The organism is Clostridium sp. (assembly GCF_051654825.1).
Taxonomy (GTDB): Bacteria; Bacillota; Clostridia; order Clostridiales; family Clostridiaceae; genus Clostridium.
Genome location: NZ_JBOFYU010000100.1, coordinates 1 through 56,217, shown reverse-complemented (window position 1 = coordinate 56,217; position 56,217 = coordinate 1). Strand labels below are relative to the sequence as shown.

39 protein-coding genes and 1 riboswitch are annotated in these 56,217 nt (G+C 29.3%); of the genes, 4 read left to right on the top strand and 35 right to left on the bottom strand.

The genetic code is table 11. The features are described from left to right. Positions 1–143 precede the first annotated feature (143 nt). From asrC to ACRDBA_RS06325, 5 genes are all read right to left on the bottom strand, one after another. Complete coding sequence (gene asrC, locus ACRDBA_RS06345; RefSeq protein ID WP_438572089.1) at positions 144–1,106, bottom strand: sulfite reductase subunit C; 963 nt, start codon at positions 1,104–1,106, stop codon at positions 144–146. A 13-nt stretch (positions 1,107–1,119) separates the two neighbouring features. After that, positions 1,120–1,914 carry an anaerobic sulfite reductase subunit AsrB gene (gene asrB / locus ACRDBA_RS06340; protein ID WP_438572088.1) on the bottom strand — a complete coding sequence of 265 codons (795 nt, stop codon included), beginning with the start codon at positions 1,912–1,914 and terminating at the stop codon, positions 1,120–1,122. After that, positions 1,915–2,919, bottom strand: a complete 1,005-nt coding sequence (gene asrA / locus ACRDBA_RS06335) for an anaerobic sulfite reductase subunit AsrA (RefSeq protein WP_438572087.1) — start codon at positions 2,917–2,919, stop codon at positions 1,915–1,917. A 155-nt stretch (positions 2,920–3,074) separates the two neighbouring features. Then, the gene (locus ACRDBA_RS06330) at positions 3,075–3,770 is read right to left on the bottom strand and encodes a Crp/Fnr family transcriptional regulator (RefSeq protein WP_438572086.1); all 696 of its coding nucleotides are present in this window, start codon (positions 3,768–3,770) and stop codon (positions 3,075–3,077) included. A gap of 120 nt (positions 3,771–3,890) precedes the next feature. Then, positions 3,891–4,286 (bottom strand): DUF2871 domain-containing protein, encoded by a 396-nt coding sequence (locus ACRDBA_RS06325; RefSeq protein ID WP_438572085.1) that lies wholly within the window; start codon positions 4,284–4,286, stop codon positions 3,891–3,893. 199 nt (positions 4,287–4,485) lie between these two features. On the opposite strand from ACRDBA_RS06325, the gene ACRDBA_RS06320 reads away from it, so the two are divergent. Both ACRDBA_RS06320 and ACRDBA_RS06315 read left to right on the top strand, forming a co-directional pair. Continuing rightward, positions 4,486–5,127 (top strand): undecaprenyl diphosphate synthase family protein, encoded by a 642-nt coding sequence (locus ACRDBA_RS06320; protein ID WP_438572084.1) that lies wholly within the window; start codon positions 4,486–4,488, stop codon positions 5,125–5,127. A 1-nt stretch (position 5,128) separates the two neighbouring features. After that, a complete protein-coding gene (locus ACRDBA_RS06315) occupies positions 5,129–6,637 on the top strand; it encodes a phytoene desaturase family protein (RefSeq protein ID WP_438572083.1) in 1,509 nt (502 codons plus the stop codon). Positions 6,638–6,643: 6 nt separating this feature from the next. Here the strand turns inward: ACRDBA_RS06315 and ACRDBA_RS06310 are convergent, their stop codons facing one another. Both ACRDBA_RS06310 and metA read right to left on the bottom strand, forming a co-directional pair. Further along, on the bottom strand, positions 6,644–7,177 hold the full coding sequence (locus tag ACRDBA_RS06310) for an NAD-dependent dehydratase (protein ID WP_438572082.1): 534 nt from the start codon (positions 7,175–7,177) through the stop codon (positions 6,644–6,646). A 114-nt stretch (positions 7,178–7,291) separates the two neighbouring features. Continuing rightward, positions 7,292–8,209, bottom strand: coding sequence for a homoserine O-acetyltransferase MetA (metA, locus tag ACRDBA_RS06305; protein WP_438572081.1), 918 nt, complete (start codon positions 8,207–8,209; stop codon positions 7,292–7,294). A gap of 108 nt (positions 8,210–8,317) precedes the next feature. Beyond that, positions 8,318–8,419, top strand: a riboswitch (purine riboswitch). Positions 8,420–8,447: 28 nt separating this feature from the next. Here metA and ade point away from each other — a divergent pair. Further along, complete coding sequence (ade, locus tag ACRDBA_RS06300; RefSeq protein ID WP_438572080.1) at positions 8,448–10,184, top strand: adenine deaminase; 1,737 nt, start codon at positions 8,448–8,450, stop codon at positions 10,182–10,184. Between the two features lie 21 nt (positions 10,185–10,205). On the opposite strand, the gene ACRDBA_RS06295 is transcribed toward ade, so the two are convergent. Further along, the gene (locus ACRDBA_RS06295; protein WP_438572079.1) at positions 10,206–10,961 is read right to left on the bottom strand and encodes a YdcF family protein; all 756 of its coding nucleotides are present in this window, start codon (positions 10,959–10,961) and stop codon (positions 10,206–10,208) included. Between the two features lie 184 nt (positions 10,962–11,145). Here ACRDBA_RS06295 and ACRDBA_RS06290 point away from each other — a divergent pair, with 184 nt between their 5' ends. Continuing rightward, the gene (locus ACRDBA_RS06290; protein ID WP_438572078.1) at positions 11,146–11,790 is read left to right on the top strand and encodes a hypothetical protein; all 645 of its coding nucleotides are present in this window, start codon (positions 11,146–11,148) and stop codon (positions 11,788–11,790) included. A 43-nt stretch (positions 11,791–11,833) separates the two neighbouring features. On the opposite strand, the gene ACRDBA_RS06285 is transcribed toward ACRDBA_RS06290, so the two are convergent. The 27 genes from ACRDBA_RS06285 to ACRDBA_RS06155 form a co-directional block, all read right to left on the bottom strand. Further along, entirely contained in the window at positions 11,834–12,043 is a 210-nt protein-coding gene (locus ACRDBA_RS06285; protein ID WP_438572077.1) for a heavy-metal-associated domain-containing protein, read from the bottom strand. A 15-nt stretch (positions 12,044–12,058) separates the two neighbouring features. After that, positions 12,059–14,500: a heavy metal translocating P-type ATPase gene (locus ACRDBA_RS06280; protein ID WP_438572076.1), complete on the bottom strand. Its 2,442-nt coding sequence runs from the start codon at positions 14,498–14,500 to the stop codon at positions 12,059–12,061. 15 nt (positions 14,501–14,515) lie between these two features. Continuing rightward, the gene (locus ACRDBA_RS06275) at positions 14,516–14,782 is read right to left on the bottom strand and encodes a metal-sensing transcriptional repressor (RefSeq protein ID WP_438572075.1); all 267 of its coding nucleotides are present in this window, start codon (positions 14,780–14,782) and stop codon (positions 14,516–14,518) included. Between the two features lie 170 nt (positions 14,783–14,952). Further along, the gene (gene amrS, locus ACRDBA_RS06270; RefSeq protein ID WP_438572074.1) at positions 14,953–15,855 is read right to left on the bottom strand and encodes an AmmeMemoRadiSam system radical SAM enzyme; all 903 of its coding nucleotides are present in this window, start codon (positions 15,853–15,855) and stop codon (positions 14,953–14,955) included. Further along, positions 15,845–17,245 (bottom strand): AmmeMemoRadiSam system protein A, encoded by a 1,401-nt coding sequence (gene amrA, locus ACRDBA_RS06265; RefSeq protein WP_438572073.1) that lies wholly within the window; start codon positions 17,243–17,245, stop codon positions 15,845–15,847. The genes amrS and amrA overlap by 11 nt, the downstream gene beginning before the upstream one ends. Positions 17,246–17,444: 199 nt before the next feature. After that, positions 17,445–19,619 carry a choice-of-anchor I family protein gene (locus tag ACRDBA_RS06260; RefSeq protein ID WP_438572072.1) on the bottom strand — a complete coding sequence of 725 codons (2,175 nt, stop codon included), beginning with the start codon at positions 19,617–19,619 and terminating at the stop codon, positions 17,445–17,447. 160 nt (positions 19,620–19,779) lie between these two features. Continuing rightward, positions 19,780–20,520: a twin-arginine translocase subunit TatC gene (gene tatC, locus ACRDBA_RS06255; RefSeq protein WP_438572071.1), complete on the bottom strand. Its 741-nt coding sequence runs from the start codon at positions 20,518–20,520 to the stop codon at positions 19,780–19,782. Between the two features lie 38 nt (positions 20,521–20,558). Next, a complete protein-coding gene (locus ACRDBA_RS06250) occupies positions 20,559–20,747 on the bottom strand; it encodes a twin-arginine translocase TatA/TatE family subunit (protein ID WP_438572070.1) in 189 nt (62 codons plus the stop codon). Between the two features lie 64 nt (positions 20,748–20,811). Next, entirely contained in the window at positions 20,812–21,474 is a 663-nt protein-coding gene (locus ACRDBA_RS06245; protein ID WP_438572069.1) for a TorD/DmsD family molecular chaperone, read from the bottom strand. A 25-nt stretch (positions 21,475–21,499) separates the two neighbouring features. Continuing rightward, positions 21,500–22,549, bottom strand: coding sequence for a 4Fe-4S binding protein (locus ACRDBA_RS06240; RefSeq protein WP_438572068.1), 1,050 nt, complete (start codon positions 22,547–22,549; stop codon positions 21,500–21,502). A 70-nt stretch (positions 22,550–22,619) separates the two neighbouring features. Next, on the bottom strand, positions 22,620–23,141 hold the full coding sequence (locus ACRDBA_RS06235; RefSeq protein ID WP_438572067.1) for a 4Fe-4S dicluster domain-containing protein: 522 nt from the start codon (positions 23,139–23,141) through the stop codon (positions 22,620–22,622). Between the two features lie 28 nt (positions 23,142–23,169). Then, positions 23,170–25,416 (bottom strand): molybdopterin-containing oxidoreductase family protein, encoded by a 2,247-nt coding sequence (locus ACRDBA_RS06230; RefSeq protein ID WP_438572066.1) that lies wholly within the window; start codon positions 25,414–25,416, stop codon positions 23,170–23,172. 376 nt (positions 25,417–25,792) lie between these two features. Then, entirely contained in the window at positions 25,793–27,262 is a 1,470-nt protein-coding gene (locus ACRDBA_RS06225) for a glutamate synthase subunit beta (RefSeq protein WP_438572065.1), read from the bottom strand. Positions 27,263–27,275: 13 nt separating this feature from the next. Beyond that, complete coding sequence (gene gltB / locus ACRDBA_RS06220) at positions 27,276–31,862, bottom strand: glutamate synthase large subunit (RefSeq protein WP_438572064.1); 4,587 nt, start codon at positions 31,860–31,862, stop codon at positions 27,276–27,278. A gap of 163 nt (positions 31,863–32,025) precedes the next feature. Then, a complete protein-coding gene (locus ACRDBA_RS06215) occupies positions 32,026–32,580 on the bottom strand; it encodes a maltose acetyltransferase domain-containing protein (protein WP_438572063.1) in 555 nt (184 codons plus the stop codon). A 112-nt stretch (positions 32,581–32,692) separates the two neighbouring features. Next, a complete protein-coding gene (locus ACRDBA_RS06210; RefSeq protein ID WP_438572062.1) occupies positions 32,693–38,455 on the bottom strand; it encodes a 5'-nucleotidase C-terminal domain-containing protein in 5,763 nt (1,920 codons plus the stop codon). A gap of 360 nt (positions 38,456–38,815) precedes the next feature. Further along, on the bottom strand, positions 38,816–39,952 hold the full coding sequence (locus tag ACRDBA_RS06205; protein WP_438572061.1) for a YibE/F family protein: 1,137 nt from the start codon (positions 39,950–39,952) through the stop codon (positions 38,816–38,818). Positions 39,953–40,110: 158 nt separating this feature from the next. Beyond that, a complete protein-coding gene (locus tag ACRDBA_RS06200; RefSeq protein WP_438572060.1) occupies positions 40,111–41,274 on the bottom strand; it encodes an AI-2E family transporter in 1,164 nt (387 codons plus the stop codon). 126 nt (positions 41,275–41,400) lie between these two features. After that, complete coding sequence (msrB, locus tag ACRDBA_RS06195; RefSeq protein WP_438572059.1) at positions 41,401–41,847, bottom strand: peptide-methionine (R)-S-oxide reductase MsrB; 447 nt, start codon at positions 41,845–41,847, stop codon at positions 41,401–41,403. 359 nt (positions 41,848–42,206) lie between these two features. Next, complete coding sequence (locus ACRDBA_RS06190) at positions 42,207–46,718, bottom strand: beta-N-acetylglucosaminidase domain-containing protein (protein ID WP_438572058.1); 4,512 nt, start codon at positions 46,716–46,718, stop codon at positions 42,207–42,209. 217 nt (positions 46,719–46,935) lie between these two features. Then, complete coding sequence (gene hydF, locus ACRDBA_RS06185) at positions 46,936–48,120, bottom strand: [FeFe] hydrogenase H-cluster maturation GTPase HydF (protein WP_438572057.1); 1,185 nt, start codon at positions 48,118–48,120, stop codon at positions 46,936–46,938. 65 nt (positions 48,121–48,185) lie between these two features. Then, positions 48,186–49,562 carry a [FeFe] hydrogenase H-cluster radical SAM maturase HydG gene (hydG, locus tag ACRDBA_RS06180; RefSeq protein ID WP_438572056.1) on the bottom strand — a complete coding sequence of 459 codons (1,377 nt, stop codon included), beginning with the start codon at positions 49,560–49,562 and terminating at the stop codon, positions 48,186–48,188. Positions 49,563–49,574: 12 nt separating this feature from the next. Continuing rightward, the gene (gene hydE / locus ACRDBA_RS06175; protein ID WP_438572055.1) at positions 49,575–50,684 is read right to left on the bottom strand and encodes a [FeFe] hydrogenase H-cluster radical SAM maturase HydE; all 1,110 of its coding nucleotides are present in this window, start codon (positions 50,682–50,684) and stop codon (positions 49,575–49,577) included. Between the two features lie 24 nt (positions 50,685–50,708). Then, a complete protein-coding gene (locus tag ACRDBA_RS06170; RefSeq protein WP_438572054.1) occupies positions 50,709–50,957 on the bottom strand; it encodes a TM1266 family iron-only hydrogenase system putative regulator in 249 nt (82 codons plus the stop codon). 517 nt (positions 50,958–51,474) lie between these two features. After that, complete coding sequence (locus tag ACRDBA_RS06165) at positions 51,475–52,005, bottom strand: hypothetical protein (RefSeq protein ID WP_438572053.1); 531 nt, start codon at positions 52,003–52,005, stop codon at positions 51,475–51,477. Positions 52,006–52,183: 178 nt separating this feature from the next. Then, positions 52,184–54,985: a glycoside hydrolase domain-containing protein gene (locus tag ACRDBA_RS06160; protein ID WP_438572052.1), complete on the bottom strand. Its 2,802-nt coding sequence runs from the start codon at positions 54,983–54,985 to the stop codon at positions 52,184–52,186. Between the two features lie 167 nt (positions 54,986–55,152). After that, positions 55,153–56,217, bottom strand: a 1,065-nt coding sequence (locus tag ACRDBA_RS06155; protein ID WP_438572051.1) for a carbohydrate ABC transporter substrate-binding protein, incomplete at its 5' end; no start/stop codon positions are given.

Here is a 56,217-nt window from a genome sequence, read left to right as displayed (position 1 = left end):
TAGGGTTTTAGGGTTTAGAGTTCTTCATTGATTGTACTTTATAAATATATACTATACCAATGAAAATATTTAGTCCAATATGGTTTATTCATAATTACTATAAGTAAAAACTTATATGCAATTGCATATAAGTTTTATTACTCTTAGTATCTTATTCCACTCCAATAAACATTTTCTTTAAGAATAGCCTTATCTGATAATTCAACACCTTCAAGAGCCCATTTCTTAAATTCCATAAAGCCTGTTCTATCTACTATATATCCAACATGCTCTTTTCCACCTGGAGCTCCTCTATCTATATATTGCTCAACATATTTATAAGTATTTAATATTATTTTTATAATACTTTCTTCATCTACCCATATTATAAAATCTTCAGCTAATCTTGGATTTTTCTTTCCCGTTCTTCCCATAATAGCTAATCTATAATATTTTTCCTTACTTCTAGTCCAAGCTCCTGTAGGGCAGTTAATTACACATTCACCACACCCTATACATTTGCTATGAGTTCTTACTGGTCTATAGTTTTCTGCATGAAGCGCCTCTGTTGATTTTTTCTTACATGCTCTTACACAAGCACCACATGAAATACATTTATCTTTATCAAATTGTGGTTCTGTCATACCAATAATTCCAAAATCATGCATTCTCGCTTTAATACAATCATTAGGACATCCTGTTAAAGCTATTTTAAAATGTAAATCATTTGGGAATATAGCTTTTTCAATCTTTTTAGCAAAATTAGTTGTATTATAATTTGCATAAGGACAAACATTATTTCCTATACAAGCTGATACATTTCTAGTTCCTGCTGAAGTATATCCCTTACCAGGTATTTCTTGATTAATTTCTAAACCTTCTATTATAGGTTGAATTAATGTATTTACCTTTTCTAAATCCTTCATATCTATTCCAGGTATTTCAAATCCTTGTCTAGTAGTTAAATGAACTGAACCATTTCCGTACTTTTCAGCTATTTCTTGAATAAGACCTAGGTATTCAGCATTTAAAAATCCACCTGGAACTCTTATTCTTGAAGCTGTTAAACCTCTTTTCTTTGTAACTCTAAAAGCATTCTTTTTAAGCTTTTTAGTATTGATATCCATAGTAAATTCCCTCCTAGTCTATTAACATCTTACCTTTTGTATAGTTAAATACAGGTCCATCTAAACATATATACGTATCATCTATTCTACAGTGACCACACTTTCCTAAGCCACAACACATTTTTCTTTCTTGTGAAATCCAAATATTTTCTTCTTTTATTCCAAGCTTTAAAAATTCTAATACAGTAAATTTCATCATCATTGGAGGCCCAACAACAACAACTTGTACAGTATCTAAATCTTTTATTTCTAATTCAGGAACATATTTAGTTACAAGACCAACATTCCCTGTATATCCTTCTTCAGCTGAATCAACTGTTAAGATAAAGTTTAAGTTTTTCTTCCATTCTTCCATATCAGCTTTAAATAATATATCTTCTGGTGATTTAAATCCTGATACTAATGTAAATCCTTTAGATTCACTTGGGTTTTGTGAAAAATAATCAACTATTCCCTTAACTGGTGATAATCCTGTTCCACCTGCTACAACTACTAATTCTTTGTCTTTATAATTTTCTATATCAAATCCATTTCCGTAAGGACCTCTTAAGAATAGCTTATCGCCAACATAGTTATTAAATATTTCTCCAGTTACCTTACCTACTTTTCTTATAGTTAAATCAACATAGTTTTCACCAATTCCACTTACTGATATAGGAGCTTCTCCGTACTTAGGAATTGATACTTCAAAGAATTGTCCTGGCTTAACATCACCTTCAAAAGCCATTCTAAATGTATATTCTATTTCTGTATGCTTAATAACTTCTAATATTTCTGATATAAATGGAATGTATTCATTAGTTATCATTTACTTCACCTCATTCATAGCACTTTCTAATTTATTTACACAACTTGAGAATGATATGTATTCTGGGCAAATATCATCACATCTTCCACATCCAACACACATGTGATATCCCCATCTTTTTTTATAATCATAAACTTTATGAAGGACTTTAAATCTCATTCTTTCGCCCTTTGCTTTTCTAAAGCTATGTCCACCAGCCATATCTGTATATCCATCAACTTGACATGATGCCCATATTCTTCTTCTTTCTCCAGCTTTCTGATTTTCATAGAAAATATCTTGCATAGTAAAGCATGTACACGTCGGACAAACAAAGTTACATCTTCCACAAGCTATACATCTAGCATCATATTCTCTCCAAACCTTAGATTCCATAACTTTTAACTCTAGGTTTTCTGGAATATTAACCTTAACTTCATTTTCTTCTACAAACTCTGGAGTTACTGTAGCTTCTTCACTAGCCTTATCCTTTAATAATTCTAATAACGAAATATCTTTTATATCTAAATAAGCCTCTGACTTGTCAACTTTAATATAAGCATCATATTCACTAGTTTTGTTTGTTCCCATATTTACGCAGAAACAATTATCAAAACTTTTATTACATCCTATTAATATAAATTTAGCCTTATCTCTAAGTTTTTTATAATAAGGATCTACAAATCCATTTCTTAAATATATATCATCAATTCTTTTTAAAGAATGCATATCGCAGCTTCTTAAAAATATTAATAATGATTTTTCTTCTACTTCTGCTTCTTTAACTTTATCTTCAGTAAAGAAAAATAAAGTTTGAGTAATTGGTAATAAAACTTCCTTGTATGAAAATTGTGATTTATTTTCAAAATCAATTTCTTCTATTCTTGAAATTTCACCATATCTAACTATATCTGTATCTGAAAATGTCCCTTTGCCTTCAAAAACTTTAGGAGCATATATTTTATACTCTTTTGAAAGTTCTTTTAGCGCATTATTTAAATTTTCCAAGCTAAACTTATATCCCATTTAAAACACCTCTTAGTTTACTTTCTTTATCTCTAATGATTGTTATTTTAATAACAACCTTTTATAAGATTATTATAAATATAAGCTAAAAAAAAAACTGTGACTATAATCACAGTTTTAAACACTTACATATCTTTATGTTAAATTTATATCTATCAATCCGATATTCCCTTAAAGAAATAAGCTAATTTTTTTGCATTAACAATTATAATTTGCTTATTTTTCATTATGATTAAACCTTCTTCTTTAAGAGCCTTAATTGCTCTACTTATTGTTTCTCTTGGTAATCCAAACATGTCTGCTAAATATGTAATACTTATATTTAAATCAATTAATATTCCTTCCTTAACTTCTACCCCATAGTCTTTAGAAAGTTTCCATAGCTTTGCAGCTACTCTTTTTTCTACCTTTATTGGTGTTGAATTTTTTAATTGCCTATAAAGTCTTCTAACCTTTATTGATAATGACTGAATAACAATTTTAGTTAATTCAAAATCAGCTTTCATTAATTCAATAAATTTTTCTTTATTAAAAGAAAGTATTTCGGCATTTTCAAACACTTCACAATTAACAGATGCTGGTAAATCATCTAAAACTACAGCATTAATAATTTTATTTTTTCCTAAGATAAATATTATTTTTTTCTGTGCAGATTCATTTAATTTATATAAGGCCACTTTTCCTGAATAAACTATATAAATTTTATTTACCTTTTCTTTATCTCTAAATATATGATTTCCCTTTAAATAGCAATTAACATCAACTATTGAAGCTAAATTTTCTAAAGTTTTCTTTGAAACATCTTTAAATAACTCCATTTTTTCTAATTGCTCTACTTGTAGAGTTTTCATTTTTATCTCCTACTTTACCTCTTTTTAATATTAATATATATCAATTTATTTAATTTGTATATATTCTATATAAATAAAAAAAATAGTAGCTTTCATGCTACTATTTTTTACAAACTTATATTATTTTACTGCTTTATTTATTATTACTACAAACCAAATTAAAGCTGCTCCAAGTAATGCATGTCCAAGTCCAGCTATGTGGCTTAATCCAGCAAATTCTCCACCCGTTACTTGTAAAACTCCTCTAGCTACTAAAGCTCCTATAACATATATTAATGAAACATTATAAAATACTATCCATTTTCCAAAATGCTTAACCTTTGATAAAACAAAGTTCTTTTCTAATAATAAAACAATTAGGAAGAATAAAAATCCTAAAACTAATGTATGTGTATGAACTGCTGATAAAACAGTTACACCTTCAAATCCACTAAATTTAGTAAACTCTCTATAAAATACTCCTGCCACTAATCCTAATATTAAATAAAATGTAGCAAAATTAACGTACTTTTTCATTTCTCCACCTCTATAAACAATAATTTTTATTTCATAATACTTATTATATTTTACATTCATTCAAAATATAAATCAACAACTTTTTAATATATTATTTAACAATCATTAACACATATTTTAAAACTATCTATGTATTATTTATTTTCTAAAGGGAATACTTTATTGTATTAAAGAAATATATGAGTAAGGAGAATTATTTATGAGAGTACCTAAACATATCGGCATTATACCAGATGGAAATAGACGTTGGGCTGAGTCTAAAGGAATGTCTAGAGATAAGGGGTATTCCCTTGGAATCGACCCCGGACTCCTTCTATTTAAGCTTTGTCAAAAAGAAAATGTAGAAGAAATTACATATTACGGATTTACTACCGATAATACAAAACGTCCAGCTGAACAAAAAAAGGCATTTATAGATGCGTGTATTCAAGCAGTAAAGCTTTTATCTAACGAGGATTCAGAGTTATTAGTAATAGGTAATCATGAATCACCTGTATTTCCTAAAGAGCTACTACCTTACACCACAAGACAAAAGTTTGGTAAAGGTGGAATTAAGGTAAACTTCCTTGTAAACTATGGCTGGGAATGGGATTTAAATTTATTAAAATTAGCTGATTCTACAAGAAAAAATATAACTAGTAATATAAAATCTATGGATATATCTCGTATAGATTTGATAATTAGATGGGGTGGCCGTAGAAGATTAAGTGGCTTTTTACCTGTTCAATCTGTTTATTCAGATTTTTATGTAGTTGATGATTTTTGGCCTGATTTTAAACAAGAACATTTTTATGATGCTTTAAATTGGTACAACAATCAAGATATAACATTAGGTGGTTAAAATGAAAAATACTATTGCTATTATAGGAGCTGGAATTGGTGGTCTTTGTACTGCTATTCGGCTTCTTTCTAAAGGCTATTCTGTAACTATATTTGAAAAAAATAATAATATAGGTGGTAAAACTAACTTAATAAATGAAAAAGGATATAAGTTTGATTTAACTGCTTCTATTTTGATGTTACCTAAAGACTATAAAGAAGTTTTTAATTATGCAAATAAAAATTATAAGAATTATTTTGATTTAATTCAATTAGATACCTTATATAGAGTAAATTATTCAGATAAAAGCTTTTATGATTTTTCCTCTAATCTATCAAGCCTCTATAAAACAATAGATAAAATCACTTTATCTGACTTAAAAAATAGATATGGTTATTTAAACTTTTTATCCTCTTCACATAAAAAGTATTTACTAGCAGAGGAATACTTTTTAAATAAGCCCTTTTTAAATTTTACTGACTTCTTTAATTTCAAAACATTAATAGAAGGCTTTAAAATCCATACTTTAAGTAACTGTTATTCTAATTTAACCTCATACATAAACAATGAAAAATTATTAAATTACTTACTCTTTCAATCAATGTATGTAGGAATATCTCCCTTTGAAGGTCCAAATATATATAATCTTATACCTACAGTAAGTGAAATATATGGACTTTACTATATTAAAGGTGGATTGTATTCATATATTAAAGCACTTGAAAAGCTAATTGTTGAACTAGGAGGAAAAATAAATCTAAATTCAGAAGTTAGTAAAGTATTAATAAAAGATAATTCAGCTTATGGTGTAGTTATTAATAATAAAGAGATGTTATTCGATACCGTTGTTTGCAATAGTGACTTTTCTTATACAGTTTCTAATTTAATAGAACGTAAATATATAGACGGTAAATTTTCTAACATAGAAAAGCTTAAGCATTCTTGCTCAACCTTTATTCTTCACTTAGGCATAAAAAAGAAATATCCTCACTTAAAGGTTCATAACATTTTTATTCCAGAAAACTTTAGAGAAAATATTAATGCTCCTTTTCAAGGTAATATTCCAACTGCTCCACCACTATATATCTATTGTCCTAGTTCAATAGATAGTAGTATGGCTCCAAGTGGATGTGAATCAATTAATATAATGATGAGAGTTCCAAATCTTCAGTTTAATAATATAACATGGGATAAAAAAATTATAGAAGCATCAACTAAAATTATATTAGATACTATAAAATTAATTAATGGTTTAGATGATTTAGAAAATAATATAGACTATATTTCATATACTACTCCAAAAGACTTTTTAAAGAATTATAATACTTATGCTGGAACAGCTTTTGGTTTAAGTCATACTTTAACACAAACTAATTATTTTAGACCTCAATGTAAGTTTAATAATATAAATAATCTATACTTTACAGGTGCCTCTATACACCCAGGCAATGGAGTATCCATGGTTATTAAATCAAGTAAAATTTGTGCTGAAGAAATAATAAAAGATAGTAATTCAAATAGGGAGGATTAAACCTCCCTATTTAGCTTTTTCAATTAAATTTTCCATATCTATATGTGTATCACCACTTCTCTCAAGTTCAACTGCCTTTATTTCTTTCTTAATTACATAGTGATTTATTATAGTCTCCATGGATTTTCCTATGGCAGAATAAATATCATTAGCTACTCCATTTTCATCTAAATCCTTTTTATCTACTAAATTAACAAATTTAGTTTTACTGGATTCTGTAAGGGCTTCTAAAATATCTAATATAAATAAATAATTATTATAAATCATTTCATTAAGGTGTACATCTTCTTTATTATCCTTGCTAATATAAGATAAGTTATATACTATATCAGCATCTATCGATTTAAAAAATAATGCTAAATGATCTATATTTCCATCATATCTATTTATTATAACTCCATTACCTATATTATCTAAAACTTTAACATCATCATCCTTTTTCACAATTATATATACTTCAGAACCATTTAAAATTAGATATTTACTAAAATAAACAAGAAACCAGTCATCACTACCTAGTAAAACTACCTTTTTAAGCATAAAAATATCTCCTTAAAAATATTTTTAATATATTATATTGCTAAGTTGTAAAAATTGCCATTAATAATACTATTTAATTTAATAAACAATATATATTAATGGCAATTTGTTAACTTATCTTATACTTTTAATATTAAAAGGTGTATTTTGATATACATAATAATTTAGCCAATTTCCAAAAACAATATTTGCACTTCCTCTCCACTTTACAATTGGAGTTAAATCAGCATTATCCTTTGGAAAATAATTTTTAGGAAGTTTAATTTCCAATCCTTTAGATAAATCTCTTACATATTCATCCTTTAACGTATTTCTATCATATTCTAAATGACCAGTAATAAATACCTGCCTTTTATCCTTAGAAGCTACAATAAATACTCCTGCTTGGTCTGATTCTGATAATATATTTAGCTCATCTATTTTATCTATATCTTTTCTTTTTATTTCTGTATGCCTTGAATGTGGGGCATAAAAAACATCATCTAACCCCCTAGTAAGATCATCATTTCTTATATTTACTAAATGCTTAAATACACCAAACATCTTATCATCTAATTTATACTTTGGTATCTTATAATGATGATATAAGGCTGCTTGTGCTCCCCAACAAATATGTAGTGTTGAAAAAACATTCTTTTTACTCCACTCCATAATTTCTTTTAGTTCTTCCCAATATATCACTTCTTCAAAATCTAATTGTTCAACAGGTGCCCCTGTAATTATCAACCCATCAAACTTTTCATCCTTTATTTCATCAAAGTGAATATAAAACTTTTCTAAATGCTCTAAAGGTGTATTTTGAGATGTATAACTTTTAGTTTTAATTAGCTTTACCTCTACCTGAAGCGGCGTATTAGATAAATATCTTAACAATTGATTTTCTGCCTGTATCTTTATAGGCATTAAATTTAATATTGCTATCTTTAAAGGTCTTATATCTTGAGTTTGAGCTCTTTCTATATTCATAACAAATATATTTTCCTCTGATAATACCTTAAAAGCTGGCAATTCAAGTGGAATTCTTATCGGCAAGTTTAACCCCCTCCTTACTATAATTATTAAATCATATTTTCTTTATATTGGAAATATCATTTTTCTACTATCTAAATTTTCCCTTTGACAGCATATAGTTTCTCTCATATAATAAGTAACAATAACCTTCGTATATGCTTAATAATATGGTTTAAGCGTTTCTACAATACTACCGTAAAAAGTATTACTATGAAGATAAATATCCACGAAGGTTTAATTAAAAAAAGGTGGATTTAAAATGAACAAAAGATTATTTATTGAACAAATTAAGGCTGCTACTAAAGCAGAAAAATGTGATTTAGTTATTAAAAATATAACTATTATAGATGTATTTCAAAACGACTCTTTTATAGGTGATGTTGGTATTAAAAATGGATATATAGTTGGAATTGGCGAATATGATGGTAAAGATGTTATCGATGGAACTGGAAAGTTTATTTGTCCAGGCCTTATAGATGCTCACGCTCACATTGAATCATCACTAACTACCCCAAACCAATACTACAAAGCTGCTCTTTTACATGGAATAACTTCAATTATCACAGATCCTCATGAAATAGCAAATGTTCTTGGAGCTGATGGTATTAATTTAATGATTGATTTAAGTAAAGACATTCCATTTGACTTTTACTTTATGCTTTCCTCTTGTGTACCTGCTACATCTTTTGAAACTTCTGGTGCAGTATTAGAAAGTAAGGATTTAAGTCCTTTATATTCTAATCCAAAAGTTCTTGGACTAGCTGAGGTTATGAATTTCCCTGCTGTTTTAAATTGTGAAGAAAATATGATAGATAAAATATGGGATGCTAAAACTAAGGGCTTAGTTATTGATGGTCATGGAGCTGGCTTTGATATTACAAAGTTAAATGCTTATGCAACTGCAAATATAGTTACTGATCACGAATGTCATACTGCTGAAGAAGTTGTAGATAGATTAAGAAGAGGTATGTATGTACTTATTAGAGAAGGAACTGTAGCTAAAAACTTAAAAGAACTTATAAAGGCTACATCAATTGCAAATAGCAGAAGAGTTTGCTTATGTACTGATGATAAACACATAGATGATTTATATGCTAATGGTAGTATAGATCATTCTATAAGATTGGCAACAGAATATGGTCTTAAACCAGAAACAGCAATTCAAATGTCTACTTTAAATACAGCTGAATGTTATAATATAAAGCATAAAGGAGCTATTGCCCCTGGATATATTGCTGACTTTATTATTTTAGATCAATTAGATACATTTAATATAAATTCAGTTTATAAAAACGGTAAGCTAGTAGTTAAAGAAAATAAATTATTAACTGAACTTGAAGCTAATAATATAAAAATTGAAAGCAAAAACAGCATTAATCTTCCTAAGTTATCTTTAGATAGCTTCAAAATAGATATTAAGAATAAAAACATTCTTAATGTAATTGAATTAATTCCAAATAAACTTGAAAGTAATCACTTAGAAATTGATATAAAGACTTTATCTAATAAAGATTTATTTACTGCTGATGTAAATGAGGATTTACTAAAAATATCTGTTATTGAACGACATAAAGCAAGTGGTAATATCGGACTTGGAGTTATTAAGGGATTAAACTTAAAAGAAGGTGCTATAGCTACTACTATTGCCCATGATTCACATAATATGATAGTTTGTGGATGTAATGATGAAGATATGCTTTTTGCTATTGAAGAATTAAAGAAAATTAGTGGTGGAATTATAGTAGTTAAAAATAAAAAGGTTCTAGCTTCTATTCAACTTGAAATTGGTGGTTTAATAACTTCTCGTAAATCAAGTGAAGTAATTGAAGATTTACATAAGCTTCATGATGCTATAAATAAAACAGCACCAAATATAAATTTCAATCCATTTTTAACATTATCATTCTTATCACTTCCAGTTATTCCAACATTAAAAATAACTGATAAGGGATTATTTGATGTTACAAAATTTGAGTTTATAGATATTGCAAAATAAAATATACATAATATAAAAGTCTTATCTGTCAAACAGATAAGACTTTATTAATGCAAAAAATTCTCTTGTATACATTATAGGCATTAATGTTGGTATAGTTATATTAGTATAAAAGCTTACATTTTCATATCCATTTCTCTTTGCGAGAATACTGCTTCTAAAGGCATGGAAATCTGAAGTTACAACTTTAAAGCTCAAATCCTTAACATCTTCTCCGGTATATTTTTCTATAACATCTTTTGAAAATTTAAAGTTTTCACTTGTACTAGTAGATTTATCTTCAACTATAATTTTACTTTCATTTACACCCTTGCTAACTAAATAACTTTTCATAGCTTCAGCTTCAGTTATGTCTTCACCAGGTCCCATACCTCCTGATACAATTATATTTACATCATTTATGCTTAAATATTTTATAGCCCTATCTAATCTTTGCTTTAATGTTGTGCTTATTTTTGTTCCATTTATTCCAGCACCTAAGACTAAAACATAATCTGCTCTTGAAGTATCCCATTTAGGATATCCAATAATAAAGCATTGCCCTATAATAAAAATAGCTAAACATACAGATATAATTACTCTACTTGCTTTTAATAATTTATTTGTAATTTTATTAGCTTTTAACTTATCCTTAGTAAAATGATAAATTATTAATAGACTTCCTAATATAATAAAAGGAAAACTAAAGCTTATTTTTCCTCTTAGTATATTTAAAATTACAATATATGCACATATAAAAATCCCCGTATATAAATCCCACTTTTTATTTATTTTCATAACAACCTCTCTCCTTAATTAAATATAGTTATAAATTAACGCTATATTATACAAATCAAGCTTTTCAATAATACTTATAGTATAATAATAACAACATAAGAATTTATTTTCCATAATATAACACATTCTTAATAAACTCTTATAGAAATTATCATATTTAATCTAAATAAAGGACGGATATTAAATGAGCAAAAAAGTTCTTATTATACTAGGTAGTATATTTTTAATTATATTGCTTTTAGTGGTTTCAATTATTGGAGTATATTATTTTTACTTTTCTCCTAAGATTACAACAACACCTATTACTAAGGAAGTTATCTTAGATGATAAAACATTAATTAAAAAATTTTTACCTAGTAACTTTAATATTTCATTTTCAGAAGTTTCTGTAGAATCAGATACAATTTTCTCTGAAGAGGAACTAACTGATTTATTTATTTTATCTATAAACGAAGTTCAAGAGCTAAAAGATATTGTAACTGGCTTAAAAGTAGATATAAATGATAATACTATCGACTTTTATATCCATTATAAAATTAAGGATATTCCTCTTGAGTCTAAGCTTACTTTTACATGCAGAGCTGAAAATGGAACTGCAATTTTCCACTATGAAAAAGGAAATGTAGGATTTTTGGATATTCCAAGGGAAGTATTATTTTCTAAGCCAATTGATAGTTCTATAATTGACTTAAACTCGGCTAATGGAGATATAATATTGGCTTTTAAAGAAATAAAACAACTAGATATTAAAGAAGCTACTACTATTCCCAATGGAATAAAGCTAGTATTTAGAGGAACTATTAGATTTTGGGATTGGCTTACTAACTAATAAAAAACAAGGCAGCTTACATTAATACTGCCTTGTTTTTCTATTATAAATCTTCTATTTTTATAACATCATATCCTGCTTCATCTATAGCTTCTGTTAATTTTTCATTATTTTCAGTAGTTTCTACTAAAGCATATTTTCCTTCTAAGCTAACATCTATTGATGATACTCCACTTAATTCTTCTAAAGCTTCCTTTACGTGAGATACACAATGACCACAGCTCATTCCTTCTATTAATATTTTCTTTTTCATATTAAACTCCTCCTATTAATTTTTATTTGGATTAAATCTTTTTAACCTTAATGCATTTAATAAAACTGATACAGAACTTAAGCTCATAGCTGTTGCAGCTATCATAGGATTTAATAATGGCCCCCCAAATATATGAAGTACTCCCATTGCAACTGGTATTCCTAATACGTTATATCCAAATGCCCAGAATAAGTTTTGCTTAATGTTTTTTATAGTTTCCTTACTTAGCTTTATTGCTGTTGAAACATCCATTAAATCACTTCTCATAAGAACTATATCTGCTGATTCTATTGCTACATCTGTTCCTGATCCAATTGCTATTCCTATATCAGCTTGTGCTAATGCAGGTGCATCATTAATACCATCACCAACCATTGCAACCTTCTTATTTTCACCTTGAAGCTTTTTAACTTCATTAGCCTTATCTTCAGGTAATACTTCTGCTAAAACAATATCTATTCCTACTTCTTTTGCAATTGCATTAGCTGTCTTTTTATTATCACCTGTAATCATTGCTACCTTTATTCCCATATCATGAAGTGTTTGGATAGCTTTTTTACTACTTGCTTTTACTGTATCTGCTACTGCTATTATTCCCTTTAACTCTCCATTTATTGAAACATACATTGGTGTTTTTCCTTCTTCGGCTAATTTATCACTTTTTTCACCTAGTATACTTGTATTAATATCTCTTTCTACCATTAATTTTTTATTTCCAAGCAAAATTATATTTTCTTCTATTTTTACCTCTATTCCATGACCTGGTATTGCATTGAAGTTTTCTATTTCTTTAAAGTTTAACTTCTTTTCTTCTGCTGCTCTTACTATTGCTTCTCCTAATGGATGCTCTGAACCTTTTTCAGCACTTGCCGCTAAAACTAATATGTCATCTTCTAAAGCTCCATTTGTAACTACATCTGTTACCTTTGGTTTTCCTTCTGTAATTGTTCCTGTTTTATCAAATACAATAGTTTCTATTTTATGAGCAGTTTCTAAGGCTTCTCCACCTTTGATTAAAACTCCATATTCTGCTCCTTTTCCTGTTCCAACCATTATAGCAGTTGGTGTAGCTAATCCTAATGCACACGGACAAGCTATTACTAATACAGCAATAAATATGCTTAAGGCAAATATCGCATCTTCTCCTGCAATTAACCAAGCTAAAGATGATATGATAGCTAATACAATTACTATAGGAACAAAATATGCTGAAATAATATCTGCCATTTTTGCAATTGGTGCCTTTGTTCCTTGTGCATCTTCTACTAGCTTTATAATTTGTGCTAAGGCTGTATCTTTCCCAACTTTAGTAGCCTTATATTTTATAAATCCTGTTTTATTAATACTTGCTCCAATTACCTTACTTCCAATAGTCTTTTCAACTGGAATACTTTCTCCTGTAAGCATTGATTCATCAATAGATGTATTTCCATCTACTACTTCTCCATCAACGGGTAACTTTTCACCTGGCTTAACTATAATAATATCTCCTACTATCACTTCATCTAACTGAACTACTTGTTCCTTGTTATCTCTTATGATAGTAGCTGTTTTTGGTGCTAATCCCATTAATTTTTTTATAGCTTCTGATGTTTTTCCCTTTGAAACTGCTTCTAAGTATTTACCTAATGTAATTAATACTAGTATTACTGCTGCTGATTCAAAGTATAAATGCATTGCATATTCATGCTCACCTATATTTATTTTATATATAGCAAATACTCCATAAATAAATGCTGCTAAAGTTCCAATAGAAATAAGTGAATCCATATTAGGACTTAATTTAAATAAATTCTTTAATCCAACCTTATAGAACTTATATCCTGCTATCATTACAGGAATAGTTAAAATTAATTGAATTAATGCAAAGTTTAAAGGGTTCATCATTGGATCAATAATCTTAGGAAGATGTAATCCTACCATATGTCCCATACTAATTATTAATAAAGGAACTGTAAATATTGAAGAAATAATAAATCTATTTAATAACTTTTTACTTTCACTAACAGTTTTTTCTTCTTTTTTTACTTCTTCTTCCTTTATTAACTTATAGCCTGCTTTATCTACTACAGCTTTAATTTGCCCATAAGTAACTACATCTTCATCCATTGTTACAGTTAATTTTTCAGTAGCAAAGTTAACTGTTGAAACCTCTATCCCCTGAAGCTTTTTAGTTACTTTTTCAACTCTATTAGCACAAGCTGAGCAAGTCATTCCTTCTACTTTAAATGTTTGTGTTTTTAAATTTTTTCGTACTTTATAACCTGACTTTTCAACCTTTTCTTCTATTAAGGCAGTATTTACTTTTTCTTCATCAAACTTTATACTTAATGTTTCAGTTGCAAAATTCACATTTGCTTCTTCAACACCATCAAGCTTTTTCATTACCCGTTCAACTCTATTTGCACATGCTGAACAAGTCATACCATCAATTTTAAATGATTTACTAATTGTCATCCTATGACCTCCAAATTATTTACTCATTACTTTTTCAAGAATTTTTACTATTTCATCTATTTTTTCTTCCCCGTTATCATTCATACAAGCATCCTTAACACAATGGTGTAAATGTCTTTTTAATATTAATAAATTTGCTTTTCTTAATAATGATTGAGCTGCAACTATTTGATTAGATATATCAACACAATATCTTTCTTCTTCAATCATTTTTATTATTCCATCTATTTGACCTCTTGCAGTCTTTAAAGATTGTAATGCTTTTTTTCTTTCTTCATTCATATTTATACCTCCCCACCCCTAGGGGGTGTCTATGTGTTTATTATATACCTATATTTTTTTCTGTCAATATATTTTTTTAAATTTAAAAGGTAGCCAAGATATACGCTCCCTGTATATTAGATAAAGAGCACTTCAACATAGCCTACCTTTTATATAAATATTATTATCTTTTATTCAATACAAAATTCATATTCTTCTTTATGTAAGTTTCCTAAATATATATTTTCTAAATACTCTCCTAATATATTATAGCTTTTTTTTATTTCTTCTAATGGAGTTAAAGGATTATCCATTTTATATCTTGGGAAGTATCTAGATAAATGAAGAGGAATCTTATTATCTATTGATGCTAAAAAATCACCAATATTTCTTAAGGTCTTTTCATCAGTATTTTCTCCTGGAACTAAAAGAGTAGTTACTTCTATATGACATCCCATCTCATAAGCTATTTTTATGCTTCTTTCTACTTCCTTTAAAGTTCCAAAACATAACTTTTTGTAATAGTCATCTCCACCCTTTAAATCAATATTTAGAGCATCTACAAATACTAATAAATTTCTTAATGGCTCTTCATTAATATAACCATTTGTTACAAGAACTACTTTATGATTAGGATTTAATTCTTTTATTTTTTTAGCAACATCTAAAACATATTCATACCAAATTGTAGGCTCATTATATGTAAAGGCTAATCCCATATTATCCTTATTAGTCATTGATATTTCTATTATTTGTTCTGGTGAAATAAACTTACTTTCTGACTTACATTGTGAAATGCTATAGTTTTGACAAAAAGAACATTTAAAATTACAACCAAATGAGCCTATAGAAAGTATTTCTGAATTAGGATAGAAATTATAAAGAGGCTTCTTTTCTATTGGATCTATAGAAACTGACGTTACTTCACCATAATTTAATGTATATAGTCTTAAAATCCCCTCTTCATCTTTCATTGCCTTTCTTACATTACAAAGTCCTATGTGCCCTTCTTTTATAAGACAATTATGAGGACAAAGATTACATTTTACTTTCCCATCTTCTACATTATAAAATAATGCTTCCTTAATCATCATCCTCTACCTCTCTATATCTTTCTACTTTAAATCTCTCCAAGGTATACCTTTCATTTGGTGAAATCCCACCTTTTTCTAAAGCTATTGAAACTTGCTGTTCTCTTGTATTTACTCCTTCTAAATTAGGTAATAATAATCCTCGTTTGCCCCCTGAGGTTACAATTACACCGTAAGTCTTAGGATCTAAATCTTCAAATGTAGTTTTTTCAGCTGGATACAATAAATCTACAGAAATATCTATTTCTAAAAGCTCCTCCTTTTTTACTTGCGAAAATCTCGGATCATTTAAAGCTGCACTTATAGAATTTTTAATTATTTCTTCTGCAATTGAATTAGTAGTTGGTGATATAGTTCCTATACAGCCCCTTAGCTCCCCATTAATTTTTAAAGAAACAAAAACTCCTTTTTTTTCTTCTACTAACTCTTTATCCTTAACATCTTCTAAGTTTAACAAAATACCTTTATTATAATAACTATCTAAATTTTTTCTTGCTAATCTTGTATAAGGATTTCCTTCATTTATTCTTCTTATATGTTCTAACTCTTTTTCAGATAACATTTCTTCTAATAAACATCCCTGGTCTTCTTTAAACTCCATAACGCCATATCCAACCCCTAAAGGTCCTTCATAACTTAACAATTTACTTTTAACTGTTGTAGAACCTATTGCTCCTGAAAGTATATAAATGGATCTTAACCCACATTGTCCTGCTTCATTTACTAAAGTTTTGTCTAAAGAAAATAATTTTTTTAAATTTCCACTTTCCAATGTATTTATAAGACTATTATCGAATTCTTTGCCTAATGGAGTATAAGGATATGGTCCATTTTCAATTAACCTATGAGATAAATCTCCTGATGCAATAAATACAGCTTTTTTACCTAAGTTATTAACAGACTTGTTTATACATTCTCCAAATTTAACTAACTCCAATGGAGATAAAAGTCCATATGTTATAGAAACAAGCTTATATCCCTTACTATTATTTAAGTAATACAGTGGAATTATTGATCCATGATCTAATTCTAATGGAATTCCATAATTTTTTACTGAATCTTCATTTAAATCTGCAACTACTATACCCTTTTCATTTGAATTTTTTATTATTTCTGATGTTAAGGTTATATCTATTTCATATCCTAACTTTACTTGTGGAGCTCCGAATTTACTTAAATCTCCACTAATACTTTTAGATGTAAACATAGATATACCATCTCTAAACACCGGTCCATGAGGTGTCACTAAAATAATTGTTTCAACATCTAATTTATCTATTTTATCACCAATATATTTACAGCTATCTATAGTCATTCTTATATCTTCTTCTCTTCCTTTTCCAACTTCGGGAATCATAATTGGAGGATGTGGCATTAAAAAATAATCTAACATAACTTCACCGCCTTATTATTCTCTAACTATTAGTATATATATTTTATAGTGATTATTATTCATCTAATTTAGTAATCTCTGTGTTAAGATTGTTAATTTAATACTATAAAAAATAGTAAATTAAAAAAGAGCTTAGTAAAAATATTTATCCTTACTAAACTCTCTTTTAATTCAATAATTTATATGTTACAAATTATATCTATTTTCTTTTTCTGTAAATACTAACTCCACCTATTGATGCTAATAAACCTAATAATACTGTACTAGTACTTGATGTTCCACCTGTATTAGGTAATTTATTGCTTTCACCTTTTCCTGTAGAAGTATTGTTTTGTTCATTATTAGTTTGTCCATTTTCAAGCTTTAATATTTCTTCTTCTGCTTTAAGAAGCTTATCTATATTATTTACTAATTTTTTTTGTACTTCAGTTAAAGAATTATAAGCATTTCTTGCTTCTTCAACTTTTACCTTATCCTCTATTTTAATTTTCTCTGGTAGAGTATTTATTAAATCTTCTACTTTTTGCGCCGCCTTTATGTCTTCATTTTTTTCTTCTTCTGCTTTTTCAAGTTCTTTTATTTTATTTTCTGCATTTATAAGTTTGTCTACATTAGAAACTAAATCCTTTTGCTCTGTTGTAAGCTTCTCATAGCTATTTCTTACTTCTAATATATAATTTTTATCTTCTAAAGTAACTTCATTAGGTATTTCATTTATCTTATTTATTACTACTTGTGCAGCTTCCTTATTTATAACATCACTTGGTGCTACATAACCATCTTTAACTTCTAAAACTGAAACTGTACCACTAACTTCATTTGCTATTACTACTAATGGATATCCTGTTTCACTATTTTCAGCTGAAATAAAATCTATTCCTTCAGAAGATACATCACCTAATATATCTTCTGAAAAATCTCTTGTATTAGTATAATTTACAAAGGTTGCTTCATTAGGATTAGTAATATCATATGCCATTACTCCTCCAACCCTTTCTATACCAATAAATGCATAAACTTTATCTCCAGCCTTACCTATTCTTACTTCTTCTGCTTCAGGACCTTTTTTACCACTTCTATTATCTAAAGTACGATTTTTATTTGAACAGTTAAAGTATTCTGGTAATCTATCTGCTATTATATTTTCAAATTCACTTCCACTATCAAATACTTGTTCCATAGTTTCTGCATCCCATATAGAAAATGAACGTCCACCTAAAATATAATTTTTATCTTCTTCTAATCCATCATGCTTTGAGTTATCAAGAGCATCTACTTTTTCACCACTAATTTTTATAGATTTAATTCCCTTAAACTGATTTTCTTCTTGTATATGAGGGAAATCTTCTACAACATATTCTCTTCCATCACCTTCATTAGCAGTTAAAATGTACTTTTTACCATTTAACTCATATAAGCTTATTCCATCTGGCATATAAACACCATACAAGTTTTCTTCAGTTTTAATATTTATTTTACCATCCTTTACTACGTCTATAGCATTTCTTTCTTGTGAATGGTCTTTAAATCCTAATCCTTTAACTGATATAAATTCACCTTTTTCTATATCTAATGTTGCAATTGCATTATTTTCTTGAAGACTTATATATGCTAACTTACTTTCTGAATCTACAGCTATATATTCTGGCTCTAAATCCTCTGATGGCTTAGCATCCTTTTTTAATATTACTTTGTTAGCTAGTAACTGTTCTCTATTTTCATCAAACTTTTCAAAAGTAACTAATTTACTAGTTTTGTTATTAATATCTATAATGGTTGTAGTTCCCTGTGGATCTTCTATACCTTCACCGTATCCATGTCTTGGTTCTCCCTCGTTAGCTACTAATATGTATTGTGAATTTGGAGTATATGTAACCATGTCAGGTTGTATACCACAATCATAAATTTCTTTTAAGTTTCCTTCATAGTCTACTACTACTACTTTCCCATCTTTATTATATGATTTTTCTTGCACTGAAACTGCTATTTCTTTTCTTTCATTACTTATAGAAATACTAGTTATATCTCCATAAACAAATCCATTTTCTTCAACAAATTCCTTTACATCTATTGTTTTTTCTTCCTTTAGCTCTGACTTACCATCTTTAATTCCATCAATGCTTACGATATGTATCTTAGAAGCTATACCATTTATAACATAAAATTTATTATTGTCCTTATTATATTTCACTATTTCAGCTGCTCCACCATCTTCACTACTATTTCCTGTGAAAAATCCTGCAATTTTTTCTATTTCTAATGTATTATTACTTTCATTTAATGCATTTACAAATGTTCCTGTAAAACTTCCGCTTAATAATACTCCTAATGTCATAGCACAAATCAGTCTTTTGTATATCTTATTTTTAATCATAAAAAATCTCCTTAACATATAATTATCTTTATTCTAACGATTAAAAGTAATGACTATATTAAGAAGATGTTATGTCATTTTAACATTTGTTAAAAATAAAAAATTAAACTCTGACACTAATCAGAGTTTATTTTATGTAATTATTTAATTTTCATATTTATTAAATGCTTTCTAGCTTTTTTCTTTTATTAGTTTTTATTTTATCTACAAGCCATGATATTCCTATACTTAACTCAAATAATAATACCATAGGTATTCCAAGGAACATTTGTGACACTACATCTGGTGGTGTTATAAATGCTGCCACTACGAAAAGTATAATAATAAATACCGGCTGCTTTTTTAATAAAAAGTCTGGTTTTACTAAACCTACCATAGATAATAAAAGTACTACTATAGGCATTTCAAATACAGCACCAAAACATAAAAGCATAGTGCTAATAAATGAAACAAAGGCATCTACTGATACCATTGACTTTATTCCAGGTACCTGAATATTTATAAAGAAATTAATTGTTATAGGTAAAACTACCTCATAACAAAAAACTACGCCTCCTGCAAAAAATATTATTCCTAATATTAATGAAAGTATTATATATATTTTTTCTTTTTTATAGAGTCCCTTACATATAAATAACCATATTTGTAATAATGTTATTGGTGAACTTATAATAACACCACAAGTAAGAGCTAATTTAACATATACTATAAAAAGCTCTGATGGAGCAATATATACAAGATTCATTCCCTTGCTTAACTCTAAGATATACTTAACTATTATATCTACATATTGATAACATAAAAGGGCTGCTACAAGATTTACTATAGCAATTATTGTTAATCTTCTTCTAAATTCAGTTAAATGATCTATAATAGATAATTGTTTATCCTTGCTACTCATTGTATTACCCCCTTAAAAACAATTCTATAAGTAAACTATTATTTTGCATCTGCTTCGTCTTCTACTAAACTTGTAACTTCTTTTTGTATTTGTGTTGTTCCTTTACGGAATTCTCTTATAGCTTGTCCCATTGACTTTCCTATTTGTGGTAACTTTGATGGTCCAAATACCACAAGAGCTATACATAATATTAATATTAATTCCCCAGCACCTAATTTTCCAAACATATTTTTTACCTCCGTTATTTTCTTTCTATTTTTAAACTTAATTATTTTTTATATTAAATTCCCTCTATCCTAATAGATTAGAAAGGAAATTATAGTCGTCTTCAATAAATCCATTTATACAATTTGCAGTAACTTTAAAATAATCAATTGTAGTATTATCTACAATATTTTTTGTAAATTTACCTATCCAAACCGTTAAATGTTCTTTTAAGAAATGATTTTGATACTTTAATAGTTTTTCTAACATTTCTTCATTTTCATCCTTAATAGCTTTTACAGTCTCATAGCTTAAGTAATACATAAACTCTAATTCAAAACCTATAAAATCATCTGGAACATTATTTTTCTTTTCTATTTCAAGGCCTGCATTTTCATAAAGCCTTCTGACTTGTATTGTTGTTTCTCCAAACATATGCTTTTTAACAGTTCTATAAACTGATTCATATGGTGGAGCTGGAATTCTTTTAGGTCCAAAAAATAATCTTGCATATTCAACTTTTATTTCCTTATGTAATTCCTCTAAACCTTCTTTACTTAAACTTGAAAAATATGATATAAAATCACTCTCATAACCAGGAATCTCATCTGTTATAACTTGCTCCTTACAAACATCAGCTACATCCATTAAAGTGCTTGTACTTGGTTCACTAACATATAAGTTTTTTAACCAAAAATACATTCCGCATCTATATTCCATAAATTCTTTTAATAAAGTAGTATCATTCATTTATTACTCCTCCTCATTTGTTATCTTAGTACGAAGCCTTTTCTTTTCTCTTGCATACTATACATTTATCTCCATCTTCAACCTTTATAGGGTCATTACACACTAAACAAGATAATGACGTTACCTCAAATTCCTTAAATACTTCAATGCCATCGCCTTTTCTTATAACTTGACTTGGAGCTTTATCTAAGCACACTAAACTACATAAACCACAATGAGTACATCTAGTATAGTTATGAATAAACTTTCTTTTTCCATTTTCATCACTTTTTACTTCTATAGCTACCTGTGGACATATCCTAGCGCAAATTCCACATCCCCAACATTTATCATTTACATCTATTCCACACCAGCCATACTTATCTTTATCTTTCGTAAATATTTCTTTACCCTTTAATTTATTTAATAACAAACTACGATAAATCTTTGCATTTTTATTTTGCTCAATTTTTATAGGTGCAACATTAGTCATTAATCTCTTTGATTCTTCTCCCCACATTTTAAATAATTCTCTTCTAGTATATTCGCGCGTAGGTAGTTTTTCATAATCATTTATTATGGTAACTCTTCCATTAAATTCATCTTCACCTAAAAATATCTTTAGTCTTTCTAAGTTAAGTCCAATTTGTTTTTTAAGTCTTTCTTCCTTGCAATGTTCACATTTTTTAACTAATAATTTAATATTATTATCTATAGCTACATATGCAAGAAACTCCCATGGTAATGATGCTAAACAATTAACCTTTAAATCAGTAGTTTCAGCTTCTAATGAACAGCTAATAATAATATCATCTGATTTATTTATTGCATTATATTGTTTTTCAACTACTTCAATCATTGGTACAAATGTTCCTGTTGGGCATACTGAAATGCAAGTCCCACAATTCGAACACTTTTCATCATCTATTTCTAATCCATTTTCCATAGAAATAGCTTTATCCTTACAACACTCTTTACATAGCTCACACTTCTCTCTTTTTTGAAGACTATTTATACATCTATTTTTTCTAAGAGATGGTGTTTCTTTTGTGGTTATCTTATCTATCATATATCGAGATATTAAACTACTTATCATATTGCTCCTAAATATTAATCTTTATTAGTCAGACTAAAGTATCTGACTAATAAAGATATTCTTACTTAAATTATTTTCTTACTATAAATCTCATTGAAGGATTTGTAGCTTCAACTGTAAAGTCATGACCTTCCTTTACTCCAACCTTATCTAGTTCAGCAAGATCTCCAAAAGTTAAAACCTTAACCGGGCATGCTTCTACACAAGCTGGTTCTTCACCTGCTGCAAGACGATCCTTACAGAAATCACATTTATGTGAAACCTTCTTAGTTTCATTAAACTTTGGTGAATCATAAGGACATACCTTTATACAAGTCTTACATCCAACACATGTTTTGTAATCTGTTGAAACTATACCAGTTTCAGCATCTTTTGTAATTGCTCCTACTGGGCAATTTTCAGCACATGCTGGCTTTTCACAGTGGCAACATCCAACTGTTAAGTATGGTCCATTATCCTTTACTTCAAAGTTATCTGCTACACGTAAAAATTCTCCTGGTTCAGAATAATTAGCCGCTTGACATGCTGTTTGACAACCTTGACATCCTATACAATATCTTTGGTCAAGTAAAAATCCTAATTGCTTTGCCATATATATTAACCGTCCTTCCTAAGCTATATTATGCTTTAACTACTTCTACTAGATTTGAATGGAATGTTGATCCATCTCCTATATCAGAAACCTCTTCTGATGTAGTTGAGTTAATATTTCTTCCACCATTTAGTTTCCCCCATGGACAAGCATAAGATAATACTACTCCTGGAAGTACTCTTTCTGAAGTTATTTTAACCTTTAAGTTACAATCTCCACGATCATTTTTTACAGTAGCCATATCACCATCATTTATTCCACGAGCTTCTGCATCTACTGGATTCATAAATAATAATGGTTCCCCTGCAACAGCTTGGATATGAGGTAATTGTGACATTTGTCCATTTATTAAGTTCTTAGTATGTAATGTCATAAATGATAATGGATATTTAGCATAAAGCTCTGGACTACCTTCTTTTGATTCTCTTTCAGGTACATATTCAGCTACTGGATGTAACCCTGCATCTTCTTTTATCTTTTCTGAATAGAATTCTATTTTTCCAGATGGTGTTGGGAACTTCTTGTCTGCATATGGAACTCCTGGAGTTACCTTATACCAATGCTTTTCCTTTAAATCTTCATAAGTTAATCCATTAAATATATCCCCTGCATTTTCTAATGTTTCTCTTATTATTTCTTCAGTTGTTAAATCAAATTCTGGATCATCAAATCCCATTGCTTTTGCTAATCCCTTAAACATATCTACATTTGATTTACATTCACCTAACGGCTCAATTGCTTTTTCATTTAAGCTTATATACCATGATAAGTATGCTTGATTTAAATCATCTTGCTCAAATAATGTACTTGCAGGTAAAACTATATCAGCATAATCAACAGTATCTGTATGGAATATATCAGAAACTACTGTAAATAAGTCTTCTCTTTCTAATCCCTTACGAGTTTTTTCAACGTTTGGTGTTGAAGCCATTGGATTTGCAACAAAAACAAACATTTGCTTGATTGGAGTTTCTTTAGTTGATTCTAATTCTCCAGTTAGTGCCTTACTAACTTCTATCATATTTATAGCTCTTGGGTTTTCATTTGTATTTAAATGTGTTGCTCCAAGAACATCCCAATCTACTGCCCAAGTATGCATATTGAAGAATGCATATCCTGCATTTGCACCTGTACCTATATTTCCAGTTAATGCTGGTAAGAAAGTAATAGGTCTTATAATTGATCCACCATTAGTACGACGTTGAATACCATATCCAATACGGATAATTGAAGGCTTAGTTTGTCCATACATTCTAGCAAATTCTATTATTTGCTCAGGAGCTACTCCTGTTATTTGTGAAGCCTTATCTACTGTGTACTTAGCTGCTTCTACCTTTAGCTCTTCAAAACCATGTGTATATTGTTCAACAAACTCTTTATCATGAAGATTTTCTGTAATTATTATATTAATTACAGCTAATGCTAAAGCTGCATCTGTTCCTGGCTTTGGTCTTATAAATATATCAGCATATTGTGATACTGGTGTTGGAGTTGAGTTTACAACTACTATTTTCCCACCATTTTCTTTACACTGCTTAATAAATTTAACTTGATGAACTCCAGTTGCTGCTTCATTTGTTCCCCATGAAACATATAGCTTTGTATTTGCGTATTCTTCTGGGTCCACCCCTATTTCTGCTCCATAAGTATATGGAATAGCTGCTTGCCCTGTTGCTAAACAAATCTTACCTAAAGTTCCTGCTGCTCCAAGCTTATTAAAGTAACGAGCTGGTATAGAGTAGTTTGAAACATAACCTAATGTTCCTGAATAGAAATATGGTAATATAGCATTTGGACCATATTCTTTTATAACTTTCTTAGTATTTTTAGCAATAGCTTTGTATGCTTCATCCCAAGAAATTCTTTCAAACTTACCTTCACCTTTTTTACCTACACGCTTCATTGGATACATAAGTCTATCTGGATTGTATAAATAGTTCACGTAGTGATTCATTTTTACACAAACATTTCCACCTGTATATGGATTATCTCCACCCTTAATTCTTATAACCTTACCATCAACTACTTGAGTCTTTATTGAACAAGTATCATGACAGTTTCTTGGACAAGTACTTTTTATCCATTGTCCTTCTGTTGTAAACTTTTCTGGCTTTGTATTTTGTGGTATTTCATAAGTTGCTTCTTCTTCCTTACCACATCCAGTTAATGTTGTTAAAGCTGCTGCTCCCGTTGTAGCTGCTGAAACCTTTAAAAAACTACGTCTTGATAATTTAATGTTGTTTAGGAATTTTTCCCATCTTCTTTCCTTAGACATTAATATCCCCCTTGTAAAATATACTTAACGTATTTAATCTTATAGAATAAACATTCTATAAACTTTAAGATTTATTTGTTGTAATTATTAAAATATAAATAAAATCATTGCAGTAAACAAATAATTTAAACGATAACAAAATTTATTAAGTTTTGTTATTTTTTTAACTCAAAGTGTTATTATTTTAACATATTCGATGATTTATGACAATGTTAGATATGGTTTTTTTATTATTATTTAAAAATTACTGAAAATAATTATATTATTTTATATTTATTTCAAAAATATTCTATTTTTTTATTTTTATAAAATTACTTATCAATATAAAAAGAGAATTCAAATAAATTGAATTCTCTTCTCCTAAAAATCTTACTATTTAAATTAAACTTAAATATTCATCTACCTTATTTGCAGCTTCTCTTCCTTCGTTTATTGCCCATACTACTAAAGATTGCCCTCTTCTTGCATCTCCTGCTACAAATATCTTTTCTTTGTTAGTTTTAAAATCTCCATATTCACCCTTAATATTGTTTCTTCCATCTCTTTCTAACCCAAAACTATTAATATTATATTCTTCTGTCCCCACAAATCCCATTGCTAATAAGATTAAGTCTGCCTTCCAACTTTTTTCTGTTCCTTTTATTTCCTTAGGTATAACATACCCTTTTTCATTTTTAACCCATTCAACATCTACTGTTATAGCTTCTTTTAAAATACCATTATCACCAACTAAAGTTTTTACTGTAGTACAATACATTCTTGGATCTTCTCCATACTTCTCAATAAACTCTTCTTGACCATAATCAGTATTTAATATTTTAGGCCATTGCGGCCATGGATTTTCATCCCCTCTAGTAGTAGCTGGCTTTTGCATTATCTCAAATTGAACTAAAGATTTACATCCATGTCTTAATGAAGTTGCTACGCAATCTGTTCCCGTATCCCCTCCACCAATTACAATAACATTTTTATCCTTTGCAGAAATATAATTGTTATCTTCTAAATTACTATCTAATAAGCTCTTAGTGTTTTTACTTAAAAAGTCTACTGCAAAATAAACTCCTTTAAGGTCTCTTCCTGTAACATTTAAATCTCTTGGCATAGTAGCTCCGGTTGCTAAAACTATAGAATCAAATTCTTTTAATATTTTTTCTTCAGAGTAATTTTTCCCTATATTTGCATTAGTTATAAATTCTATACCTTCAGCCTTCATTAAATTTACTCTTCTTTCAATTACACCTTTATCAAGCTTCATATTAGGAATACCATACATTAATAATCCACCAATTCTATCATTTCTTTCAAAAACAGTTACATTATGACCTCTTTTATTTAATGTATCTGCTGCTGCTAATCCTGCTGGTCCTGAACCAATAACAGCTACTTTTTTATCACTTCTAACCTTTGGTGGATTAGCCTTTATTATTCCTTCTTCAAAGGCTCTGTCTATTATACTTCTTTCATTATCCTTTATAGTTACACAATTTCCATTTAATGATACAGTGCATGCTTTTTCACAAGGTGCAGGACATACTCTCCCTGTAAACTCTGGGAAGTTGTTAGTCTTTAATAATCTTTTAAGAGCTAACTCCCATTTACCTCTGTAAATTAAATCATTCCATTCTGGAATAAGATTATTTATAGGACATCCTGAAACCATTCCATTAATTAATATACCTGATTGGCAAAAAGGAACACCACAATCCATACATCTAGCACCTTGAACTTCTTGTTCATCCTTAGGAAGTAAATTATGAAATTCACTCCAATCATTTAATCTATCTAAAGGGGCATTATTATTTCCCCTTTTTTGTGAAAACTCTAAAAAACCTGTTGATTTTCCCATTTTTCATGCCCCCTTAATTATTTACCTTTACATTTTCATAAAAAGCGGCTATTAAAGCTTCTTCACCTTCTAGCCCTTTACTTTCCATTTCTTCTACTATATTTAACATTCTCTTATAATCTCTTGGAATAACCTTTTTAAATTTATCTTTTAACTCATCAAACTTCTCTAAAACCAATTTTCCCTTAGTTGAATTAGTTTCTACCACATGTTCTTTAACTAATGCTTTAACTATTTCTAAATCATTGTTATCTAATTTCTCTACATCTACCATTTGTTTATTAACCTTAGGCTCAAAATTGTCTCCATTATCTAATACGTAAGCTAATCCTCCACTCATGCCTGCTGCAAAATTTATTCCTGTATCCCCTAAAATAACAACAGTTCCTCCTGTCATATATTCACAACCATGAGATCCTATTCCTTCTACAACAGTTGTTGCTCCCGAATTTCTTACTGCAAATCTTTCTCCTGCTACACCATTAATAAACATTTTTCCTGATGTTGCTCCATACATTCCTATATTACCAACTATAATATTTTCATCAGCTTTAAACTTTATATTTTTAGGTGGATATACTATTATCTTTCCACCGGATAGCCCCTTACCTAAATAGTCATTAGCATCACCAATAACTTCTAAAGTAAGTCCATTTGGAATAAATGCCCCAAAGCTTTGTCCAGCCGCACCATGACATCTTATTCTTAAAGTATCTTCTGGTAATCCCTTTTCTTTATATCTTCTTGTAACTTCTGAACCTAATATTGTTCCTAAAGTTCTATCTGTGTTTTTTACATCAATTTCTATATCAAGATTTTCTCCATTACTTAAAGCTTTTAATGCTTCTTTTAATAATAAAGTTGTATCTAACACAGATTCTAATTTATGATGATTAAAAGTTTTAGTTCTATCAAACTTACTTTCCTTATTTAAACAATCTGAACATCTATAAATAATATTACTTAAATCAACAGTCTTAGCCTTCCAGTTTTTAATATCTTTTTTTTGTTTAAGCTTATCTACTCTACCAACCATTTCTTCAATAGTTCTAAAGCCTATCTTAGCCATATATTCTCTTAGCTCTTGAGCTATAAAGTACATAAAGTTTACTACATAATCAGCTTTCCCCTTAAAGTTTTTTCTTAATTCCTTATTTTGAGTAGCTATACCTACAGGGCAAGTATCTTGATTACAAACTCTCATCATAACGCAACCCAATGCTACTAATGGAGCTGTTGCAAATCCAAATTCTTCTGCCCCTAATAAGCAAGCAATTGCTACATCTCTACCTGTCATAAGCTTACCATCTGTTTCAATAATTACTCTATCTCTTAAATTATTAAGCATTAATGTTTGTTGAGCCTCAGCAAGTCCTAATTCCCATGGAAGACCTGCATGATGTAATGATGTTCTTGGCGATGCCCCTGTTCCTCCATCATATCCTGATACTAATATAACTTCTGCACCAGCCTTAGCTACACCAGCTGCAACAGTCCCAACTCCACATTCTGAAGCAAGCTTAACTGATATTCTTGAATAAATATTGGAATTTTTAAGGTCAAATATTAATTGAGCTAAGTCTTCAATAGAATATATATCATGGTGTGGTGGAGGTGATATTAATCCTACACCTGTAATTGAGTGTCTTGCTTTTGCTACCCATGGATACACCTTTTTAGCCGGTAACTGTCCACCTTCACCAGGTTTTGCTCCTTGAGCCATTTTTATTTGAAGCTCATCTGCATTAACTAAGTATTCGGATGTTACCCCAAATCTACCTGCTGCAATTTGCTTTATAGCTGATCTTCTTAAATCACCATTTTCATCAGCTATCCATCTTGAAGAATCTTCTCCACCTTCACCAGTATTAGATTTCCCTCCAATTCTGTTCATTGCAATTGCTAAAGTTTCATGTGCTTCTTGTGAAATAGACCCATAAGACATTGCTCCAGTTTTAAATCTTTTTACTATTGATTCAATAGGTTCTACTTCCTCAATTGGAATTTCATATTCTCCAAAGTCAAAGTCCATTAATCCCCTTAAATTAAGTATTGATTTATCATTATCTAATAAGCTTGTATATTCCTTAAAGGTTTTATAATCACCTCTTTTAGTAGCATCCTGTAGTTTATGAATTACTAATGGATTATATAAATGCTTTTCTTTATTACTTCTTGCTTTATCAGTTCCAACTGAATCTAAAGATAGCTCAACATTTAATCCTCTCTTATCATGAACACTTTCATGTCTCAGTTGAGTTTCTTTTTGAATTTCCTTTAATCCAATACCACCTATTCTAGTAGTCGTGTTTGTAAAGTATTTATTTACAACCTCTTCATTAATTCCTAGTGCCTCAAAAATTTGAGCTCCTTCATAGGATTGAATAGTTGATATCCCCATTTTAGAGATTATCTTAACTAAACCTTTTAATGCAGCCTTATTAAAGTTATAAACTCCTTTTTCATAAGAATCATCTAATAAACCATCTTCTATTAATCCATTTATTGATTCATAAACCATATATGGATTTACTGCTGAAGCTCCAAATCCTAATATAGTTGCAAAATGATGTATTTCTCTTGGTTCCCCACTTTCTACTATTATTGATACAGAAGTTCTTCTTCCTATTCTTACTAAATGATGATGTAATCCTGAAGCTGCTAATAATGATGGTATTGCTATCTTATCCTTTGACATCCCTCTGTCACTTAAAATAAATAAGTTATATCCTTCATCATAAGCATTATCTACTTTGTTAAATAAATTCTCTAATGCATCTTCTAAAGCATTTTCTCCACTATTTTTATCAAATAATATTGAAATTGTTTTTACATTAAATCCTTCTTTATTTAAATTTTTTATTTTTAATAAATCCTCATTTGAAAGAATTGGACTTTCTATTCTTATTTGTCTGCAGTTTTCCTTTGTATCTTCTAATATATTTCCCTCTGTTCCTATATATACATTAGTTGCAGTTACTATTTCTTCTCTTATAGCATCTATTGGCGGATTAGTAACTTGTGCAAATAGCTGTTTAAAATAATTAAATAATGGCTGTGGCTTTTCTGATAAAACAGCTATTGGTGTATCAACTCCCATTGCAGAAAGAGGCTCTTCTCCCCTTTCTGCCATTGGTAAAATATTATTTTTCACATCATCATAGGTAAATCCAAATACCTTTTGATTTATTATTCTTTGCTCTTCTTCTAAATGCTTTTCTAATGATCCATTAATTTCTACATCTTCAAGCTTAACTAATTCTTCCTTTAACCAATCTCCATATGGTTTTTCATTAGAATATTTACTTTTTAACTCATCATCAGGAACTACTCTTCCTTCTAATGTATCTACAAGAAGCATCTTTCCTGGAGCTAATCTATTTTTTAATATTACTTTTGAACTATCTATATCTAAAGCACCAACTTCAGATGAAAGTATTAAATGGTCATCATCTGTAATATAATATCTAGCTGACCTTAATCCATTTCTATCTAAAACAGCTCCTAACTTTTCTCCATCTGTAAATACTATTGCTGATGGACCATCCCATGGCTCCATCATAGTTGCATTATATTCATAAAATTCCTTTTTCTCGTTACTCATAGTATTTGACTTTGCCCAAGGCTCTGGAATCATCATCATAACTGATCTCATTAAATCTCTACCATTCATAGTTAAGAATTCTAAGGTATTATCTAATATTGCTGAATCTGACCCTTCTTTATTTATTATTGGCAATACCTTTGTAAGTTCATCTCCTAATACCTTTGAATTTAAGCTACTTTCTCTTGAATATATCTTATTTACATTTCCTCTTAATGTATTAATTTCACCATTATGAATTATATATCTATTAGGATGTGCCCTATCCCAGCTTGGGAAGGTGTTTGTACTATATCTTGAGTGAACTAAAACTATGGCACTTTCTACTTTTTCGTTTCCTAAATCTAAATAAAAGTTTCTAAGTTGCCTAGATAAAAGCATTCCCTTATAAACTATAGTTCTACAAGAAAGGGATGATATATAAAATAAATCTCTCTTTATTAATTGATTTTTATCTACCTTTTTTTCAACTACTCTTCTTAAAACATATAATCTTCTTTCAAAATCTAAAATACTCTTTGATTCTATAGGTCTTTTAATAAAAGCTTGTTCAATTTCCGGCATTACTTCTAATGCTGTTTTTCCAAGACCATTAGGATTTAAAGGAACCTTTCTCCATGTAATAAATTCTAAGCCTTCTCTTTTTACTGATTCTTCAAATATTTTTTTTGCTTCTTTTTTAGCATCTATATTTCTAGGTAAGAAAAACATACCTACAGCATAATCACCTTCATTTGGTAATATAAACCCTAACTTTTGAGTAGCCTCTTTAAAAAATCTATGTGGAATTTGCATTAAAATTCCTGCACCATCTCCAGTGTTTTCTTCAGCACCTGTTCCCCCCCTATGTTCTAAATTTTCTAAGATAGTAAGTGCATCCTCAACTATTTTATGTGATTTTAAACCTTTTATATTTGCAATAGCCCCAATACCACAAGCATCATGTTCAAATGATGGTTGGTATAAGCCTTTATTTTCTAAATAACTTCTATTCATATATACTACCTCCTATATAATTTGAGCTTAGGTATAAAAAAAAGGTCAAAGTAGCCCCATGCTACTTTGACCTCATTGTCAATAATATTTGTATTTTAAGTATATTAATAATATTATTTTTTGTCAATATTTTCTGATTATTTTATTTCACTAAATTTGAAGGTTATACCTTCTTTATAATCTTAGCTGGATTCCCTCCAACCACTACATTATCAGGAACATCCTTTACTACAACTGAGCCTGATGCTATTACTACATTATTACCAACAGTAACTCCAGGATTTATTATAGATCTTCCACCAATCCAAACATTATCTCCTATAGTAACAGGCTTTGCAAATTCATATTTTAATCTTTCTTGTGGATCTATTGGATGAGTTGCTGTATATATATGAACTCCTGGAGCTACAAAGCAGTTTTTCCCTATTCTTATTTCACTAACATCTAAAAATAAACAGTCATAGTTAGCATAAAATCCTTCACCTAAATATATGTTATATCCATAATCACATTTGAAACTTGGCTCTATATAAAAGTTATCCCCTGTTTTCCCAAGAAGTTCTCTCAATATAACTTTTCTTTCTTCCTCTTCTGTTTCTAATGTATTGTTATATAATCTCATTAATCTTCTTGCATTAGTTCTATCCTTTACTAATTGCTCATCAGCAGGATTATATGGTAATCCCTTTATCATTTTTTCTTTTTCAGTCATATACATAACCTCCTATATTATTCCTATTTTAAATTATACCAAAAACAATAATAAAGACAATCGTTTGCATTATTTTATAAAAAGAAGATGACTCCAATATGAAATCACCTTCTTAATATTAAGCTACGCTTTTTCTTTTTCTAATAAGAACTATTCCTACTATTACAATAGCCACTGCTATAACAAATATAACTCTTGAATCTTCTCCACCTGTTTGAGGTAAATTATTTTCTGGTTTGTTATTATTTGCTCCACCTTCTTCAGGCTTGTTTCCTTCACCTGGATTTGGAACTTCTATTGAAGCCTCTTTAACAGTAACTCTAACTGTTAATGTAGTTTTTAATCCTTTGCTATCAATTACTGAGTAAGTTACTAAGTATTCACCTGCTTTATTTACATCTACAGTGTTTTCTAATACTTCTATCTTACTAGTTAATATTCCATCTTCTTTATCCCATGCAGTTACTCCTGACATTGGGTCGAATTTATCACCTTTATTAATTACTACATTCTTCGCATTAATTACTGGAGCTGTATTAGTTTCTTCTGGTTTAATTTCTTCTTTTCCTACAGTTATTCTTCCTTCTACTTTGTAGTCAACTGTTCCTAATACATTAATATATTCTTCTAATGCTTCATTTAAAGCTGAGAATTCATTTTCTGTTTTAGCTTCTCCAAAGTGAGGGTATCCATCTCCACCTGCTGACATAAAGTCATTAGTAGCTACAAGATATTTTTTATCCATTTCAATTTCTTTTCCATTTATAGTTATCTTAACTACTCTATTTCCTGCTTCTTTTTCTACATCATAAACATATTTCATTCCTGCTACATGTGGGAATTGACCTGCTACATTTGGAGCATCTTTAACACCATGTTCAATTATATCTTTAATTTGTGAACCAGTTAAGTACTTAGTAACAATAAAGTTTCCAAATGGAAGTACTGCAACTATATCACCTTTTGTAATATCACCAGCTTTTATACTAGCTCTTATTCCACCACCATTAGTAATAGCAATTTCTGCTCCTGTAGTATTTAACATAGCATCTGTAATTAAGTTACCTAGATTAGTTTCCCCAGCTCTTACAAATTCTCTTTCCCCTACTAAGTCTGAAACTGTATTTCCAACTACTTGTGATAATATCTTATCTTGCTCTTTCTTTATTTCGCTTACTTTATCTGAAACTTCTTTATCTGCTTCAACTTTAGAAGCTTCTTCTTTATTAATAAGTGTTGCACTTGTTCCTAAAATATCCTTAGTTTCTGAATCCAAAGTAATTGTTACTTTTCCTAAGTTTCCTTCGTATTCTCCAGTACTTACTATTAAAGTATTTCCTACTTTTAATCCATTTTCATATTTACTATGACTATGACCATCAACTATTATATCTATTCCTTCAACTTCTGTTGCTATATCCGTTGATTTAATTTCAGTTGATTCATCATCTCCAATATGAGCTAATGCAACTACTACATCTACTCCTGCATCTTTTAATGCTTTTACTTGTGCTTTTGCAGTTTCTACTGGATTTTTAATTTCTAATCCCTTAATGTTGTTTGGATTTGTTTTATAAGCTGTTTCTGGACTTGATAATCCAAAGAATCCAACTTTAACTCCATTAATTTCTTTTATGCTATTAGCATTTAAAATTGTATTATTATCTTTTAAAACATTAGCTGATATTATTTCAAATGATTTTTCACCTGTTGATGCTAAATTAGCAAGCTCAAGTAATCTTTCATATCCATAATTAAAATCATGATTTCCTGGAACCATTAAATCATATCCAGCCATTTTCATTAAATCAACAATATCTGCTCCTCTATTCATTGTTGCAAATGGAAGACCATGTAATGTATCCCCTGCATCAACAAGTAATGAATTTTCTATTGATTTCTTAATTGCTGAAATAGCATCTATTCCTATTACTTTACTATCTGCTTCTACTCTTCCATGAGTATCATTAGTATGAAGTATTGTAATTTCAGTATTTTTTACCCCTTCTGAAACAAGCTTAATTTCACTTCTATCTCTTACTCTTAATCTGCTTCCTTCTGGATCTACTGAACCTAATCCTACACCACTAATCACATTTCCTATTTTTGCAATATCTTCTATTTTAGCGCTGCTTGCATCAGAATATCCAATATATCCATTTATGAATAATCTTGCTTCTACACCACTATTATCTTTTACTATAATTGATTCTACATTTCCATTTTTAGCATTAACCTTAGTTACTACTCCTTCAACCTTCATTAATGTTCCAACATTTTCAGCCTTAGTAGCTTCTTCTGTAGTAACAACCTTAGGTTCAATTGGATTAACTGATGAATCAATAACTTCAAAGCTTGATACATTTAATTGTCTTTCACCTTCATATGAAGATACAGAACCTACAACTCTTAGTTTTTGACCTGGCTTAATAATTACCCCTGAAACTGGGAATAAGTTAATACCAGCTGTTTGGTCTTGAATGTATATTGAATCAAAGAATGCGTTTCCTTCTAAAGTTCCCGCTGTTGCAATACCTTCTACTACAAATACTTCACCTTCTGAAGCATTAACAACATCTCTTATTGGAGTTACTTCTAACTCTTTCTTAACTGATTCTAATATATTTATAGCAATATTTGAATTTGCATATTGTAAATCATTTGCATTATCTAATGAAGCCTTTACTTCAAAGTCAGAAATATATACTGTTCCACCTATGAACATATTTCCTCCACCTGAAAGCTCCTCAACAGCTAAAGCAACAACTTCACCTTTTGGAACTACAACTGGTGTACCTGGAGTTTTTGGTTCATTTGAATAAGTTGAAGAATGTCCGCTTACTAATGGTTTAGCTTTACCACTATTAACAGCTTCTTCGTTAAGGTTAACTGAACATCCACTATAGAAACTATAAACTTGCTCTGGTACAACACCATTTAAGAATGGTGATTCCATGTTAAAGTTATTAAATGCAAGTCTAAAGTTTTGGTTATTAACTTTAATTTCATCATCTACTACTTGGTCTTTATTTATTCTTGATGTTGCTCCAATACCTTCTAATAGCTTATTAAGCTGTGTTGAAGTAGCAAAATCTCCTGCACCATCTTGGTAGCTTGCAATACCAGCAACTATTATACTACCACCATTATCAACATATTTTTTAACAGTAGCTATAAATTCATCACTAAAGCTTTGTGGTTCATAAGTAACTCCATTAGCATTTCCTGCTTTTTTAGCTGGAGCAGTAATAACTAATAATTGTGTATCTGCTAACATTTCATCAGTAATTTTATTTTTTTCTATGTGTACTGATACATTTTCTCTATTTGCTATTTCTGTAAAGTTACCCATGTTATTTGCATAGTAACCACCAACGTAATCATTAAAGTGTGTTGAATCAATAACAACTCTACTTATTACTGCTGGATCTGCAACTTCTATTTTTAAAACATCTGTAAATATTTTTTCAACACCATTCATTGAAGCTGAAACCTTAACATCTACGTTATATTTCCCTGCTTTTTTTGGTGTATAATTAAATGAATATGAAGCTGTATCTAATGACTTTACAGTTAATTTTTCTGAAGTCTTATTTATTTCTTCACCACTTATTAAATATTCAATACTATTAACTATTAAATCTGAATTTTCATTGTTGTATAAATCAGTTTTTATTGAGAATTCTTCACCTTTTATCGGCATAGTTGTATTTGCTTCTGTCTTAGAAATACCAACCTTCTCAACTTCACCTGTCCAAACTGGAGCTGTAACAGCTATATCCTTATCAGCTTGGTCAATTCTTATATAGTAATATGAATAATCTGCTGGAAGGTTAAATTCAACTGTTTCCTTTGATGATGTAACAACTTTACTAGCTACTACTTTACCACCATTTGAAATAACTGATACCTTTCCAATTCCTTCGTTATCTGGGTCTTCTATATCAACCTTTATATTAACTTCTGAAGGCTTTTCTTCAAGAATTGTACCCATAACTTCACCGTTAAGAGTATATTTAATTTTTAAATTTTCATCTTCTGTAGCATAAGTTCTTCTATTCGTTAATGCATCATATACATTTTCTCTTGTTAAACTATCTGCTAATATTGCAGTTCTAGTTGTATTAGCATTTCCCCATTTACCTTTATGGTTATCTTGGTTATTAGTTGGAGATACATGCCATCCTTTATCTAAAGCTCTAGTGTAGTATTCAAATGAAGGGAAATATCCGCTTCCTCTTACAGGACCTTCCCCATTACCAACTTCTATTAAAGAAATTAATTGGTCTATTTCAGCATCATAATGAGCAAAGTCATTAAAATCACCAAAAGTTTGTCCTGGATGATTTAATTGTGAAAATGAACTTGGGAAGTTCTTTAATTGATTGTAATATGTTTTTAAAGCATCTGGTTGCTTATATTCGCTTTTATTACGGCTTTCAAACCCAGGTGTATTAAATGTATTAATATGCCCTGTTCCATTTGACCATGTCATTTCATAAGCATAAATACCTACGAATCCATTATCAGTATATTTATCTGCTGCATCTTGACCATTATTCCATTTTGTACTTGTTTCACCATTACCCATTGATTCTGAAGTATCATTATCAAATGAGTTAGAGTGGTCAGTTACTGCAAGATAATCAACATCTGCTTCATTTTTAGCATAATTATATGCATCATCTAATGAACCTAATCCATCTGAATTATTTGTATGTGAATGAAGTTGACCAAAGTATAAGCTATATTCACTATTCTCTCTTTGTGTAAAGTTAAATGTTGATATAGCACTATCTATCATTCCTTCTGAAACTGCATAAGCATTAACTGTTGCTGGAAGAGTATCAAGCAATATTGCACCTTGATAATCACCCCAGGTTTGTCCATTATCTACTGAATATTTTATAGTTGCTCCTTCTGTTTTTGTAGAAAGCGAAACTTTAGTTCCTAATAATACTGCTCCTCCATTAGGACTTGCTGTTACATTTTGAACCTTTGTTTGTGTATAGTTAAATGTTGTTTTAACACTATCTGTTAAACCTGCTTTAGTTCCGTAAGCAACTAAAGTCATTGGTAATTCTGTAACTGTAACCATTTCTTCTGAATTATATTCTGTAAAATCGCTGCCATTTATTGAATGCATTATAGTTGCACCTTCAGTTTCACTTGAAAGCTGAATTTTTGATCCAATTGATATTTCTGATCCGTTTCCCGGAGTGGCAACTACTCCTCCTACTGTTGAATCATCTTTAATTGGTGTTCCCTTGAATACAAGGTTATTTATATTGCTTGCACCACCTGATGATATAGTGTTTCCATTTACTGAAGTATTACTAGTGATGATAAATCTTACTAAAAGACTATCACAGTTAGAAGCATCTTCTGGTAGTGAAATATTTTCTTTCATATAGTAGTTAAGTGTTGTTGATGCTATTTGATATGAAGATTCAGGAACGTCTTTCCATTCACTTCCTCCATCAACGCTATATATTACTTTAAAGTCTCTTGGCCCTGTGTTAGAAGAACGAGTCTTTGCTGACACAGTAACATTTTCATACCCCTTAGTTGAAATTCTCATATGCCAGAATTTTGAGTTTTCCCCATTATCCCAACCATTAGTAGCTATACTACCAGTGCTAAATGTAGGAATATTTCCTTGTGAATTTGTTAATACAGCTTCCGCCTTTAATTCCCCTGCTGTTGCTGGAAGAGTTGCACTTGAAACGGCGTCTGTGTAATTCCATGCTGCAATTTGTGAAGCTGTTTTAGCTAAAATATCTGCAAACACTTGGATTTCTGGTAATACTATGTTTAACATCATAAACATAGCTACAAAAGTTGCAATAAACTTTTTTGTTCTTTTTTGTACTTTTTGCATATTTATCCCCCTCTACATACACTTTCCTATATATACATTTTATTACATACAAATAAAATATAACATATAAAATACGAACATTCAATATTTTTCATCTTTTATCTTATGTATTTTTTATTTTTCCTCCTATTTCAACATATTTTTAGAAGACTTTTTTAATTTTTCTTAATAAACTCTTTTACTTTTATGGAAATAACTAACTTATATATCACTAATTTTACCACATCTTTTTTAATCAACACGAAAATACAAGTAAATTTAACTTATATCCAATATTTTTTAACCTCTACTTTACATATAACTTTTTAATAAAAAAAAGACTTTCAAGATTTAATTCTTAAAAGTCTTTATAAGTAAATATTATTTTCTTTGAATTTTACAATAATAACTTGCTATTATTGCTGTGATAGGTACTGCTAATACTATACCTATACTTCCTGCAAGGCCTTGAATAATTTCAATACCTAACATATCTAAATTAATTAATTTATTATAAGGCATTTGAGCTGAAAAAATTAATATTAAAGTACTTAAGGATCCCCCAGCAAATGCTAATATTAAAGTATTAGTCATTGTTCCTATTATATCTCTACCGATATTCATACCACTTTGGAATAAATTTTTTATAGTTAACTTTTTATTATGTTTATCTAATTCAAATATTGATGCTGAAATAGACATAGCTACATCCATAACTGCCCCTAATGAAGCTATTAAAATTCCTGCAAACATTATTCCCTTTAGCTTCAAGCCTGTACTCTCTGAAATATACATTAAACTTTCTGAATCACTCATAGTGAACCCAGATAAATTAGTTAAATTCCCAAATATGTAAGCTACTAATCCTGATATTACAACACCTATAATTGTACCTAATATAGCTGTTAAAGTTTTTTTATTTATTCCGGATACTAATGTTAATGTAACAACTATACTTAACACAGCAATTAAAACACCAGATACTATTGGACTAACCCCTTGAAGCATTAATGGAATCATTAAATATACACAACAAACGAGTGTAAATAATAATGCTACTAAAGATTTTACTCCTTTTACTCCTCCAATTACTATTACTGCAATCATAAATAAAGCTATTAAAGTATATATCATAGAGCTTCTATCATAATTGTACACACTCATAACAACTTCATTATTATTCATATATGATCCTAAAATAACCTTTGTTCCTTCTTTAACCTTATAATTATAAGTTCTACTAACTGGGTTTTTTATTTCATATTCAATTCCCTTATATGGTCCTTCATTTGCTTTAACAACTATTTGTTGAAATCCAACTTCTATACCTTCTACAAATTGATCTTCACTTAAATCATCACTTATAACCTTTACTACTTCACCCTTATAATATTCTGTTCCTCTTCCAAATTTATCTTCTATAAATCCACCTTTAAAAATAAACCTAGATAAAAGTATTATTGCTAAGCTGCATAATAATACTCCTATAATTGGATAAATTTTTTTTCTCTTACTCATCTCATCCTCCTTTGTAATCCCATATTATTTAAAAATAATTTTAATATACATTCTCAAGAATATCTTACTATATAAACAATTTAATGGAAAGAATATTTGTTAACTTCTAATATAATAAAAATACAGTATTGCTAATAGCAATACTGTATAAATTACAATTACATATAATCTTTTGTATCAGTTTTTAGCCCCTTATCCTTTAGCCTTCTCTCTACATTTTCTTTAATTATAGAGTAAATAACCGCAAATAAAGGAACTCCTAATATCATACCTACTAAACCTAATAGCTTTCCTGCCACAAGTATAGAGAATAATATCCAAAATGCAGATATCCCTATAGAGTCGCCTAAAATTTTAGGTCCAATTATATTTCCATCTATTTGTTGAATTACTAATACTATCAATAAAAACCATAATGCTTTTACAGGTGAAATAAATAATATAATTACAAAAGATGGTATTGCTCCTATAAATGGTCCAAAGAATGGAATTATATTCGTAATACCTATAATTACTGAAATTAATATTACATATGGCATCTTAAATATAGTAAGTATAAAGAATGTTAATACTCCTATTATACCTGAGTCTAAAATCTTTCCACTTAGGAATTTACCAAATGTATCATTACTTCTATGTGATAATTCAATTATTCTTCCTGAATACTCTTTTGTAAAAATTGAATAAGTTATTTTCTTTAATAAAGCACATAATCTCTCTTTATCTATTAATAAATAAATTGATATTATTATACCTAAAACTATGTTCCAAACACTTGATAATACTGTGCTAACTAATCCTCCTAATACAGGGATTAAATTAGTTGTGAACTTTACAATATAATTTAATAGCTCTTGAATATTGCTATTTATTACATTTAAATATTCTGGTTCTATATTTAAATCATATATTATGTTTTCTACTAACCTGGTTGAATTAGTAATATAAGTTGGTATATCATTTACTAATCCTAATATACTATCTATAACTTGTGGTAAAACAAATTGAGAAAATAAAGATAACACAAATATAGCTGTTATATATGTAAATAATATTCCTATACCTCTTGTAGATTTAGGCATTATTCTTTTAAGTGCCTTAATTTTAAAAGCCTTATTCTCAAAGAATTTTAATACAAAATTAAGTAAATATGCTATAGAAAATCCTATAATAAACGGATTTAATATGGTTATTATCCCACTTAACTTATCAGTAAAAAGATCTATTTGAGACATAGCTAAATAAAACAATATAACTGATGCAGCCACTAAAAAAGCGTATGCAGATATGGTATTGTATTTTTCATTCCAATTAAATTTCATATTTTCCTCTTCTCACTTATTTATATATTTTTATTCATTATAATTACTTTATCTTTTATATACAATATAATATTATAATCATTAACAAAATATTATCTTTTAATAACAATTTTACTTTTTATTTATCTAATCAAATATGTCCAAGTATTCTCCATAGCCTTTGACTTCCATTTCTTCATATGGAATAAACTTTAATGAAGCTGAATTTATACAATATCTAAGTCCCCCATTTTCTAAAGGTCCATCACAAAATAAATGACCTAAGTGTGAATCAGAATTCTTACTTCTAACTTCGATTCTTTCCATCCCATAAGTTGTATCTCTTTTTTCTTTAATAGATTTCTTTTCAATAGGCTTAGAAAAAGCAGGCCATCCACACCCTGAGTTAAATTTATCACTTGATGAAAAAAGTGGCTCACCACTTGCAATATCTATGTATATTCCCTTTTTAAAATTATCATTATATTTATTTCTAAAAGGTGGTTCAGTAGCATTTTCCTGAGTTACTCTATACTCTAAATCTGTAAGATTATTTTTTAAATCCTCTTCTGACATTTTACTATATTTACTCATTTTTAATCCTCCTTATTATTTAAAAACTTTTTAAAAATAACTTTTAATTTTATCTTATATGTTTTCTAACTTTAATTATACATTAATTTTGCTTGGTCTTTTCTTAATTTATACTTAAATTATTTAATTAAATTCTTAAATTACTTCTTAATAAAAACATAACCTACAATTAATACAGTATAAAATTACACAGTAATTTAATCTTACCTTATTTCTATTAAATAAAAAAGAGGTACAACCCTCTCTACAAAAGTTGTACCTCTTTCTTTTTACTAAAGCTGTGAATAAAGATGTTCTCAAATTAATATTACTCCACTCTCTTAACTTTTCACCTTTACTTTTTCACTTAAACAACATAATTACTTTCTTGTTCTAATATTTATTGATGTTGGCTTTGATTCTTCACCATTTGAATAAACAGAAGTTACCTTAAATCCATATATAGTATTTGATTTTAATCCTTCCACTATATACTCAGCATTTCCTGCTGATACTCTGCTTAATTCTTTACCATCTTTATAAATAACATATTCTACCAATCCTGTATTTGTATTTGGTGCTTCCCAAGTTAAAACCACTGAATTATTAGTTGAATCTGCTTTTAAATTGTTAACTTTTCCTACTACTATTTCTTCAGGAGTATTTAATTCTAATCCTTCTTCAGCTGAAACAAGTAATGCTAATGCATTATCTATTTCTTCTTGTGAAGCATTATTATTATCTAAAACTTCCTTTGCAGAAGCTAAAGCATCTTGTAATACCTTAAAGCTTTCAGCAGTATAGTCTTCACCTGTTAATTTAATTAATTCCTCATATTTATCTCTTAATTCAATTGCATTTGGAGCATCATAATTATTTATTGTTATTATTTCATAAATATTTGGAGATACTCCATTCCAATCAATTCTAATTTCAAATATATTTTCATATTTAGTATTCACTATTTCATTTAAACTCTTATCTAATACGGCAATTTCATTCCAAATTTCTTCTCCTGCTTCAGTATATCCTGTTCTAACCATAACCTTAGCATTTGAAATTTCACTTCCACTTTGAATTATATTTATCTTTTTAACATCTGTTTTTTCTGATAAACGATAAGTAAAGCTTCCACTTGTTATTTCTCCATTATTAGTGTTTGGCTTATATGAAGTTGTTAAATCTCCATCTCTAACATTGCTTGGTTCAAATCCTTTCATTTCTATAGGATTTGATACATAAGTTGGATCATTAGTAGTTTGTACATATGCACCGTTATTAATTAATATTTCATTAATTACACTCCAACGGTATGGGTAACCAGCCGTAAATAATACTCTTACATATCTAGCATCTATATCTAAGTTTTCACCTTCAACATAGCTATGTGATATTGGAATTATACCATTTGAAATACTTCCATGCTTATATCCATTATCACCTGGTTTTGAATCTAAATCATTTTGTGGATTTTCAATACCATCACCAATTGTAATAACATCTATCCACTCTTCTCCATCTAAAGATACTTGGAATTTACCATCTCTAATATGATCTTTTTCAGTATCTAAAACTGTGTACTTAAGATTATTAATATTAATAACTTGTCCTAAATCGTAAACTATTGTATCTCCTGTTCTTGGTGCACCACCAAATTTAACAGATGAATTTAAGTTTCCATCTAATGCAGCCTTTGCATTACCATCTCCATATACTCCAGTATAAGAGCTTACTAATGATGGCTCATATACTTCATTTGACTCTACTTCAAATTTTTCTAAGTTAAATGTTACAGTCTTATCTGCTATTACTCTGACATAACGAGCATCTGCTAAATTAGAATCATCAACATTATTCCATTCAATGGCATTCATTGAAGATTGTAATGTTAATCCATCCATATTTGAAGTTGCTAGGTTTATGTTGCTTAAATCTTTTATACGATTTAACTTAACCCCTATATACTCTCCTGAATTTAAAGTAATATTTTCTTGTGGTACTAAATTAGTCATTGAATCTGTATACATAGATTTAATTCCTGTATCAGCATTAGTATAAACATTTGCTGTTGAAGGAACTGTAGTACATCTTTCTACTTTAAGTTCTGAGAACTTAACCCATTTATTTAATTCTTTTAAGTTAACAAGTCTTACATATCTTGCTTCTACACCTTCAAGATCTTCATCAATGATGTCTTTTCCACTTGCTTTACCTTCATACTCTTTATAAGTCGTCCAATTAACATTATCTGTTGAATATTCTAACTTATATTCAGTCCATTTATCAGCATTATCACTACCTACTACAAAATGAACCTTTCCTACATTAATAACTTTTCCTAAATCTAAACCAATATAATCTCCTACACGAGTCATATCACCTGTATGTGTTTTATACCAAACACTTGAATTGTCATTATCATCTAATAAATTACTTTCACTTCCGCTATAAACAGCCCATCCTGGTGTTCTTACAACTGTTGGTTCTATTGGTGAATTATCATCTGTTGCACCTTTGTTAACGATAATATCTCTAACACCTAACCAAGTATTATTCTTAGTAGTAGTTGCAACCATTCTAATTCCCTTAGCTTTAATATTGATATCTTCTATCTTTATATCTTGAGGTAAGTGATAAACCTCATCATTTAAGTCAACCCAGTTAGTTCCATCTTCAGTGTACTGTATTTTTGCATCTAACATAGTATCATTTAAGTTTGCTGCTGCACCCATTAAGAATTGAACATTATTTATTTCAATTTGAGTACTATATTTTAATCCAACATAAGTTCCTTCATTAATTGTATTAGGTGTTTTATAAACAATTTCTGTTTCTGCTTTTCCATCAAATGCATTTTCTATTTTTCCTGATGGTGTATCAGTACGATTTGTAATAAATGAAGTAATTACTCTGTTTGGATCTACTATTGAAGATACAATATTAGATAAGTTTTGTCCCATAAATTTAATAAATGGAACTATATGTTGAACTCCAACTTCAGCTTTTTCATAATGGTCAACATACCAGAATTTATAAGTTTTTGATTTTTCAAAAGCTGCTTGAGCATTTGAATACTCAGTCCAAACTTCGTCATTAGTTCCTTGTTCAACTGCCTTTGCTGCATTTAAATATCCTATTGCAGCATCCATTGTATCATCCCAACAATTTAACCAATAAACTATTTGATCACGAGTTCTAGGATTACCTGGATTTTCTTTATAATAAGCTGCTGAATCTTTTAACTTAGTAAATTCTTCAATTAAACTATCAGCATCTTCTATAATACTAGCACCACTTTCATATTTAGCTTTAAAAGCATTTAACTTTGGAGCTAATTCTACTGATTCTTGTAACGCAGTAACACGTCCATCCATATTTTGATTAATCATGTGTTTACTGATTTCTCTTAATGCCATTGAAGAATTAGTATCTTCTGCTGTTCCATGATCCATATATTTAAATGAATCTTCCCAGTTTTTATCTGCATCTGCTTTAGTATCCCAAATGTTCCATGCATAATCTGATATTGCAAATAGAGCTGATTTATTTGCTTCTGCTTGTTGCATTGGATTTAATACTATACCTTTAACTGTGCTTGGGTCTACACCTGGGTGTAAGAATGTATTATTTCCACCCATAATTAAATGCTCTTTTGAGTTATCTGAACAAGGCCAGTTAATCCATAAATATGGAGCTCTACCTGGATTACCTTCTGTTGCAATATTATTAATAAAGTTTGTAGTAAAGTTTTGACTTACTTCACCCCAAATTCTACCACCTGTCATTACTATGCTAACATTATCTCCAGCCTTATTAACTTCTTTTAATTGAGTTGAGCTACCATTACCCATATAATCATTTGGACAGAATATTAAATCTGTCTTTAAATCTGGATAAGTTTCTTTTTGCTCTTCTAACCAAACTGTTAAGTCATTTAATAATTTAACATAGGAGCTTGGCCCTTGTGCTGGCACACCTGCATCATCAGCTAAAATACCAAATTGTCTAACTTCAGCTTCTAATAATTGAGAGAACTTAGCTTTTATAACATTTAAATCAGCTTGATAGTTTTCCTCAGTATTAAAACGAACAGCATTATACATAAATGGATGTAATGCATAAACATATCTATTCTTAGTTTCATTACCAACTCTAGCTAACTTTTTAATTTCTTGAAGCTCAGCTTCTGGATATAACTCTCTCCATTTTGAGTTATGATAAGGATCATCCTTTGGAGCAAAGATATATTGATTTAACTTATAATCTCCACCATATTTCATTAATTCAGCTCTATCTTCATTAGACCATGGATTTCCATAGTACCCTTCTATGAAACCTCTATATGCAACATCTGCATAATCATCTACTCTAAAGTTTTCTATTACATTATCTTCTAATTGATTAAATACATGTTTTAAAGTTGTTACACCATAAAATGAGCTATCTGTATTATTTCCTAAAACTCCGATAACTCCTTCATTAACATATACTAAGTTTGAATCCCTTTTTTCAAAGAATGATTCTTCGTGAGCTACATTTTCATTAAAGTATGTATCTACACTTTCTCCTGAATCATTAATCCCAACTAGTATATTTGTTTTTTCTTCAACAATCCCTTCTGAAACTGTTGCATTAATGTTGTGAGATTCTAATACCTCCTCAACACGATTTCTAGTGTAAATATCAATCCCTGTTTCATAGATAACATTTACATCTGTTCCAACATTGAAATCTCCACCTGCATATTCAACTGAATGTGGTACAGGATAGATTTCATATTGCTTTGGTGAAGCTATTTCTTCTGCTGAAACTACCATACTTCCAGCTAAATTAGAAACTGCTACTGCCGAAGCAACCATAACTGTGCAAAACTTTTTAAACCTCTTTTGCATATATTCTCCCCCTTACTTTTTTTATGAATAAATTAAAAAAGAACCACAATAAGACTGTACAATCTTATTGTGGCTCTTGCTCAACTTAATTGATTACACGCCTTAATTTATCCATATTTACCTTTCTATTCCATTTTATCACATTTTAATAAATATTTACAATATTTTATTTTTTTATTTTATATATTATTAAAAGTTCTCTATATTTACATTCTATTTAAATAACTTCTATAACTCTATTTAATATACCTGTTAGATATGCCATTATAATTCCATAATTAGTAATTGATACAGATTTTTCCTTGCACAATCTTACTCTATTTAAGACTGTCTTTCTATTAATCATACATGCTCCACAATGTATAATTAAGTCATATTGTTCTATATTTTCTGGGAAATCATGCCCTACTCTATATTCATAGTTTAGATTATGCCCAACATATTTATTTAACATATTTGGAATTTTCACTCTTCCTATATCTTCATGAGAAACGTTATGAGAGCAACTTTCTGATATAAGTATTTTTGAGTCTTTAGTTAACTCTCTAACTTTATTAGCTCCTTCAACAAAAGCTGAGATATCGCCTTTATGCCTTGCAAATAATATTGAAAAGCTAGTAAGTTTTATATTCTTTGGAACTATCTTATCTACTTTTTTAAATGCTTGTGAATCTGTAACTACTAGGTCAACATCCTTTATATCATTTAATGCTTCTTCAAGCTCTGTATCCCTTACTACATAACTTTTAATTCCATGATCTAAACAATCTCTTATACATTGAACCTGCGGAAGTATTATTCTCCCTTTTGGAGCCTCTGAATCTATAGGAACTACTAATATAACTTTACTATTATACGGTAGTAAATCTCCAATTATAGGTATTTCATCTTCCCCCTCTTGTAAAATACTTATTACTTTTCCCTTTAAATCATCTACTCCATAATTTGTCTTTGATGAAATAAATAATGAATCTTTTAAATCTTCTTTTATCTTTTTCTTACTTTCTTCATCTAACTTATCAATTTTATTTATTACAAGAAGATGTGGTATATTATATTTCTTAAACTTCAACTTCATTTCATGATATAATTCTTTGTCTAAATCTGTCCCATCCATTAAATAAATTGCTAAATCAGTTCTTTTAAGAAATTCTAATGTCTTTTCTACTCTTTTTGCACCTAACTTAGTTTCATCGTTTAATCCTGCTGTATCAATAAATAATACTGGTCCAAATGGTATTAATTCCATTGCTTTTTGTACAGGATCTGTTGTAGTTCCTTCTACATCTGATACTAATGATACTTCTTGATTTAAAAATCTGTTCATTAATGATGATTTTCCTGAATTAGTCTTCCCGTATATAGCAATATGCTTTCTATTAGAATTTGGTGTTGTATTCATATTTCTCTCCCCTAGAATATAGGAGAACGTCTTATTATACATAGTACGTTCCCCTAAAATATTAATTATAAATATAAATCTCTTTGTCCATTTTTCAACTTTTCTAAGTTATTCTTTAAAAGCTTCTTTATATCATCTCTTTTTATTCTTTCAGCTTCCCTTTTTATTACTTCTTCAGCTTTTTCTAGTATTTCTTTGTCCCCATAATCTAATGCAAATTCCATTAATGTCATTATCGCATTAGGTTCACATACATATTGTATATTTCCTGATTTTGCAAGTTTCATAAATCTTTCACCAGTTCTGCCTTTTCTATAGCATGCAGTACAATAGCTTGGAATATATCCATCATCTAATAACGCTTTTAAAACCTCAAGTGGTGATCTTTCATCTGAAGTTTTAAATTGAAGTACTTCTGTTCCATTTTCTCTTTCCTTATATCCACCTACACCTGTGCTTGAGCCAGCACTTACTTGAGAAACACCATATTTTAATAATTCTCTTCTCATTTCAGCTGTTTCTCTAGTTGACATTATTATTCCAGTGAAAGGTATTGCTATTCTAGTTATAGCAACTATTTTTTTAAATGTTTCATCATCAATTAAATTAGGGAAACTTTCTAAATCCATTCCGGCTGCCTTTTTTAATCTTGGGAATGATACTGTATGGAATCCAACTCCATATTTTTCTTCTAAATGCTCATTATGCATCATTAAAGCTAATATCTCAAATTTAGGATCTGCAAGACCAAATAATACACCTGCACCAACGTCATCTATACCCGCTTCCATAGCTCTATCAAAAGCTGTTAAATGATAAGTATAATCTCCCTTTAATGATTTTGGATGCATATCTTCATAAGTAGGCTTATGATAAGTTTCTTGGAATAATATATATGTTCCTATACTAGCATCCTTTAATTTTTTATAATTTTCTACAGATGTAGCTGCTATATTAACATTTACCCTTCTTATAGTTCCGTTATTATTTTGAGTTTTATAAATAGTATCTAAACACTCTAAAACATAATCTATTGGTGCATTTACTGGATCTTCACCTAATTCTAATGCTAATCTTTTATGCCCCATCTTTTCTAGTATTCTAACTTCTTCTGCCACTTCTTCTTGTGTAAGCTTTCTTCTCTTAAAGTCATTACAATTTTTATACCCACAATAAACACAATTATTTACACAGTAATCACTTACATAAATAGGCGCAAAAACTACTACTCTCTTTCCATAAATTGATTCCTTTATTTCTCCTGCAAGCTTGTACATTTCATCTAATTGTTCTTTATCTTCAGATTGAAGTAATATAGCAATATCCTTATGTGAAAGACCTTCTCTCTTTTTAGCCTTTTCTAACACTAATTCAATTTCTTCTTTACTTACATCCTTTGCTTCTTTTAAAATATTTTCTATATATTCATGATTTATAAACATTACTTTGCCCCCTTAAATACTTATATTAAAATCTGCTTTAATTTTTTTATCATTCTCATCTATTACTCCATTTTCCTTTGCCCAAGCAACATTGTCTCCTCTAGTAACTTCTACTGAAAACCCTGCACTTTTTATTCTACCTTCTATACAAAGTCTGCACTCAGCAGCCTCATCTCCCGTACATATCTTGCCATCATATAATGAATATTTTTCTCTAACACTTGTTGGTGATAAATTAGGCATAACTACATTACCTCCAGCCTTTATCCCCTTTTCTCTTCCATTTGGATCTATACTTCCTAATGCAGTTGTTGATGGTAATAAAACATTAGGTAATAATAACCTTACTAAGGCTAACATTGTAGTTGTTTTTTCAACTGTACCTGCCTTTTCATCTTTAAGTGGTGTATCTTGATGAGGTATAAATGGGCCAATCCCACACATATGTGGCTCCAATCCCTTAACAAATAGCAAATCCTTTACTAAATCATCATTAGTTTGATTAGGTATTCCTACCATAAATCCTGCTCCTATTTGGAAACCTATTTCTTTTAAATTTAATAAGCACTTTCGTCTTTCATCAAAAGATGTTCCTGGATGTAATGATTTATATAACTCTTCATTTGCTGTTTCATGTCTTAATAAATACCTATCTGCTCCTGCTTCAAACATCTTCTTATAAGACTCATAACTTCTTTCTCCTAAGGATAATGTTATTGCATTGTTAGGATATTTTTTCTTTATTCCCTTAATTATTTCAACCATTCTTTCATCTGTAAAATAATCATCTTCTCCACCTTGAAGCACATATGTTTTATACCCTAACTTATCTCCAATATCAGCACACTCCATAATATCTTCATACGTTAGTCTATATCTATCTGCCTTTTTATTACTTCTTCTAATTCCACAATAAACACAATCTCTTTTGCAAAAATTAGTAAACTCTATTAAACCCCTCATGTATACCTTATCTCCATAAGTTTTCATTCTAGTTAAATGAGCCTTTTCAACTAATACTTCTTTATCTTCTTCTGTTAAATTTTCTAATAAAAATAATAACTCTTCTTTAGATGCATTATTTTCTTTATATAATTTATCTATTATTTCTAAAACCTGCATATAAATCACATCCTGTATCATATTTTAAATTTCAACCTTAGAAATTGCTGTTTTTACTTTTACACCTTTTATATTTCCTAACTTTCCAGTTAGACTATTTATTTCATTAAGTTCACCTACTAAAGTAATAGATATTACAGAAACTCCTTCTTCAAAAGGTATTCCCATCCGCCCTCTAATACTTCCCCTAAATGTTGCTACTACATCATTAAATTCTTGTTGACAGCTTGATGGCTCTTCTAAAATTGCACTTATTATAGCTATTTTCTTCATTTAACAATCTCCCTTTGTCTTTATAGCATATCTAAACATATAAAAAATGAGCCTAAACTTCTCTAAAAGAAAGTTAGACTCACAAATATTTAAAGCATAAAAAGAAATACACAAATTAAACGTAGAATTAACTACATTTAAACTCATAATCTTTTCTTTTAATTAAAATATAATATTTATACGCATCTACTATTCTTTCAGATTAGATTTCTCTTTTCTGTTAGATATTTATTTAAATTCAATAATTATCAAGGTTACCCTGTAAATAACTAAAGTTAATTAATAATATTTATTAATTGTATACTAATACCATATTCCCCTAATTGTCAATTGTTACTACTTATATGGCTAAAAATTCTTCTCAATATTTAAATATATTTTTAAATTAAAAATATATTCTTAATTTAAAAATTATATAAACTTAGACCATATATTTTTCTAAAATACCTAGTCTTAATTTATATTTTTCTAAAATAAAAGTTGCCCTAATTTAGAACAACTTTCATATAAGTATAAATTAATTTGTAACAGCAGCTTCTTCTGCCTTACTTTGATTATATTCTCTTATTGCATTCATAACAGCATCTATAACTCTAAAACATCCTGGTTGTAATAAATCTTTATTTTGCTCTAAAAATCCTTTAAATGCTATACATCTTTTTTCACTAGTTATTTTTAAAGCGTTTTCATGTTTGATATCAAAAAATGGAGTTATTTGAATTCCACCCTTTTCTTCATTCATTGTTTGTAACATATTTAAAGTAACTAATGGAAATGCCATTTTGTTTACTGTATTTGCATCAATAACCTTGATTATTTCTTCTTTATTTTTTTCTAACTCAAATAATTCTATTAAAGCTCTACTTATAGCTGAAAATGCCTTATTTACTTCTTCAGTCTTAAATGCTTCCTCAAAATTCTTTTGCATTATTGGCATTCTCATATCGCTTCCAACCATTATTCCAATTGTATTATTTTGGTGTTGTACACCAAATTGTAAAATTACTCTACTTTGACCTGTTGGTATATTTTCTTGTGTTTTTTGCATAGTTCCTTCCTCCCTTAAAACATAACCCAGATTATTTATTTTCCAAACTTATTATACCATATTCTGTATGTATAATGTGGTGAAATTTTATATTTTTCTGAAAATTTTGCAAAACTATATCATACATTTTGTTTTTTAGCATAAAAATAGACTTGATTTCTCAAGTCTATTTTATTAATTATTTTAAAGTTCTTACATTTAATGATACTGGTTTTGACTTTTCTCCATTTGAATATTTAGCCACTACCTTAAATCCGTAAATTGTATTAGCTCTTAATTCTGCCTCTGTAAATGTTAATTCAGCTGCTGGTACAGTAGCAATTTCCTTACCATCTTTATATATTACATATTCTTGTAATCCGACTACAGTTTCAGGAGCTTCCCAAGCTAAAGTAACTGAGTTCTTAGTTACTTCATTAACTTCAAGGTTTTGAACTTTTGATACTATTATTTCTGCTTCTTCTTTATCCCTTATTTCAATATATTGTTTTGTAATTTCCATTAATCCTGTTCTTAATCTAGCTACTTCTGAATCAATTAAATCCTTATTAGCTTGACTTCCAGCTTCATTAGCTCCCCATGGATTAGTTTTTCCATAAGCTCTTTGAATACTTCCTAATAAAGCATCTATTTCATCATTTAATTCAGTAGTATTTCTTCTAATGTAGTTTAATTTTTCTACATCTCTAATACCTTCTTGTAATCTTTCATATCTTGGAGTGCTTCTTGGTGTTGGAACATCATCATTCTTATCTCCAGGATATACAAAGAATGGATCTCCTGATTCCCAATACCAATGGTCAACTGATGTTAACGGATCTTTAACCCAAGCATCAAATGCCCATCTTAGGTATCCGTTAGTTCCTTGTGATGCAGAATACCATATAGTCCATGCACTTTCTGATGGATTACTTCTAGTGAAACTACTTGGATAATCTCCAACACATGTATAAAGTGTAGTATTTAATCCTAAGCTTTTTCTATGCTCAGTTAACTCTCTAACATCATCATTATTGTGATTTACATGCCCTAAGTTTATTGAAATATCTTCTATTCTATCTAGTATAGTTCTATCTAAAGACTTGTAGTTCATAGCTCCTGATACTTTTAATGTTTCCCCATCTTTATTAGGTTTACTTTCAAGTAAATCTAATACAGGAATCATTGTGCTTAATGGTCTTTCATCCATTGCTATATAAGTCTTTTCAAACCATCCCTTTTCATCTAGATGAATTATAAATTCATCTATAAAGTCATTCCAAAGTTCATTCCATCTTGCACTACCTGGTGCTGGTTTTTCTTGAACATCTCTGTTTTGAGCTTCATCAAAGTATATTATTCTGTTGTCCCAAGGAATCATACTAAATGCAGTAATTTGCTTAGTTATTCCTAAATCTAAATTAAATTGAACCCATTTATCAAAATGATCAAAATCGTACTCAAAAGTTCCATCTGTTTTCTTTGTCCATTTTACCATTGATGGATATTTATCGTATGTTTGTTGATTCCATGGATCTTCTACTATAGTTGTTGTAATAGATTTTCCACCAGCATCTCTATATGACTCCATTTGTGGTTTTATTTTTTCAAAGAATTCTTCTGAGAATGGTTCTACCTCATAATATCTAGCAAATGTATATGGGTATTGCCATAATTCTAAATGGAATTCATTTTCTGTTGCTTCAGGTTGAGTAACATCTAAAACTTCAAATGAATATCTAAGTGCTATTACTTCTTCTAACCCATCAGCTTCTACATTAATTGTACCCGTATAGATTCCTGGCTTTGCATCTCTAGGAATATTTATATTTACCCAAACTGGTTGAACTCTTTCTTTTGCAATATCAATAGGCTCTGATGTATATAAAACATCTGGAACCATTTCTCTTGGCACATTGCTACCTGGTATGTTCCCCCATGAGAAGCCTCTACCAACATGAGCTGATACTTCTTTTAAGAAAGTTAATTCTATATTTGAAGAATCTATTGTATTTCCTTCAGCATTAACAAAATTGCTTGAAGTTAACTTTGCATTACTTACATCCTTACCTTTTGTCCATAAAACTATTTCTGAATTTAATATATCTCCAATCCATCCAATTCCTGACCATGAAGTTTGAGCCATTTTACTTACTTCTTCATAATCTCCTTGCATATAATGTCTATCTGGACTACCTACTGATGCTGATAAAATGCTACCAGCCTTTGTTACAGTTACATTACATTCTGAATAAACATTTGTATTTTTAACTGTAGCTCTTATTTTAGTAGTTCCTTCTAAAACACCTATAACGGTTCCATCTTCGACAGTTGCAATTGCTTCATTTTCTGATGACCAAACTATTTCTCTATCTGAAGCATTTTGTGGTATTACATTAGCTAATAACGTATGTGATAATCCACTTTCAATAGTAATATCATTGCTTGATAATTCCACTTCTCTAGCTTCTATCTTACTATGATATATTTTTGCATAATCTACTTGCATATCAGGCGCAGATCCAGTTTTCTTTCCAGTTGCTCTTACTTTTAAAGTATGAATTCCTTCTTCTAATTCTGGACTACTATATATTAATTGTTGATAAATACTTGTTTGATTATATGCATCTACTTCTACTTCTTCTCCACCATCTATAGAGACAGCATAAATTCCTAATCCTGGTTGCTTATTACCATAAACATCTATTTTAGTTCCTTCAAATTTAACTGTATAATAGATATTTTCTGGAGCACCATTCCAACTAGCAGCATTACTCCAATGTTCATCTCCATTATAAAATTGAGGATAACCAGTGCTTACGCCCCAAGTACCATAATACTTAAATTGATTTATTCCATCCCCTGTATTAGAATCGTTTACAACAGTTGTATAACTATTGTTTTCTTCTGCATTAACTTTTGAATAACCAGATTGTGTTGCAATCATAGTAATCATAAATAAAGTCAATACTTTTGAAATAAGTTTAAAATATTTTCTCATATTATCTCCCCCTTACTTTTTCATTTTAATTTTACCTTATTTTATCTTTTCTGTCTATATTTGTATTAATTTTATTAATACATTCTTTATATTTTTTATTTAAAAGTATATACATATAAATAAAAAGGGACATATCCTATGGATATATCCCTTTCTTAATTAATTTATTATTTTATTAAAGCAGCTCTTAACTTATCGCTAGCTTCTGTTAATTCTTTTTGCCAGTCAGCAACAGTTTTATCACCACTCATAATTGAGTCAACTGTTCCAACATATATATCTGAGAAGTTTAATCCTTCAACTGATTCTGTCGCAGCAAAGTTACCCATTATCGGTAATGCTCCATTATCATAGATACTGAACATTTCTACTTGTAGTGGATCTAAGTAGTTACCTGCAATTTCTATTGCTCCTTCTACTGGTACAACAGCTTTAGCATTTTCAGCTATTATTGCAACCGCTTCATCACTATACATATAAGCCATGAATTCTTCAGCTAATTCTTTATTTGAAGCTTCCTTTGGAATATACATTTGTTCGAAGAAGTTTAATGAATAAGCATCTCCACCTTCTTTATATGCTGGGTATGCCATGAATCCCCAATCAAATCCTTCTGCTCTTGGAGCATCCTTCATTTCATCTGGTAACCAAGTTCCACATGGAATAAATAATGCTTTGTTATCTAATAATAACTGTTGGTTGTTCATGAAACCTTGTGGGTTTGCATTAGCAACAACTGTTGGTTCAATATAATCTTTTAATTTAGCTACAGTATCTAAAGCCTTAGTAGCTGCTTCTGAAGTCCAGAAACCTTCTTCATAATTCATTGCTGAATCAAATGCTTCAATTCCTCCTGCTGCTGCTAACATAGCTGGTATTGTACAATCCCAGTATCCTGCAGTTGAGTATGTTAATAATGACATTCCATCTGCCTTTGCTTTTTCTCCTAAAGCAAACATTTCATCCCAAGTTTTTGGAACTGAATATCCCTTTGATTCAAATAATCCTTTATTATAGAATAATCCTGTTGGACTATAGAATAGCGGTGCTAAATAAGTTTTTCCATCTCCGTAAGGGTTAGTTGAAGCTGTGTCTAAAAATCCTGGTAAGATTTTTTCTTTTACAGTTACATCTTCACCTGGTACAGTTTTATCTAAAACTCCTGATAAATCATGTAATGCTTGTTCCTTTACAAAAGTTTCAGTTAAAGCTTCAGGTCTTCCTGTTGCTAA

Bases quoted from the DNA above. Each gene is read 5' to 3' on its own strand.
- hydF (WP_438572057.1), bottom strand. From the start codon at position 48,120: ATGAATACAACACCAAATTCTAATAGAAAGCATATTGCTATATACGGG.
- ACRDBA_RS06295 (WP_438572079.1), bottom strand. From the start codon at position 10,961: ATGAAAATAAATAAAAAGTGGGATTTATATACGGGGATTTTTATATGT.
- ACRDBA_RS06160 (WP_438572052.1), bottom strand. From the start codon at position 54,985: ATGAGAAAATATTTTAAACTTATTTCAAAAGTATTGACTTTATTTATG.
- hydG (WP_438572056.1), bottom strand. From the start codon at position 49,562: ATGTTTATAAATCATGAATATATAGAAAATATTTTAAAAGAAGCAAAG.
- msrB (WP_438572059.1), bottom strand. From the start codon at position 41,847: ATGAGTAAATATAGTAAAATGTCAGAAGAGGATTTAAAAAATAATCTT.
- ACRDBA_RS06290 (WP_438572078.1), top strand. From the start codon at position 11,146: ATGAGCAAAAAAGTTCTTATTATACTAGGTAGTATATTTTTAATTATA.
- ACRDBA_RS06165 (WP_438572053.1), bottom strand. From the start codon at position 52,005: ATGCAAAAAACACAAGAAAATATACCAACAGGTCAAAGTAGAGTAATT.
- amrA (WP_438572073.1), bottom strand. From the start codon at position 17,245: ATGTTAGATTATTTTTTAATGCCACATCCTCCAATTATGATTCCCGAA.
- ACRDBA_RS06200 (WP_438572060.1), bottom strand. From the start codon at position 41,274: ATGAAATTTAATTGGAATGAAAAATACAATACCATATCTGCATACGCT.
- ACRDBA_RS06170 (WP_438572054.1), bottom strand. From the start codon at position 50,957: ATGAAGAAAATAGCTATAATAAGTGCAATTTTAGAAGAGCCATCAAGC.
- ade (WP_438572080.1), top strand. From the start codon at position 8,448: ATGAACAAAAGATTATTTATTGAACAAATTAAGGCTGCTACTAAAGCA.
- ACRDBA_RS06240 (WP_438572068.1), bottom strand. From the start codon at position 22,549: ATGATAAGTAGTTTAATATCTCGATATATGATAGATAAGATAACCACA.
- ACRDBA_RS06225 (WP_438572065.1), bottom strand. From the start codon at position 27,262: ATGGGAAAATCAACAGGTTTTTTAGAGTTTTCACAAAAAAGGGGAAAT.
- ACRDBA_RS06320 (WP_438572084.1), top strand. From the start codon at position 4,486: ATGAGAGTACCTAAACATATCGGCATTATACCAGATGGAAATAGACGT.
- ACRDBA_RS06190 (WP_438572058.1), bottom strand. From the start codon at position 46,718: ATGCAAAAGAGGTTTAAAAAGTTTTGCACAGTTATGGTTGCTTCGGCA.
- asrA (WP_438572087.1), bottom strand. From the start codon at position 2,919: ATGGGATATAAGTTTAGCTTGGAAAATTTAAATAATGCGCTAAAAGAA.
- ACRDBA_RS06280 (WP_438572076.1), bottom strand. From the start codon at position 14,500: ATGACAATTAGTAAATCATTTAAAATTGATGGTATGACTTGTTCAGCA.
- ACRDBA_RS06210 (WP_438572062.1), bottom strand. From the start codon at position 38,455: ATGCAAAAAGTACAAAAAAGAACAAAAAAGTTTATTGCAACTTTTGTA.
- tatC (WP_438572071.1), bottom strand. From the start codon at position 20,520: ATGAGTAGCAAGGATAAACAATTATCTATTATAGATCATTTAACTGAA.
- ACRDBA_RS06260 (WP_438572072.1), bottom strand. From the start codon at position 19,619: ATGATTAAAAATAAGATATACAAAAGACTGATTTGTGCTATGACATTA.
- asrB (WP_438572088.1), bottom strand. From the start codon at position 1,914: ATGATAACTAATGAATACATTCCATTTATATCAGAAATATTAGAAGTT.
- ACRDBA_RS06325 (WP_438572085.1), bottom strand. From the start codon at position 4,286: ATGAAAAAGTACGTTAATTTTGCTACATTTTATTTAATATTAGGATTA.
- ACRDBA_RS06250 (WP_438572070.1), bottom strand. From the start codon at position 20,747: ATGTTTGGAAAATTAGGTGCTGGGGAATTAATATTAATATTATGTATA.
- ACRDBA_RS06215 (WP_438572063.1), bottom strand. From the start codon at position 32,580: ATGTATATGACTGAAAAAGAAAAAATGATAAAGGGATTACCATATAAT.
- asrC (WP_438572089.1), bottom strand. From the start codon at position 1,106: ATGGATATCAATACTAAAAAGCTTAAAAAGAATGCTTTTAGAGTTACA.
- ACRDBA_RS06235 (WP_438572067.1), bottom strand. From the start codon at position 23,141: ATGGCAAAGCAATTAGGATTTTTACTTGACCAAAGATATTGTATAGGA.
- ACRDBA_RS06330 (WP_438572086.1), bottom strand. From the start codon at position 3,770: ATGAAAACTCTACAAGTAGAGCAATTAGAAAAAATGGAGTTATTTAAA.
- ACRDBA_RS06310 (WP_438572082.1), bottom strand. From the start codon at position 7,177: ATGCTTAAAAAGGTAGTTTTACTAGGTAGTGATGACTGGTTTCTTGTT.
- amrS (WP_438572074.1), bottom strand. From the start codon at position 15,855: ATGATGATTAAGGAAGCATTATTTTATAATGTAGAAGATGGGAAAGTA.
- gltB (WP_438572064.1), bottom strand. From the start codon at position 31,862: ATGAATAGAAGTTATTTAGAAAATAAAGGCTTATACCAACCATCATTT.
- ACRDBA_RS06275 (WP_438572075.1), bottom strand. From the start codon at position 14,782: ATGAATGAAGAAAGAAAAAAAGCATTACAATCTTTAAAGACTGCAAGA.
- ACRDBA_RS06285 (WP_438572077.1), bottom strand. From the start codon at position 12,043: ATGAAAAAGAAAATATTAATAGAAGGAATGAGCTGTGGTCATTGTGTA.
- hydE (WP_438572055.1), bottom strand. From the start codon at position 50,684: ATGCAGGTTTTAGAAATAATAGATAAATTATATAAAGAAAATAATGCA.
- ACRDBA_RS06245 (WP_438572069.1), bottom strand. From the start codon at position 21,474: ATGAATGATACTACTTTATTAAAAGAATTTATGGAATATAGATGCGGA.
- ACRDBA_RS06315 (WP_438572083.1), top strand. From the start codon at position 5,129: ATGAAAAATACTATTGCTATTATAGGAGCTGGAATTGGTGGTCTTTGT.
- ACRDBA_RS06230 (WP_438572066.1), bottom strand. From the start codon at position 25,416: ATGTCTAAGGAAAGAAGATGGGAAAAATTCCTAAACAACATTAAATTA.
- ACRDBA_RS06205 (WP_438572061.1), bottom strand. From the start codon at position 39,952: ATGAGTAAGAGAAAAAAAATTTATCCAATTATAGGAGTATTATTATGC.